This is a genomic window from Ruegeria sp. CDSC068, assembly GCF_059610545.1.
Window position 1 is genome coordinate 1 of the sequence record NZ_JBXWNV010000012.1, and the last position, 55,319, is coordinate 55,319.

The following is a 55,319-nucleotide window of genomic DNA, read 5'->3' on the forward strand; positions in this document are numbered from 1 at the left end:
ATGGCGCGGTTGAAGCCAAGGTCAAAGCCGAGGTTGCAGAGCTTTGCGCTAAATTCCCGATCTATCCAAACCTGTAATCCACACAGGGATCACAAATCAGTACGGCGTCCAATGGGCGCCGTTTTTTTGTGGGGAATGCAGTCAGATGTAACCGCGCCAGCGCAGAACAAACACGGCCAAAGCCGCCAGCGCCAGAAATCCCAAAGCAAGAGCCCCCAGAAAGTTTAGAAACCAGCCCCAGCGGCGATCGGCCAGGTTTATACCGCTCAGATGGGTCTGAACCTCTTCCGATGCCTTGGCCAGTTTCGGAGTGTCCAGCACCAACCGCAGTTTAGGGTGCGAGGCCATCTGCTCCGCACCGGCCAGCATCATGGCCTGCTTGTATACGCGGCGTGGTAATCGGCGCTTGGCCTTGCGGACAGAAGCCGTCAGCGTCTGGTCCTTTACACCCAGCTTTTCACGCAGCAATTGTACCGTCTGCGCGATCTGGCTTTGGATATCTGTGGTTTGCGACATGACGTGGCCTCCTGCCTGCGCAATCTAACCTCACCCCACAGGGGCGACAATGGGGGCTGGTCGTTTCAAACGCACGCAGGTATCAAACCAGAATGCTGAACACGATCATTCACGGTGAACCGACCTCGAACCCTCCTCTGCTGATCGCGCATGGGCTGTATGGATCAGCCCGAAACTGGGGGGTTATTGCGCGCCGACTATGTGACGAAAGGCAGGTCGTTGCAGTCGATATGCGCAACCACGCCTACAGTGAATGGACCAATGAGCACGGTTATCCCGATTTGGCCGAAGACCTGGCGGAGGTGATCCTGCACCTCGGCGGCAAAGCGGATGTTGTCGGGCATTCGATGGGTGGTAAGGCCGCGATGATGCTGGCGCTGAGCCACGGAGATTTGGTGCGCAAGCTGATTGTGGCGGACATTGCGCCCGTTACTTATACGCACAGCCAAATCCAATTCATCGAAGCCATGCGCGCCGTGGATTTTTCAACGATTGAAAGACGCTCGGACGCCGAGGGACAGTTGGCGGCGCAAGGCGTCGAAAAAGCGTTGCAGAGCTTTTTCACGCAATCTCTGGACGTCAAGGGGAAGCGTTGGCTTCTGAACCTTGACACGCTGGCGGCCGAGATGCCCAAAATCATGGGCTTTCCGGAAACTGATGCATCCTGGGACGGCCCCGCCCTGTTTTTGTCCGGTGGCAATTCCGATTACGTCCTGCCCGAACATCGCAGCACCATCCGCGCGCATTTTCCCGCCGCACGATTTGCGAAAATCCCCGGCGCAGGCCATTGGCTGCACGCCGAGAAACCTCGTGAGTTCGAAGCCGCGGTCAGGACCTACCTGAACGCTTGATCAGGCTGCGTTCTCGTACAGTTTCTTCGCCACCAACCAAGACACTGGCAAGGCAGCCACACAGCCAGCCGCGGCTGCTGAAACGATTGCAACCGTAGACACCAATCCCGCGGACAGGACGGCAATAACGCCCGACCCGGCCAGAGCGGTTGCGATCAAAGTATACAGGATAGAGGCAAGGCGTAGCATCGTCAGTTGTCCTTTTGTCAGAAGCCCGATTATCGCTTTAGACAACTGGTATGCTATACGCCTTGATCTGCGTCAGATTTCAACGGACAGAGGTCAGAAATCAGGTCACTTCGCCGCCACCGTTGACCCAGTCCGGCAACCCACCGACGTTGTAAACCTTTTCATACCCCATATCTCTCAACAGCTTACCCGCCAGTGCCGCACGACCACCAGCCGCGCAATACAGCACGATTGCGCGGTCTTTGCGCAGCTCGGGGTCATGAGATTTCAGGGTGTCGTCAGCGCGGAATTCCAGCATACCGCGCGGGATATGATGCGCGCCTTGCGCACGGCCGGTTTGCTGCAGCTCTACCGCGTCGCGCACATCCAGCAACAAAGCACCCTGCCCGATCAGTTCCTTTGCTTTGATTGTGTCAATCCGTTCAACGGCAGCGTTTGCTGCCTCCATCATCTGGCCTACAGTCAAAGGCATAAAACGTCCCCTCTGGTGAATCTCATCAGAGGCTAACACGCTGGCGCAGGAAAGAGCAGGCCGATAAGGCTATCAATGTTCGCGGAAGGCGCGAGACATGCTGTCGGTCACAGGCTTTGCGATATAGGCCGCAAACGTGCGTTCCTCCGTCTGAATCATGATCTCGGCGGGCATACCGGGTGTGGGAATGAACCCACGTACACGGTCGATCTCGTCCGGTTCCAGCGAGATACGTGCCAGATAGACCTCTTGTGGAACACCTGCAGAGTCTTCCATCAACGCGTCCGCCGAAACATAGTAAACCTCGCCGCTTAGCACAGGAGTGGTTCGCTGGTTAAGTCCGACCAGTCGGACCGTCGCCAGCTGCCCGGTCACGACACTGTCGATTTCCGTCCGGGGGATCTGCGCCTCAATAATCAGGGGCGCATCCGAAGGCAGGATTTCCGCAATGGGTTCACCCGTTTCGATAACGCCACCAGCCGTGTGATAATGCAATCGCACCACCGTACCCGTGACCGGAGCGCGAACAACCGCACGGTCCAGAATGCTACGGGCCTGCCGGGACTTTTCGCGGACGCTTTCCAGATCAGCGGCAATCACGCCCAATTCGTCCAGAGCAGCCTCGCGATAGGCGGAACGTGTGCGAGATATCTGTTCTTCGTATTTCAGAATCATCTGGTTGATTTCGGCCGTTTCAGCCGTCAACCGCGCCTGTTGGCCCTCGGCCTCGGCCTGCACGCGACGGATCGTGTTGATGTCGCCCTTACGCACCAGCCCCTTTTCGAACAAGGCCTGTTTGGTTTCAAACTCTTCCTGCAGGATTTCAGAACGCCGGACCATGCTTTCCAACTGCGCCTCAAACCCGCTTGAACGAATTTTCAACGCTTCCATGTTGCGTTGCAGCAAAGCGATATCGTTCAGCAATGTCTTGCGAGAGACATCAAAGCTGATCTTTTGCCCGTCGAGGATAGCCATAACCTCGACATCGTCAGACGCCTCTATCAATTCCGGCGAAAACTCCAGCCGATCACGCTCATTATTTTCAGCCGACAAGCGTTCGGTCATAGCTTGCAGACGAGTCATGCGGATGAACAGTTCGCGTTCATTTGACTCGGCCGAGGTCTGGTCAAGGGTCATAAGAACCTGCCCCTTGATAACGGACTGACCTTCGATGACCTTGATATCGTCGATAATCCCCCCTTCAAGGTGCTGTACGATCTTGTTCTGCCCTGTCGCCACAAAACTGCCTTGCGCGATCACCGCCGCAGCCAGTGGCGCACGGAAAGACCAGATGCCAAACCCGCCAAAGCAGACAACCAGCAAAACGATACCGATTACAACAAAGCGGTGGATTGTGCGCGGAACCTCGGCATACCAAACGGTTGGGTCCTTGGGATCGTTGTTTACGGGTACAAGTTCGTTCATGCCGGTCCCCCCTGCTGCGACTGAATGCCGGGTCTGTTCCCACGCGAGGAGTTCAGCTGTTGCAGCACCTGCTCACGGTGACCAAACAGCGCCACGCGACCATCGGTCAGCAGCATGATCTTGTCGACAACACTAAGCAGCGTCGGTTTCTGCGTGATCACCACGACGGTGATCTTGCTTTCCTTGGCCTGCGCAATCGCCCGCGACAGCGCCTGGTCACCGGCAACATCCAGGTTCGAGTTCGGTTCGTCCAGAACCACCATGCGCGGATTGCCAAAGAAAGCGCGCGCCAGCGCGATACGCTGCTTTTGCCCGCCCGACAGCGGAGAGCCATCAGCCGCAACCACGGTTTCATATCCTTGCGGCAAAGTGGCGATCATGTTGTGCACATCAGCCAGAACAGCCGCGTCGTGGATTTGTTCATCTGTCGCATCGGCACGCATCCGGCCGATATTGTCCTTGATCGTACCGGGGAACAGTTGAACGTCCTGCGGCAGATACCCGATGCTCTCGCCAAACTGACGGGGGTCCCAGTTGCGGATGTCCATCAGATCCAGACGCACACTGCCGGATGTCGGCAGGATCGACCCAACCAGCGTTTTACCCAACGTGGTCTTGCCGGCGCCGGAATTGCCGATAACGGCCAGCGTTTCACCGGGGTTGAGCGAAAAGCTGATCCCATTCAGGACAACACGTTTGGTGCCGCCTGGGACGTAAAGCAAGCGTTCGACATCCATCCGCCCCTCGGGACGTGGCAGGCGCAGCTTTTCAAACTGAAGGGCTGAATTGGACAGAAGGTTTTTGATCCGACCAAACGCAGCCCGCGTCAGCAGGAATGAGTTCCAGCCTTCAATCGATCCTTCGATAGGCGCAAAGGCGCGCCCGGCGATGATCGAAGCGGCGATAACCATACCGCCTGTCATCTCACCCTGCAGCGCCAGATACGCACCCCAGCCCAGAATGGCGATTTGTGTCAGCAAGCGCACAGCCCGCGAGATCGCCGCGAAAATCACGTTCCGGTCCTGCGCCCGCACCTGCCATGTCAGGGACTGAGCCGTGTCGCGTCCCCAAATGCGTACCGCCTCGGGGATCATTGCCAACGCGTTGATGATCTGGCTGTTGCGCGCCATCGAGTCGAGGTGCAGGTTCGCCATAGATTGGGATTTGTTCGCCTCGGCAAAGGGCTTGGCGGTCATTTTCTGGTTCACTATCGCGATAATCATCAGCAACAGCGCGGTGACGATGACGATTGATCCAAGCTGCGGATGTACCAGGAAAATCATCAGGATGAACAGCGGAGCGAAAGGTACGTCAAGGAACGAAATCAACGTCCCTGACACCAGGAACCCGCGCACTTGCTGCAAATCGCCCAACGTCTGGTATTCGCGGCCGTTGCCGTGCAGCGACGCATGGGCCGCCGCACTCAAAACCGGCGCGCCCAGCCGCGCGGCCACCTCGACCGCAGTTCGCATCAGAATAAAGCGTCGCACCGCATCAAAGGCCGCCTGAAAGATCACTGCCCCCGCAACAATTGCGGTCAGCATGATCAGCGTATCCAAAGACCGGCTAGTCAGCACCCGGTCGCTGATTTGAAACAGGTAAATCGGGATGGCTAGGATCAGAATGTTGGTTGCGCAGGTCAGAACCAGAACAAATGCGAGATTGCGCCAGATCGCCTTTAAAGAGACGCGCAGCGTATTTTGGAAATCCTCTGGCGGCGTGCGTTTGTGAAATGTCTGGGGTGGCCCATTGCCGTCACCTCCGCCCGTTTTTCGGAGTTGCATCGGCTCGTTCGCCTTAGCCTCGATAGTGGCACCTATGTGTTCACCGCCCTTCGAGCGCGTTTGGGGGGTCACCCGCGCTGTCGTTTCCGTGGCGGTGTCAGGATCGGGGCTTTGGGCTTCTTCGGCCACCCCAGCGTCGCGGCCCTGGGCATTCTGATCTTTAGCGGGCTGCGACTGTTCGCGCCGGGGGGAAGCCGCGGCACGAATTGGTGGTTCCGATCTGGGTTTGGTCGCCTGCTTTTTGGGCTTCACAGCTTTAGCGGCGACCGCATCATCCTTTTTCGCAGTCATCTTTGGACTGTCCTTTGGATCTGGCACACGCATTTCTTTGTTCAGGCGCAAACTTTGCGCCTTAGCTGTTTTTGGTTGGGGTCCATCGCTGCCATTTGGCTGCGCGGGAGTACCAACGCCCTCAATATCAAGCGGGCTGGCATCAGGAGAACGACGCGACGAAAAAACAATCGACATTTTAAAACTTTCGGAGCACTCGCAAAAAATACAGTCTTTACGCTAACACGGTTTGACTTAAACGGGTAGAAAATTCACGCCAACATGGTTTGCATCGCATCATCGGTGCTGGCAATTTCAGAAGGCGTAAGGTTCGATTGTGCCTGTGCGATAGCGTTTTCGCCAATCGCTGCAGTCTCTTCCATAAGCACAGCAATGGCTTCATTGGCCAACTCAGAAGCGTCTGGCACTTCGGGTATGTCAAGCAACGAGGCCTGGTGCAACAGCAGTTCCGAATACTCGCCGCCCGCCGCCATAACCGTTGAGTCGACACCGACTTTGGTAACGTTGGCTGCATTTAACAGGGCATTTCCGGCCCCGTTGACCACCGCATCAACGGCAGCGGCAGCATCAACCGAAAGATCGTCCTGATCTTGCAACAATGTGACCTGTTCGACCGAATTGATCTGTACCAGATCGCCTTCGATCTTCAGTACGCGGATCAATTCCATTCCGGCATAATCGGGATTGGATGTCAGCGCGTCTTCAAACGCCTCGCGATCAACCTGCTGCAGCGGCATGGCTTCGGCATGGGCCATGTCCAGCTCTTCAACCGTGTCCTCGCCTGTCGTTGTCAGAGACGCCTGGTTCATGACCAGATTGTCGTCACCTTCTGCCGGCTTGCTACCGTTGCCATAGACGTCATCATCCAGCAACGCGATAGTCTGGTGCAGCATATCGACCGAAATCATGTTCCCGCCGATCATGATCAAGTCATAGAAGTTGCCCAACTGAACGATGTTTGTAACGTTGCTCAAAACGTTTTCGCCCAACGTGAACAAGCTGGTCGAAGCTGAGATTTCCGTGCTGATCTTGTCGATATCGGTGGCGTCAATCACCTGCTTGATAAAGTTCGTGACCCACAAGTCGCCTTGTATCCACGTGACCGAGACGATCGGATCCGCACCTGGTTCTGCAGCATCGTCGTCTTGCCACCACTGTTCGTTGGCTTCGGTCCCGATGTATGACGCCTGAACCACATTCGTGTCGCTTTGCACACCGGGTTCACCCTGGTCGATGTCGGACACGACTGCCACCTGGCTGACAACCGTTAAGCTAACGGACTTACCACCCACTGCGATGACCGGCGCGTCGACCCAGGCTACTGTGATGGCAACCTCGTTGACCGCAAGGTTTCCGCCCGCAATGACCGTATGGCCCTCGCCGAACTCGTCGTCATCCGAGCGGTCCCATTCGGCCGGCAACATGTCCGGCGCATCATTTTCGTCCTCGTCTTCTTCAGTCTGATGGTGTGCCGGAAGAAGATCGTTCCAATCCGGGATTTCCTCGACCACTTCGCCATTCACGATAACACCCAGCGCGTCTTCGCCGTGGAACTGATGGATGGTCACGCCTTCGATTTGCGAAATCATCGGCGACTGCATCTGCTCGGCCAAACTTTCCAGGTATTCCAGTGACTTGTAGTCTTCAATATTCAGGGAAGGCGTAGCAATAGCGTGCATCGACAGAGCGACATCCAGCATCTGCTGGCCTTGTGCGATCTGGATTTCGACATCGCGGAAATCGCCATGTCCGACCACGTCGTTGTCGCTCATGACAATTGTCTGGAAGTTATAGGTCACGGCCGAGCCGATGATGAGCGGCGGGACCTGTGGGTCCAAAATCAATGTAGCTGTCTGTGCTTCACCAAACTGAGCATCAGGAATGTATGGGGCGGGTCCAAAAGCCGAACCGGAAAACACTTCGGACATCTCCACCGGCCCGTCGGGCATCGGCGGCAAAGGTAGGTCGGAAGGGGGCGGCAGAAGCATATAAGGGAGCGCATCATAGTCGCCCGGATCGAGTTTCAGATCTGCTTTGACCCGGATGGACATCGGGTCTTCGAGTTCGTCCAAGTCGTTCTTGCGCCGAAGCGCGGTAAATTCTTCGTACTGCTCCCGCAGGCGGGATTGTTCAATGGTAAGCTGAAAGGTTCCAACAAAATGCGCAATCGTTTCTGTAATACTGTCGAGAGACATATCGGTTTCCTTTTCCCCGCCCCGGCCTAAAATTTCCGCTTTGGGTTTGTTGTGCCGAGGCCACCTGTCGCGGCCTCGGCAGTTTCATCAGATGGTCGGGGCCCGATAATTCGGGCCCTGACTGCGACTTATACGTCGTTGTCGTCGCTGTTGTGGGTCGCGGTCATCGAACCACCAACCATGGTCGTATCGACTGAGTTGCCAAGAACGTTGGCACCCATGACGATCGACTGGTTGAACGCCGATGTGTCGACCACGGCAGCTGCCGAAGCGTAGGACTCGCCGTTGACGATTCCGTCGCCCTGGTTGCCCGTGCCCCAGGATCCAGCGTTGCCGCCGGTTCCGCCAGCACCCGAGTATGCACCCGAAGCAGCGCCACCATCGACGTCAGCACCGTAGGTTTCACCACCGTTAGCCGTGCCTGCTGCACTGCCAGAGGTTCCACCGTATCCGGCACCGGCACCGCCGCCGCCACCTACACCTGATTGTGCTGCACCAGTGGCGCTGCCCATTCCGGTCGAGGTTGCGTCGTTGTCGGACATCGCGTCGCCGCCATACCCGGCAATGGCCTCTGCCATGCTGTCAGCCGAACCATCAGTGTCAGCCTCCGAGAAGACGTCGGACATTCCACCGTCGCCGGCAGTGTTCACCGCATCTGCAGAACCGGCACCAGTGCCCGAGGACATCGCGTCCTGCTGGACAGCACCGCCGCCGCCACCGACACCGTCAGCGGTCGCAGTACCGGTACCATTGGACTGTGCCCAACCATCGACATCGTTGGTTCCACCGTCACCGGCATTGTTTTCCGCACTCTGGTTGTTGTCGGCTTCACCGTTGGCGTCGCCTGGCGATTGCGTAACGACCGGACCTTTGGCGTCCTGATCACCTACGCCCTGAGCATCGGCTTGCGAGTCAGCTTCACCGCCGTCTGCACCAGCATCGCCTCCGGCACCACCGACACCAGCTGCGCCTGTGCCGTCGCCACCGTCGCCGTTGCCGCCGTCAGCTGCACCGCCGACACCTGTAGCACCGGCACCGCCGACACCAGTACCACCGGTACCCGTACCGCCTGGGCCGTTGCCACCATGGGCATCGCCGCCAACGCCAGTAGCACCGTCACCACCGTCGCCGTCGCCGCCATCACCACCAGGGCCGTTGCCGCCGTCACCAGCACCACCAACACCAGGGTTGCCACCGTTGGTGTCACCACCGCCGTTGCTTGCGCCAGCTGCGCCATTGTTCTGACCAATCAGGCCGTTTTGCTGGTTCAGAGCTGCAAGCGCACCGTCGACTTGACCGGATGTTCCTCCAGTACCGTCGCCGCCGTCACCGTCGCCGCCGTCACCGTCGCCGCCTTCGTCGCCGTCGCCGCCGTCGCCGTCGCCGCCATCGCCTTCACCGGCAGTTACTTCACCAGCGTCGCCGTCGCCACCTGGGCCGTTGCCGCCGTCACCGTCGCCGCCGTTGCCGCCGTCACCGTTGCCGCTGTCGGCATCACCGCCGTCACCGCCCTCGCCGTCGCCGTCACCGCCGTCGCCGTCACCGCCGTCAGCGTCACCACCGTCAGCATCTGCATCTGCTTCCGAACCTGCACCCGCAAGGCCAAGACCGATGTTACCACCAGATGTGGAGTCACCGTTTTCGGCTTCGGTTTCGCTTTCGTTCAAAGCACCGCCAAGGTTGCCAGCCAGACCGCTTCCGCCGTTTGCGTCATCGGCTTCCGATTCATTGTCAGCTTCGGAATCGACTTCAGTGTCGGCTTCAGAGTCATTGTCTCCGCCTTCCGATTCTCCGTCGTTGCTGGCCCCGGAGAGGCCCAGTCCAACACCAAGTCCAATCGAACCAGCGTTGCCACCGTCGCCACCATCGCTTTCGATGTCGACTTCGGTTTCGCTTTCATTTTCGGCATCCGATTCAGCGTCTGCGTCGCCACCTTCACCGCCGGTGCTGTCACCATCCGCATCTGCTGCAGAATGTCCGACTCCCAGACCGAAGTTCAGTGCGTCACCGGAGTCACCACCGTTGCCGCCATCGCCGTCACCGTCGGCATCACCGCTATGACCACCAAAGGCCGCTGTGTGCCCGCCGTAGGTTTCGCCATAAGCGTCACCCGCAGTGGTCTCGCCACCATCGCCAGAGTTTCCGCCATCAGCACCTGCGCTGATGCCGTCGCCAGAAGATGCGTCGCCGCCTTTGGCATCGCCCATCTGCTTGAAGGTACCGTCGTTGTTCACTTCGGCGTTTTCAAGAGTATCGTCATCGCTCAGGTTGGCATACTGGCTGTTGATCGCCGACATTGCAGTGGTCGTACCGCTCATGTCGATGTCCAAGTTCAGATCATCGCCGGGATCATAGTCAATGTCGCCACCAGCGGTGATCACATCACCAAATTCTGAACCGTTAGCGTCGATGTCAACGACATCATCATCGCTCGGCATACCTTCTTCGCCGAAATCGATGTGAACCCAATTTGAGTTGTCATTTTCATTGTCACCGTTGGTCTGACCTTGACCCTGGTGCTGGCCTTGATCCTGGCCTTGGCCCTGTTCCTGGTCTTGACCCTGACCTTGCTCATTTTCGACCTTCGTCTTCTGAGCTTGCTCTTGATCCTGACCTTGACCCTGTTCGTTGTCGACTTTGGTCTTCTGTTCGGTGTTTTCAAGTTCGATGTCGGCTTCTTCTACATCGACATCGGCATAAATCGGAACATAGACATCGCCGGTGTTAATTTCTTCGACGTCTACAACGTTATTATGATTTTGATTACGTCCACGTGACATATTATTTTCCACTTATAAAGCGCACGGGCCATCATTCATCTACAAAACGGCTACTGGCGCGGTTGAAACTAGGAAAAACACTCAGGCGCAAAACGCGCATGTGTGCGGTCTCGTTCAGTGAAGTATCTCCCACCCTCCTTTCTCGGCTTAGCCGACTTCGTGTCTGCGGTTATGACTCGCGGAAATGCGCGATTCGCCGACACATCAGGAATTAAGACTTCAAAATAGAAGCAGACTCATGGTTACAGGCCGAGGGCGAACTGCATAGCTACCCTAAAGCACTAGAACGCTCAGTGCCTTGTTTTCATTGCTCTAAATCTATGGTTGGTAAAAATGCCCGCTTTGTCCGCCTGCGTGACAAGATTGAAACCAGCAGTTTAGGAAAGCCAACGATTTCTTCTACTTAAGCGGGAAGTGGTATAGGTAACCTAGCCGAAAGTATTAGAACTGTTTTTTGTAAACCTGCCATCAGCGTTGATGAAACTTGTACTTTCCGCTATAGTGCAGCTCTATACAGTAAATCACTTCAAATTCTGCACTACGAGTACTGGTTACAATTTCGCCGCATTTTTCGCGGTGTGGGTTAATTAAGGGGGGAATAATGGGCATTCCGTTTCAGGATAGTGCTATTCCAAACAATTCTAATCCCGAAGACTTCTCGATCAATTTCGTCGGCAAAGAACTCTTCTATTCAGACCAAACGATCCATGGTGTTCAAACCGAATTTGGCGTGGTCACGCGCCGGATCGAAACAATTGACGTGCTGCCTGCGCCAAGCCGCTTGGACGTTGGAGCAGGAAAGGTGGTCGTCGTCGACCAGATGATGCTGGACGATCTGTTGAACCGACCGCAGACCTATATGGAAATCGCGGGATCAGGCAGCTTGGCCTTTGCTTATCGCAAGGAAGAAGCTGCCCGGCTCGCATTCGAAAAGTGGGATCGCGGCAAATTCGGCGACATCGGATACCTGCCGATGAACGTCGCGCCGGATGTATGGCGGTCTATTTTACGCCTGCTGTTACATGAAGAGCTGTACCTGCCGTGTTTTCTTGCGGATTGCGTGGCGCATGCACCAACGTCGTCAAACCGCGCGCCGGTAGCGACATCAAGACCCAGCGGTCTCCACCCGACATACTCAAAGCTGACGCGCCGGGAAAAGCAGGTGCTCAAACTGGTGTCAAAAGGTCAAAGCAACAAGATCATCGCATCGAACCTGGGTATCACCGAACACACGGTCAAACTTCATATGCACAACGTGGCGGGCAAGATCGGTGTCAGTAACCGGACCGCAGCTGCGCAGTTTTATTTCGAGGTTGCGCCGGACGAAACGCGAGAGCTGCCCGTTGACTGACGATTTCGAAGCCCGGTTTGACCGCCTGATCCTGCTAGTCGGAAAGTTGAACTACATGTGGACCAACACGGAAAGCCTGTTGATTCACCTAATCGCCGGGTTGACCCGCACCAACAAGGATATCTCGGTCATCATCTTTCTGACGCTGAACACGACCCGCGCCAGAATTGATCTGGTCGAGCGGCTGGCCAAGATGGAAGGCCGTCCGCCAGACATTCGTGACCCAATCCTTAAGCACACGCAGCGTCTCAGCAAGCTTTCGGGAATTCGGAACAGATACAACCATTGCATCTATTCCTTCGATCCCGACAGCGGCAATCCGAAGACAATCCTGATGCGCATTGCGGACCGGAAGACGGACATCAAACTGGGCCGCCAGGATACGGTTGATGAGGGTGCGATGAAAGAAATCGAAAAGGTGGTCGACCAGCTTTCTGTGGCGAATCGGGATTTGTGGAAACTGATTAACGATCTTGGGTTTCCGGCTTAGAAATGCGCTGGTGCGGGCGGTGGGACTCGAACCCACACGGGCGTACGCCCTTCAGATTTTAAGTCTGATATGTCTACCATTCCATCACGCCCGCTCAGCGTGCCAAGCCTCTGTTGGGCCTCAGGAACTCAGTAAGGCCAACAGATCACGAATTCAATGCGTTTCACCTGAGAAACTTCGGCGTCAAAACGTCCGGGTATCCCCTTCATTACCCATGCCGTTCCATCACCGCGATGCATCAATCACTTTCTCTTGGGTTGCATGACTCTTGCTTAACCTCCACTTGGAGTTAGGCTACGCTGCAAAGCAGAAAAGCAATTGAGTTACATCGTGAGCACCGAGCAAAAATCCTTTGATGATCGTATCGCGCAGATAAATAAACGCACAAAAGAAACGGCAAGTAGGAATCCCAAACCCAATACTGATAACATATGGAAACGCCTCGCCTATCCAGGCGCGTTCATTGGGGCTTTTGTGCTTGGCTCCATGGTGGTTTTCCTGACCCGTTTTATTCAGTTTCAAATGGTAGGTGTGCCGGAAGCTGGCAAAGTAAACACACAGGATTTTATCGGTATCGCGATGGCCAGTATGGCGGGTATGGTCATTTCGATGTTTCTCAGGGACAAGCAAAAGGAGTTCGCAAGCGCCAGTACAGTTGGCGTCTTGTTAACTACTTTCACGTTCCACAATCTGGTTTGGGCCTATCCCGTTCAATTCGAACGGATGTATAGTGAGGACTGGGTTGAGTTCATGCAAAAGATTACCGAGCCCTCCAGCCTTTACGTCTTTGGCATCACTATCGGCTTAACCTGAACATCAAGCGCCGATAAGGTCGCCATTTTTTTGGCGAACTGCTCCTGCAGGAACTCAAAGCTAAATACATTTACTTTGATGCCGCGCGTCCATCGTTATCTTGGGAGGTTTGGTGAACCCGGAAAACCTAAGTACCGAGGGTCGACGGATCGATGCTAACTTCTGTGGCTAAGCGTGTCGCGCCATTCGAAGTGGAATTTTGTTTCACAGTATCAACCGCCAACAAGAAACTAGGGCATTCGCGCTGACGGCACCCCAGTCCGAATGGGACAGATTCAATCTGTTCACACGGTCGTTCCGGCAAGCTATAGAGATTTAGTGGTGCCCCCACACGGACTCGAACCGCGGACCTACTGATTACAAATCAGTTGCTCTACCAGCTGAGCTATAGGGGCGCTGGGTGTCGATTACTTTCTCTTTTAACGGACTGCAAGCCTCAATTTTCATCCAAACTTAGGGATTTTGGATTTTCGTTGTGATGCGACCGATCACCTTTAAGTGGGGGCTGTGGATTTGACTGTCCCTGGCACAGCCTGTAACTCGACAGGAGGTTCAGGAATGCAAGGACAAGAACCAAACATGCAGGTTGCAATCCACGCAGGCGCGGCATTTACCGATGAGGGGCGACTGCTCAGGTCGTTGCAAGCCAATGGGGACGTACTGGCTCGAAATGGTGCGACTTTCTTTGGTCCTCGTCGTTACCGGCAAGTGTTCAAACCCGCATTTCAGGCCTTGAATACGCGCCCTCCATTACCGGATGAGATTGAAAGTATGCGGGGCAATCTTCCTATCCACCCAGAGGCAAAGCGCGCCATTTTCACCAGCGCCGAATTCATTGGCGAGAAAGACCTGGTTCTTGCCGGTGGGCAATTCTATCCTTCCGCGGGCAAACGCTTATCTGTTCTGGAAGAGTCCTTTAGCGATTGTCAGTTGGAATTGTATCTGGCGCTCAGGAACCCCGGTAGTTTTATCCCAAAACACCTGATGTCATTACCGGAACAGGCGCGCGAGGACGTGATCCGCAACAATGATCTAAGTCACCTTAGCTGGGTTGAGATGATCGAAGATGTTCGCGACTTTGCCCCCGCAGTGCAGATCACCCTGTGGTGCAATGAGGACATCCCGCTCTTGTGGGGGGACGTTGTGCGCAGCGTCGGCGGGCTTGCTGCGGACGCTACGATCAAAGATGAGTATGACCTGCTGATCTCTTTGCTGACCGAAGAAGGTCAATCACAAGCGCAGGCGATTCTGGACCAGGTTTCGACGCTTTCACAGGCTGAGACCCGAGACGTTCTTGCAGACATTCTGGCAAACCATGCTCAGCCGGACAAAATGGAAGAAGAACTGGACCTGCCCGGCTGGAGCGATGAGATCATCGACGCATTTTCCGAACTGTACGAGCAGGATCTGACCAAGTTGGAAACGATGGCCGGGGTGAAGGTCCTGAAACCCTAACCCCAGGCCCGGCTCACATGCCCAACGCTTCCTTATACATTTCAAGTACCGCCTCTTCTTCGGCGATATCGTCCTTGTCGCGTTTGCGCAGCGCGATGACCTTGCGCATCACTTTTGTGTCGTAACCGCGGGCTTTGGCTTCGGCCATGACCTCTTTCTGCTGCTCCGCCAGGTCCTTTTTTTCGGCATCCAGGCGTTCGATCCGTTCTACGAACTGACGCAGCTCGCCCGCTGTTACACGGTAGTTGGCGGCGGCCTGATCTTCGGTCACGTCTTCCATATTCATCTCTCCAAAAGGCTGCGATCTGATGCATTAGCAACGGCAGTTAGCCGGATACCTTGCCGCCGCGTGGGCTGCAAGCATCCAATCCTCGATGGGCTTGTGCGCGGTCGGTCGATCCGCTAAGCGCAAACAGGATTTGCGGAAAAATGTGGGAACCATGTTCGAATTCATCACCTGGGGCGGTGCCGCCCTGTCACTAGCTGGCCTGCTGGGTCTGGTTTGGTGTATCTTGCGTGTGATGAAAGCGCGCAAATCCGGCCTGTCGGACGATGAATTGCGCGCTGCTGTTCAAAGCGTTCTGCCGTGGAATCTGGCTTCGCTTTTTCTTTCTGTGATTGGCCTGATGCTGGTGATCTTGGGAATCTCGTTCGGCTGATACTTCGCCTCAGACCGGCATATTGTCGAACTGCGCCTCTATGGCATCTTCGCACAAAGCCGCATCCAGGTGACGCAGGCGCGATGGCACGTGCATGCCTTCCTGACGCATCCGATCAATCACTTTGGTTACACTGGGCTGAAGCGCAAGCCGGGTCTCAAAACAGGCATTCTGCAGCTTTTGCTCCAGATGTTCGGCTTCGGAATACAAACTTTTTGCAGACATTTTATTCCTCCCAATTTCTATCACTGTCGCCGATATAGGTAACGGTTTTAAGACCTGGTTATCCTGGCGAACAAACGCGCGGAAAACTGCCTGTCGCCCACCCGGTATCGGCAACCTAAGGCAGAATGATTAAATTCTAATCGGATTTGGATTAACTTGCCTTGACACGCATCAAATCAAAGAATGCCGGTTGCATCATATTCTGAAAAACATATATGATAAACTGCGCGCTGACGGAGAGCCAGATGACACCAATTGTGAAAGCGTTTTTCGACCCTGAAACCAATACGGTCTCATACCTTGTGCAAGAACCCGAAGGGACGGCCTGCGCAATCGTCGACAGTGTTCTGGACTTCGATCACGCCTCAGGGCGAACGAAAACCAGCTCGGCGGATCAGATCGTCGCTTATGTTCGCGACAATGAGCTAAGGGTAGAGTGGATTCTGGAAAGCCATGTGCATGCCGACCACCTTTCGGCGGCACCCTATCTGCAACAGGAACTGGGCGGAAAGATCGGTATCGGTGAACAGATCGTAACGATCCAGGAAACCTTCGGGAAAATCTTCAATGAAGGGACTGAGTTTCAGCGCGACGGCAGTCAGTTCGATGCTTTGTTCCGCGATGGCGACAGCTTCCATGTTGGGCAGATGCGTGGCGATGTTTTCCACACGCCCGGCCATACGCCCGCCTGCATGACATATGTGATCGGAGACGCGGCATTTGTCGGTGACACGCTGTTCATGCCGGATTTCGGCACCGCGCGATGCGATTTTCCCGGTGGGTCTTCGGAAATGCTGTTCGAGTCGATCCAGAAGATCCTGGCCCTGCCGGATGAGACGCGCATCTTTGTTGGCCATGACTACAAAGCTCCGGGGCGTGATGAATTTGCCTGGGAGACCACTGTCGGAGAGCAAAAAGCCCTGAACGTCCATATCGGACAAGGCAAATCAATCGAGGAATTTGTCGAGATGCGTGATGCCCGCGATGCGACCCTGCCCATGCCGCGCCTGATCCTGCCGTCCCTGCAGGTCAATATGCGGGCCGGACAGATGCCGCCTGCGGACGAACAGGGCGACGTATTCCTGAAGGTGCCGATCAACAAGTTGTGACGCAGACCCATCAGGCGAACTGAGGATAACGAATGTACATTGAATGGATTTGGGGGCTTGCCGGTGGCCTGCTGATCGGCCTGGGCGCCGCAGTCTACCTTCTGGGCAATGGGCGCATCATGGGCGCCAGTGGCATTCTAGGCGGGCTGGTTGATGGCAGTGACCGCACGTTAGAACGCCTAAGCTTCATCGCAGGCGTCATCGCGACACCGCTTGTTTTGAGCCCCCTGCTCTCTTCTGCGCCCATGACACATCTGACCGACAATTTCGCAGTGATCGTCATCGCCGGCCTTTTGGTTGGCGCAGGAACGCGCATTGCCAATGGATGCACCTCGGGGCACGGGGTATGTGGTATTTCTCGATTCTCCGTCAGGGGCATCATCGCGACGTTGATCTATATCGGCGCAGGTGGGGCAACAATTGCCCTGATGCGCCATGTATGGGGGCTGATTTGATGCGGGTTCTCGTATCAATGCTGGCTGGATCTCTGTTTGGTGCCGGCCTTTTGATCTCGGGCATGACCGATACCACCAAGGTTCAGGGGTGGTTGGATGTGTTCGGGAACTGGGATCCCACCCTGGCATTTGTGATGGGCGGCGCGATCCTGCCGATGCTCATCGCGTGGAGAATGACGGCCCACCGCAGGCCGCTGACCGGTGGTCAGTTTCCTAAGATGAGCCCGCCCGAGTTGGACCGTCGCCTGATTATCGGTTCCGTGATGTTTGGCATGGGCTGGGGCTTGTCCGGGCTTTGTCCTGGACCTGCCATCGCGTCCATAACCTATGGCGGCCTTGGCGGCCTCGTGTTTCTGGCTGCGATGATCACAGGAATGTTTGCGGCGCCCGGGCTTGGTGCACAACTGGACAGATCCGCAAACGCGGCCTAAGCAATTGCCATGGAGATTCGACCAATAACCCCCCGCTATGCCGTCTCGCCCCAAATCACGGTCGAGGACGTCCCAGCCATCGCCGCAGCTGGTTTCGTTAAGGTCATCTGCAACCGTCCCAATACGGAAGTTCCACCAACCATGCAGTCGGATGCAATCGGACAGGCCGTCCGGGCAGCCGGGATGGAATATGAGGTTCTGGAACTGACCCACCAGACCATGACGCCCGGCAATGTTGCCCTGCAACGAGAATTGGCTGAAAGCTGCTCTGGCCCCGTCTTAGCCTATTGCGCGTCGGGCACGCGCTGCTCGGTGGTTTGGGCTTTGGGTCAGTGCGACCACATGAGCGCGGACGAGATCCTCGAGGCCACAACCAAGGCAGGTTACATGCTGGACAACCTGCGCCCCGCGCTGGAGCATATGCGCGGTTCTGACGGCTAAGGACCTTTGGCGCTCAGGTCAGGTTGCATCGGGAACGTCGTCCAATCCCGTCAGACCTGCCAGTTGCGAAATCTCGGCCGCCATCTGATCCGGGCTACCAAAGCCTAGATCGCCCTCCAATTCGTTCAATGCCACTTCATCTATCGGTACGACCTCATGCGCGGGATCGATTGGCATCGGATCTTTCAGAGTGTCCGGAACTGGCGCGCTGCTTCGCGCTTCCAGAAACTCGGGCATTTCAGCTTGCTCCAGCGCCGCAGCCGAAGCACATTCGTTCAACCGTACTGCGCGCATTCCTCCGCATTGCCCCAAACGTCCAATTGCAGCCCGCGTTCGACCAATTGTCAGGATTTCCGCACGATCCAGCCGTGATCCGGTCAACGGAAGGACATCCCCAACTGACAGCCTGGACAGGGTTACCAATGGCACTGACATCCTACCGATCACCGTATTCAATTCGGCCCGGGCAACCCCCGACGCTTGCTCAAGCTTCGGGCCGGCAGCAACTTGAATTTCATCATCGGCCCCCTGCTCTGACGGTGTATCGGGCAACAGGACTGTGATCTGCCCCTGTCGTAGCCCGCCGCCAAGTTCTACTGTCAGGTCAAACACGCGATATCCGTCTTCGACCATAGCCAGCGACAATGAACGCAGATCCGCCATCCGCGCCCGGAATTCATAACCGGTTAGACTGGATTGATCGGCGGTTGTATCGACCAGCGCGACGGCCCTGGTCAAAGCGTCCTCGACCAGCGGAGCCACCATTGCTGCATCCGTATCTGTGTACTCCCGTGCTGTTGGCGGGTTCGGCATAACTTCACCAATTGTCTGCACTTGCACGATCGCTGACACGACCCCCATATCCACGCAAATCGCAGCGGACATCCCGTCCGCGTTGCCCAGGCGCAGCAGCATCCAGTCCGCATCAATCACCTCAGCCAGCGTGTCCTGAGCTTTGAGAGACTGCCTTGCACCGATCACCGATAGCGGCAGCTGGAACTGATCCCCTGCCGTTCGCGCAAAGGCCAGTCGAAGGGCACGAAGAACGGAACGCGGCTTTTCGCCTTGTTCTTCTTGCCCTGCTGAAAGTTTGCGCGCCAAAGCTGTGCTGACAGACTGCGTCATGCCCGATACCGATTTGAGTTTCTGAACCTGATATCCGGTCTAACCCGAGGCGGGTTACCAATGTCTTTATGGGTGCATCATTGTGCAGCTTGCCGGTGCGCCAGCGGAAGACGGACGCGAAAGGCCGCGCCGCCCTGTCCGGGAAGATAACTGATCTCGCCGCCCAGACGCTGCATGATCTCGCGGCAGATCGCCAGACCCAGCCCGGCACCACCCGCCTTGTCCCCACCAACACGGGCAAACTTTTCAAACACCATCGACTGCGCTTCGGGCGGGATGCCACTGCCGTTATCGGTGAAATCAATGACGACCTGCCCCCCGACATCATGGGCCGAGATGGTCAGAACGGGTTCATCCGCGTCGCAATATTTCCGCGCGTTCGAAATCAGATTGATAAAGACCTGCCCCAACCGATCGAGATCAGTGTTCAGCGGAATACGCTCGGACGACCGCGAGCGGCGAATCCTGAGTTTTGGATGTGACCCCGCCAATGCGCTGGAGACCGCCCGATCCAGGATCGAACCAAGGGTATCCCCACCCATATTCAGGCTCACACGACCACTTTCCAGAACGCTCAGGTCCAGCAAATCGTCCAGCAGGCGAGTCAGCCGTAGCGCCTCATCATGGATAATCGCGGCATAGCGCGTTTGCTCTTCGGCACTCAGACCGTCCGTATCGCGCATGATCTCGGAAAAGGCTCGGATTGAGGTCATCGGCGTCCGCAATTCATGGCTGACCTGACTAAGGAACCCGTCTTTTTGTTCCGAGATCTGCGTCAGCTTGGTATTCGCCTCCCGCAATTGGCGCGCGGTACGGCTGAGCTCGGCGGATTTGGCCTCAAGCTGGCTGGAATATTCCAACAGTTCCGCCGACTCGTCAGCCACCGCAAGCAAGTCCTCAACCGAAACGGACGATCCACCGACAATCTGCCCGATCATCGCATGGGCCGTGGCCGCGCCGACCGAGCCGCTGAGTTCACGTTCCAGTCTTTCCAAAAAACCCGGCGTGGGTTCCGGCAGGCTTGTCCGTCCACCCTGTGCTTCGGCCTCGTGCTGAAAGAACTCCTGCGCCGGGCCAGAGCCCAGAATGCGCTGTGTCATGATCATCAGGTCTTCGCTTTGCGCCACCGACCCGGTCCAGCCAGCCGGTGAGACCGAGTGGTCAAAAACATTGACGAACTGCGCACCCTGAAGACGCTCCAACGGGCTGGGAAAGCTCAGCAGGGACGCGGCGCAGAATGCAGCCGTGTTCAACGCCAATGACCACATAACCGAGTGGACCATGGGGTCCATTCCTTCGATCCCGAAAAGGGCCCTTGGGCGCAGCCAGCCCCACCCGAAGGGACCGTTCTGCAACACCGAGTCGGGCATTATTGCCCCGCCCATCCCCGGTAGTAACAAGGTGTAAATCCACAGCACAAAACCAACCGTCAGCCCCACCAACGCCCCGGTTCGCGTGGCCCCGCGCCAGAACAACCCTCCTACCAGCGCTGGCAGGATCTGGGAAATGCCCGCGAAGGCCACCAGCCCGATCGACGCCAGTGCAGCCCCACCGCCCGACAAGCGGTAGTAATAGTAACCCAGCGCCATGATGACCGCGATGGACACGCGCCGCGCCATCAGCACCACGTTGCGAACATCACCCGAGACCGAACCCGCCCCCCCTTGCGTGCTTAGCCAGATCGGCATGACCAGATGGTTCGACACCATGGTCGACAACGCCATTGCCGTCACGATGACCATAGACGTGGCCGAGGAAAACCCGCCGATAAACGACAGCATCGCTAGCCAGTCGTTCCCCTGCGACAAGGGCACCGTCAGCACGAACAGGTCGGGATTCGAGCCTTCGGGCATCAGGTCCAGACCCACGACGGCGATGGGCACAACAAACAGGCTCATCAACAGCAGATATAACGGGAAAGCCCAGGCAGCGGTTCTCAAGTGCCCCTCATCCGCGTTCTCTACCACCATCACCTGAAACATCCGCGGTAGACAGATGAATGCGGCGGCCGAGAGGAAAATGAAGGTCGTCCAACGTCCGGCATCCACGTTCCATTGCCCAATCTCCGAGGCATCGATGCGATCCATCATCGGGCCAATCCCACCCGCAACGCCCCAAACAACGAAGATGCCGACCGCAAGCAAGGCGAACAGTTTGACGACCGATTCCAACGCAATGGCGGTGACCACACCGTGGTGACGCTCATTCGCGTCCAGATTTCGAGTGCCAAATAGGATAGCAAATACCGCCAGGCCCGCAGCTACCCAAAACACACTGGAACCTTCTCGGTAGAGGCCCGAGGGATCAGCCTCGGCAAAGATGGAAAAAGACAGTGTAATGGATTGCAGCTGCAACGCGATGTACGGCGTTCCACCCAAAACGGCCAGAATGGTCACGCAAATGGCCAGCGTGTTGGATTTTCCGTATCGCGAGGAAATCAAGTCTGCGATGGATGTTACCCGCTGGGTGCGTCCGACCCGAACGAGCTTGCGCAGACCCCACCACCAGCTGAGCATCACCAGCGTTGGCCCAAGGTAGATCGTAACAAATTCCAACCCGGACCGCGCAGCATTTCCGACCGCGCCGTAAAAGGTCCAAGCCGTGCAATAAATCGACAGCGACAATGTATAGATCAGCGGAGACCGCAACCACGCCCCTCGGCCAGCGGCCGCCATCCGGTCAGCGGCAAAAGCCACCGCGAACAACAGAACGACATAGCCGAGGCAAACCAGGATCAGAACGTTTAGTGTGGCCATCAATCCGACTCTGCCTCGGCATTGTCACTTACAACCATTCGTCTGGCTGCAAATCCAAAGATCAGACTGATTATGATCAGCAAAGCCCAGCACGCGAAGATATACAGAATTGCTGAAGACAGCGGCACACCATCATCAGATGAACCTTGGCTTGGCCAGAGCAGCGGAATGGCAACAAGAGCCGCCCCCAGAATGGGCAAAAGACGCGCGGCATCCATCAACCTGCGGCGGCGATAACTTTGACGCTCGAGAAATAGCGAAGGCCGGACCCCTTGGGGTTTACGATCTTCGCCCGTGTTCATGACCGCGTTGCCTGCGCGTGCAGGTCTCGTACCGCTGTCAGCACTTCGGCGTTGGAAAACGGTTTGGTCATAAAGCGGCTGACCCCGGCATTTTCAGCCATTTCCCGGTCGCGCGATTGCCCGCGCGCGGTCAGCATCAAAACGGGCAAATGCTGCATGCCCTCAAGCTCGCGCAGGTTGCGCAAAATCTCCATCCCGCTTTTGCCGGGCAGCATAACGTCCAGAATGACCAGATCAGGGTTTGCGCCCTGAATGACTTCTATCGCATCCGACCCTTCTGCGTGCGTTTCAACCTGCCATCCCTCGCGGGTCAGCAAAAATCGAATGGCCTCAGCGATGTTGGGCTCATCCTCAATTAACAGAACCTTACGGCTCATATGTTCCATTCCTCCCCATGACAGGTTCTGTCCGTGAACCTGTCGGCGTCAGCTTAAGCCTTCTGTCAGGAAACTGTCAAAAACCTTCGCTCAAAATCGACGGCTCGCGGCGCGATGCACAGGCGTCATTCGGGCAAACCCGGCAGCTTGGGCCGACCCGGGTCACGGATTGCGCGCTCGGAGCCCCCTCTTCCACCGCTCGGACAAGCATGACTGAATGATAGGCCGGCGCATCGTCATATCCTGAAACTGCCTGCGGCCACGCGTAGGCATAGCAGTCGAACTCGGCCGCTGTTCGGCCCAATTGCACAACACGTTTGCGGATCGGAACCAATGGTCTGTTCAGCGCCTGAAAGATGGGCCAAAACGGGCAGGCTTCGCCAAAGCGTGGCATGGCGAAACCCGGCACGGATTTACTGAACAGGATACTGCCGGACGCGTCACAGACCACCAACCCGGTGGGCCGCCCTAGATATCCTTCGGGCAATGTAGCCAGCCGCCGCAGGACTGTCGGGATATCTACTGAAAACCGTGCCGCCAGAGCCAGCGGATCAGGCTCGGCCTCGGTCAGAGCCTTCTGTAAGTCGTCCAGAGGCATGGCTCTGACATCTGCGGCGTAGGTATCCAGATATCCCTTGGTCACAGTCCGCGCTGCCGCCGATTCAATTGCGCTCAGGTCAATGTCCGCGCCGCTTCCGCCCGCTTCTATCTGCGGGAAATGGTAGCTGTTGGCCTGAAAAAAAGCCTCAGCATCCTCCGAGGGAACACCGCGGCGGTCATCGTCCGCCTCAGAATCATCCAAATATGCCACTAGAGACTTGGAACTGTCAGCTAGCCTTTCAGCATCCTGGTGCAGGTTACGGTGGAACCGATCGCGCCACTCGGGCTCGATTTCCTGCGTGTCGGCCAGAATCGCCGCCGTTGAACGAATGGCAGCGGCCGTTGACAGCACCTCGTGCATCGACGCGGCAAGATGTGGATCATGCGTCAACCGATCGGACAGGGTTTCAACCGTGCGCTCAAGCGAGACGACCCGGCGGTGCATCTGCGCCAGAACTCCGGCCCATCCGGGAAACCGGCCTGCGAACTCTTCAAGCGCGTCCACTTCGGCCTGCTGTCCAACCGCATCTGCAGCAGCCTCGCGCAGCGCCGAAATCAGCGTAGCCTCAATCCCTTGAGTGAGCAGCGAAGGCTCAACAGACAGGGCATGGGCGATGTCCACGAGCAGCTTGCCCCCGATCCGGCGGCGATTGTGTTCGATCAGATTCAAGTAAGACGCCGAGATCCCGACCTGCCGCGCAAGCTCGGCCTGCCGCAGACCTGAGATTTGGCGTCGCTCGCGAATGCGGCTACCCGTCAGCGTGTCGCGCATGTTACATCACCCAATTCGACCCATTCTTTTCAAAACTCCCATTAAATTTCTAAAGCTTAAAGGCCGATTTTCATAGCCCATTTACAGCATTCACAACTGCGATTACGGATGGCCCGTACCTTCCACCCCAGCAATCGGTGCCCAATCTGCCAAATCTGCATCCACCCTCTTCTAATTTTCCCGAATTCCTTGCACGATAGCCGGATGAGCGACCCAGCTTTCGAATATGCCCCCATCGGATTGGTCGAGTTGGAAAACCGCATCATCCGACGCTGCAATCTGCAATTTGCTCGCACCTTTGGCGGCGAGGAAGCAGAGTACCGCAATATGCCTCTGCTGCATCTCTACCCGTCGGTCGCGGACTGGGAGAGGATCGGACAGCGCGGCCTGAAAGCGATGCAGGACACAGGATATTATACCGACGAACGAGTTATGCGCCGTCGCGACGGTGATCTATTTTGGTGCCGTGCACGCGGACGATCCCTGACGCCGGACGACCCGTTTCGCCATGGCATCTGGAGCTTTTCTGATATCTCCGAAGACCGCCCGCTGGTCGAACTGACAACCCGCGAACGCGAAGTTGCAATCATGTCCTGCCGTGGTCTGTCCGCCAAGGAAATCGGCGTCGAGTTGGGGCTGAGCTATCGCACAATCGAGGCTTACCGCGCCCGTTTGCTAGAGAAGTTCGGCGCGCGCAAACTACCGGAACTTGTGGCAAAACTCTCAGGCATGCCCCTTTAATCCGTTTCCCCCCGAAATATTGGGCAAAACCCCCATCTGACATGCCGAGACTGCGCTTTTCATGACCGTCCGCATAGCTTATAACGCTGCGTAATCAGACCAAAGCCCGCGAGAACAGACGGGCCAAAGGGGAACCGTCGAGGACACTCATGACAGATACCAAACACGAAGCGGACGTGGCATTCATCAAGGCACTGGCCGAACTGCTGCGCGAAAATGACCTGACCGAACTGGAAGTCATGCGCGAATATGGTGATGACGACAGCTTGAATGTCCGCGTCAGCCGTATGTCGCAGGTCGCGCCCGCCCCTGTTCAGATGGCCGTACCGGCAGCGGCACCAGCACCCGTAGCAGCAGCCGCTGCACCTGTCGAAGCTACGGCGGCACAGGAAGATCCGGCCAGCCACCCGGGCGCTGTCACCTCGCCCATGGTAGGAACCGTTTATATGCAGCCCGAACCGGGCGCACCTTCCTTCATCAGCGTCGGCGCATCGGTGTCCGAAGGCGACACTCTGCTGATTGTCGAAGCGATGAAAACCATGAACCACATTCACGCGCCCAAATCCGGAACCATCAAACGCATTCTGGTCGGTGACGGTGATGCGGTGGAATTCGGCACCCCTCTGGTCATCGTTGAGTAAGGCGGTCCCATGTTCGACAAGATCCTGATTGCCAACCGAGGCGAGATCGCCCTGCGGGTCATCCGCGCTGCCCGCGAGATGGGGATTAAGACGGTTGCCGTCCACTCCACCGCCGATAGCGACGCGATGCATGTGCGCATGGCGGACGAATCGGTCTGCATCGGCCCTCCGCCCAGCCCGCAAAGCTACTTGTCGGTGCCCGCGATCATCTCGGCGTGTGAAATCACTGGCGCGCAGGCGATCCACCCCGGCTATGGCTTCCTGTCCGAGAATGCCGAATTCGTGCAGATCGTCGAAGACCACGGCATCACCTTTATCGGCCCCACTGCCGAGCACATCCGAGTCATGGGCGACAAGATCACCGCCAAGGACACGATGAAGGCGCTGGGTGTGCCTTGTGTTCCGGGTTCGGACGGCGGCGTGCCCGATCTGGAGACGGCCAAGAAAATCGGTGAGGAATTTGGTTACCCCGTCATCATCAAAGCCACCGCTGGCGGTGGCGGTCGCGGTATGAAAGTCGCGATGAGCGCGGATGAGATGGAAAGCGCATTTATGACCGCACGTGCCGAGGGCAAAGCCGCCTTTGGCAATGACGAGGTCTATATCGAGAAATACCTGACCACGCCCCGCCATATCGAGATCCAGGTCTTTGGTGACGGCAAGGGCAAGGCTGTGCATCTGGGCGAACGCGACTGCTCGCTGCAGCGCCGCCACCAGAAGGTGTTTGAAGAGGCACCCGGCCCCAGCATCACCCCGGAAGAGCGCGCCAAGATCGGTAAAGTCTGCGCGGACGCCGTAGCAAAGATCAACTATATCGGCGCCGGAACCATCGAGTTCTTGTATGAGAACGGCGAGTTCTACTTCATCGAGATGAACACCCGCCTGCAGGTGGAACACCCGGTGACCGAGGGCATCTTTGGTGTCGATCTGGTGCGCGAGCAAATTCTCGTCGCAGCTGGCGAACCGATGTCGTTTGGTCAGGACGATCTTGTGATCAACGGCCACGCCATCGAGGTCCGGATCAATGCAGAAAAGCTGCCGAACTTCTCACCCTGCCCAGGCAGAATCTCGGCCTTTCATGCCCCCGGCGGTCTGGGTGTGCGGATGGATTCGGCACTGTATGATGGGTATTCGATTCCACCCTATTACGACTCTCTGATTGCCAAGCTAATCGTACATGGCCGCGACCGGGCCGAGGCGCTGGCACGACTAGATCGCGCATTGGGCGAACTGATCGTGGACGGTATCGATACAACCGTGCCGCTGTTCCATGCGTTGCTGCAAGAGCCGGAAATCCACAACGGTGATTACAACATTCACTGGCTGGAACACTGGCTTGCGGCGAATATGGCCCAATAAATCCAAGGGACCAGAGGGCACTTGCGCTCTGGTCCCCGGGTATCGCGCATGAGCCTGACCCCTGAACTTTTGCTACACGGCTATTCCATTGGAATTTTTCCGATGGCCGAACACCGCGATGACCCGGAACTGTTCTGGGTCGATCCCAAGTTTCGTGGCGTTTTTCCGCTAGATGGCTTTCATATCTCGCGCAGCCTCGCACGCCGCATTCGAAAGTCCGGCTTTTCCATCAGCATCAACCGCGATTTTGCCGGAGTGGTCGATGGCTGCGCTGATCGGGCAGACACCTGGATCAATGCAGAATTGCGCCACCTTTATCAGCAACTCAACCTCGCGGGCCGGGCCCATTCGTTGGAGGTCTGGGATGAGGACGCACTGGTCGGCGGCGTTTATGGCGTTACGCTGGGTGCGGCGTTTTTCGGCGAAAGCATGTTTTCCCGCCGAAAGGATGCCTCGAAAATAGCGCTGGCTTATCTGGTGGATCGCTTGCGCCAAAGCGGATTTCTCTTGTTTGACACCCAGTTTCTGACCGCTCATCTGGCGTCTCTGGGAGCGATCGAGATTCCGCGCACGCAATATCGGCACGCGCTTGAAGAGGCGATCAATGCCAGTGCGGATTTCGTAGCAGCAGTGCCTCAGTCGCCCGATGCAGTGATACAGCGCATCACCCAGACGTCGTAACGCGCATGGTCCAGCGCATTCAATGCGGGCGACGTGGCAATCATCCAACCGTCAAACAGTTGATCTGTCCTGCCTTTTTCCCAGATCGTCAGATAGGCGAACGCATCACCGGTCGGGTTGTCCGCTGGATAGCGACAATCGCCCAAGGCCACATCCAACCCAAAAACCGGCAATGTCTGACCATTCCGCATTTCAACATCGACGGTCTGACCGCTGACCTTGTCCAGACCACGCAGCATTGCGCCAGGACCGGATTGGGCTTTTTGCTGGGCCGTGGGCCCCGTCGCGACCAGCAACGCTGCAATCAGGGCAAATCGCTTCATTCGCTTCCGTCCCCGGCGACAAACTTGACCAGCAGGGAAATCAGACTGACGGCACCTTGCGTATCTTCGACTTGATCGCCCGCTTCAAAGTAGAAAGGCGAACCACCCGGCATAACCTCGACAAAGTTGCCGCCCAGCAGCCCTTCGGATGAGATGACAATCGCGCTGTCGTCCGGCACCAGAATTCCGTCAGAGATCGAGAAGGTGGTATCGGCGCGATAGGTTTCGGGATTCAGGTCTACACCGGTTACAGTGCCGATCTTGACACCAGCAAGGCGTACGTCGGTGCCGACGCCTACCCCTTCCAAGGAACGGAAAGAGGCGCCCAGTTCATAGCCGCCACTGCTTTGCGACAGGCCGGTGGATTGGCTGGCGTAAACGCCAAATGCGACGGCACAGGCTAAGACGACCCCACCGACCAGAACTTCGGTTGCATTATAACTCGACATTGCTCGCCTCGTGTTATTCCGGGCTCCAGGCCTCGTAGTCCTTACGCTCGACCGGGTCTGTGCGGCGCAAAGAACCTGCCGGCGTATAAGCCAAAGCAGAGCCTGTCAGGTTTTCCTGATGCGGTTTTTCCCAGGATTTGTGTTTCAGCGGTTTGTCCGTCGGCGGCTCATCCCAGGTGCGGTGCAGCCAGCCATGCCAATCCGGATCAACCCGGCTCGCCTCAGCCTCACCATTGAAAATCACCCAACGTCTGCTGTCGTCAGCATTGTGGTAAAACACGTTGCCTTCGTCGTCTTCACCGACCTTGATACCCTTACGCGATGTATAAATCTGCGTATTCAATGTGGATCCGTTCCACCAGGTCACGGCCCGCAAAAGACTGTTCAGGATTCCCATCAGTTGCCTCCGGCATTTCTGTACCTGCAGATATGGACCAAAGCCTCACTAAGGTCCAGTGTCACAAGGATCGCAGGCCCTATTTCGGCAGAACCGCGGTCACTTCAATCTCGATACGGTCTTTTGGCGTTATGAGGTTGCATTCGACAACTGTCGCTGCAGGCGGGTTGTCACCAAATGCGTCTACCAACAACGGCCAGCAAAGTTCAAACTCAGTCATGTCCGGCAAATAGTAATTGACCCGAACCACGTCCGCAAAACCGGCTCCAGCCTCGGCCAGCGCTTTTCCAATCGCCTCCAAGGACGACTTGCACTGCCCTACAATGTCCTCCGGCACGTTGTCACCTTGGGCGCAAGTCCCGGCGACAAAGACGAAACCATTTGCAACCACAGCACGACAATAGCCAACTTTGGCCTCGAATTCTCCGCCAGATGAAATGCGCCTGATTTTCATGCTTACCTCCAAAAGAAAACGGCGCGGTCAATCCCGCGCCGTCTTGGTAATTCTTGTTGTGCCTTATCCTGCCGAAGCTGATTCCGCGGCATCCGCGTAGATGATCAGGGGCTGCTTGTCAGACGACACCGCCTCTTCGTTCACCACCACTTCGGTTACGTTCTTCATGCCCGGAAGTTCGAACATGGTGTCCAGAAGGATATCTTCCAAAATCGAGCGCAATCCGCGCGCGCCGGTTTTGCGTTCAATGGCCTTCTTGGCGATCGACTTCAGCGCATCATCAGTAAAGGCCAGCTCGGCATCTTCCAGTTCGAACAGGCGCTGGTATTGCTTGACCAGAGCGTTCTTGGGCTTGGTCAGGATGGTGACCAGTGCATCTTCGTCCAGATCTTCCAGCGTCGCCAGAACCGGTAGACGTCCAACGAATTCCGGAATCAGGCCGAACCGCAACAGATCCTCGGGCTCGAGATCCTTGAAAATTTCACCCACGCCGCGTTCATCATTGTCCCGCACGTCCGCGCCAAAGCCCATGGCCGAGCCTTTACCGCGCTGTGCGATGATCTTATCCAAACCTGCAAAAGCACCACCGCAGATGAACAGGATGTTCGTGGTATCCACTTGCAGGAATTCCTGCTGCGGATGCTTGCGCCCGCCCTGTGGCGGCACACTGGCCACGGTGCCTTCCATCAGCTTAAGCAGCGCCTGCTGCACACCTTCACCCGATACATCGCGCGTGATGGACGGGTTTTCGGATTTGCGCGTGATTTTATCGACTTCGTCGATATAGACGATGCCGCGCTGCGCGCGTTCGACATTGTATTCGCTGGACTGCAGCAGCTTGAGAATGATGTTTTCAACATCCTCACCTACATACCCGGCTTCGGTCAGCGTGGTTGCGTCCGCCATGGTGAACGGCACATCCAGAATGCGCGCCAGCGTCTGCGCCAGCAGCGTCTTACCGCAGCCGGTTGGGCCGATCAGCAGAATGTTGGACTTGGCCAGCTCAATATCGCTGCCGGCCTTTTGGGCATGGTTCAGACGCTTGTAGTGGTTGTGCACCGCCACCGACAGAACCCGCTTGGCGGTGGCCTGACCGATAACGTAATCGTCCAGTACCTCACAAATGTCTTTGGGCGTCGGCACGCCATCGCTGGACTTCAGGCCGCTGGCCTTCGTCTCTTCGCGAATGATGTCCATACACAGCTCGACGCATTCATCACAGATGAAAACGGTCGGGCCGGCGATCAGCTTGCGCACCTCATGCTGGCTCTTGCCGCAGAAGCTGCAGTAGAGCGTGTTTTTGCCGTCACCGCCTGAATTCGTCGCCATGTTCTACCTTTCGGGCTTCGTCCCTGCGGTCCGTTTGGAACCGCGCATGCCACATGTTGGTGCAGCTTAGGCCACCACCGGGGCGGCTACAATCTCAAAAATGGCCCCCACGCCTGGGGCGTGGGGAGATATTATTAGGCCTCGTCACCGTCCATTTTGGCGCGATTTTCGACGATTTCGTCGATGTGACCCCAGTCTTTCGCCTCTTCCGGGCTCATGAAATTGTCACGGTCCAGCGCTTTTTCAACCGCCTTTTTGGTCTGACCTGTATGACGCACGTATATGTCATAAAGGCGATCCTTCAGCTTTTGCGTCTCGGCCGCGTGAATCATGATGTCGCTGGCCTGGCCCTGATAGCCACCGCTGGGCTGGTGCACCATGATCCGGCTGTTGGGCAGAGAGAAACGCATTCCCTTCTCGCCGCCGGCCAGCAAAACCGACCCCATCGAGGCTGCCTGACCGATTACCAATGTCGAACATTTGGGCTTGATATACTGCATTGTATCGTAAATCGACAAACCGCTGGTAACCACGCCGCCAGGCGAATTGATGTAGATCGAGATTTCTTTGTTTGGATTTTCGGCCTCGAGGTGCAGCAATTGCGCGACGATCAGGTGGCTCATCCCGTCGTGGATCGGACCGTTGATGAAAATGATCCGCTCTTTCAGAAGGCGCGAGAAAATATCATACGCGCGTTCACCCCGGCTGGTCTGCTCGACGACCATGGGAACGAGCGTATTCATATAGGTGTCAACGGGATCGAACATGAGAACCTGCCTGTTTTGCTATGGATCGGGACATTACCCGAAGAAACGTTACCCGAGTCTTAGTGTCGCCACGGGGGGGCTGCAAGGGGGGCTCAACAGATCGCACTCCAACCGTCCAAAATAGGTGGATAGTATGATGTCGAACGTACCGAAGTCGCCGATGTCAATGCGCGGTTTGATGCTCTAAACAATAAGTTCCCCTTTTCCCATCACGGCATTTTGATCCATGCATATGGAAATTCATGCACAGAACGTGTAGCAATGCGAACCGCTTTAGCGAACCACTCACAAAAGTGCCCCCACACCAGGGCCCAAAAGGAAAACAGCAATGGCATTGCCTCAGATTTCACAGAATATGACGTCTGACGATTTCGACCGGATGGCGGGAAATGCGACCCGCGCATCGAATTTCCTCAAGGCGATCAGTCACGAAGGCCGATTGATGATCTTGTGCCATCTAGTCTCTGGCGAAAAATCCGTGACCGAGCTTGAGGATCTACTGTCCGCACGACAGGCTGCTGTTTCGCAGCAGCTGTCCCGCCTTCGTCTGGAAGGCCTTGTGATTCCCCGACGCGAAGGCAAAGCAATTTACTACCGTCTTGCTGATGACAGACCGCGCCGTATGCTTGAAGTGGTGTACGAGCTGTTCTGCGCGGGCGATAAGGACTGATTTCGTTCATCTTTCCACCGCACCCGACGCGTCAGTCCAATCTTTTCGATCGGAACGATCCGTTGTCGGTGCGGCCACACCCCACCTTCACAATCCATGCGGTCAATTGGCTCGGCAGCTTCGTGTTTCTACGCCCGTTGCAAGCACGGTAAAATACTGGTTCCAGCAAATAAAAGCTGCTACGCCATGTATAGAAAATCAAATGGAGGTACTGATGATCCGAGCAATTCTAGTAGGGCTGGCAATGTTTACCCTTGCAGCGTGCGAGACGACCAAGGGTGCAGGCAAAGATATCGAAAAAGCAGGCGATGCCATCCAAGAAGCCGCGACTGACGTTCAGCAAAATATCTGACGCAATTCAGGATGTTGTGAAGGCGCAACTTCCACATACAAGATATGGTTGAAGATTGCAGCCAACCAAGGTACACTCCTTGGCACAGGTGCATAGACGCGGCATTGCATATCTGACACTTCGGGGTTCTTGTGCATCCACAAGAACCCCGTTCCCGTTTTGCGGGGGGGGCAGAGTGGTAGCCTGGATAGACCTGAGAAAAGGAAAAGGCGTCAGGTGCGCAGACGCGGTCCATGCATGTACCCTCGCGGATACTCCTGACGCCTTGCCGGGTCGATGCGCCCGAGGGACGCCCCGATCCAGTTGCCCCGACCCTGTTACAGGCCACGGCCGCTGCTCGGCACCCTAAGATGCTTTACAGCACGCATCGACCTTCTGAGAGTCTGATCATCTGACCCGGGTCTGACACCCAATTCAGCTGACCATCCACCGGTAAGCCTTTGCATATAAAAGCCAACCCTAAGACTTGCCTTTATTGCCTCGACCCCCTTTGGCCTTTGCGTCCCACCCTGGTTCCTAAGAACCGTTGCGGTAATAGAACTGTTACATCCGGGTGATGTTCCGACAAGGAAATAGCACTGCAGCATGAGAATTAGACGGGGATAAAGTGTTGATATCCGCTGGGAGAAAATTGTGGATAACTCCGGAAATTGAAACACCGTGCGGTCTTGGCAATGGAAAACGCTGAATTCGACGAAATGACCCGATTTTTTCCGTTTTCTGCACCTGCAAAAGCCATTTTACTGCCAATTGTGGATTTTCACAGCCTCAGAGTATCGAATCAGGCGTGTCTTGTGATTGCCCAGCCAGAGATAACCAGAGAATCCGGGGCCGGACGGCCCTCAGACCACAAGCAAAGCCGCGCTGAAGGTTCGCGAGAGCCTAAACCACAGGTACCAGGGAACGCCGCAATCCGGCACCGTGTGTTCAGGACCCTGTCACTTGCAGCCAAGATGCCGCCCGACCCGTCCCCCCTGAGGAGACGCTGTGTCCGTTTATGAGAAGCGTTCCGACCCGACCGAGATTACCTACTACGCGCTGCAACACGGTGCAGCCAGTACCCCCTACGGCCGGCCGGGCCGGAGACGCTTCAGTTCACCTGACGTTCGAGTACAACGCTGTACGTTGTCCCGCGACGCAGGCTACGGAAATCCGCGTAAATCTTGCCGTCCTGATAGCGCGCATCCACCAGCGCATTCACACCCACCTGCGGATCGGCCGAGCTTTCGACGATGCCGATGGTGCCTGACCCATCCAGACTGATGGTGCCGGTGGCGTCAAACACGCGCCAATCTGTGCCAGCATCTGGTCGCCACATGCTGGGCCCCCAGAACAAGTTGTCCTGCTGCTGCTGGATATCCAGCACCCACTCTCCCTGATGAAAGCGCGGCGCATCGCCGGTGGTCACCCGGGACGGCGAAACCTTGGTATAGGTGCCCGTCCAGGCACCGCGCAGATCGGGTGTGGTCTCGGCCATCGACGCCGTGGCAAGGCTGAGGCTTGTCGCCAGAGCGGCTGCTCCGGCAGTCATATATCTGGTCATGGGCTCTCCTCCAAAGTTCAGGGCCGTTGCTGGCCTGTTGAACAGATTGGAAGGGAGTGCGCAGGTTGCAACTTACCTAAGGGAAACTTCACAAACCGGTAATGTTTGCCTTATGCTCAGGCCAGCGCGGTGCCGAGGATGACCAGACCAATGCCTGCCGCCTCGCGATACGAGAAGTTCTCGCCGAACAGAAAGAACGAGGCGATGGCGATCAGAACAACCTCGGCTCCCAGAATGCCGGTATAGATGATGCCCAGCCGTTCCTCGCGCAGCGCGGCAAGCTCCAGCGTGGCCCCGGCCAGCAGGGTCGCGACGATCAGCAGGCCAAGACCCACGCCGGGGAGTTTCCACCAAAACTTCATCGCGATCATGGCCACGGAATAGAGACCCGCCGACCCGAGGGCGATGAGGGGGATCATGGATGTGGACACCTGAGCCTCCTGCAGAGGGTTCCGTTGGGTCAAATGTAGCAGGAGGGTGCGGTTGGGGCTGTGAGGTGGGTCACAGACGGATATTCAGCAGAACTGAGGGCCGCGACCGACCCGCGGGAAGACGCAAACGCGCCGCCCCATAGGTGCGGGCTCGCGCGGCCCGGCGGGCGGGTGGGTTCTTGGCACCAATGTCTAGCTAGAATTTTCTCTTGGGGTTTCTTCTCCAGCTTGTATTTAACCATTTTTCAATGATAGCAAAAGCCCATAGCAGAAACTACTTTGTGACGACTAGAGATGGCGAGACCAATAACGAGCTTAGAAGGGTTCGTTCGAAAGATAGCGAAACTAGCTAGCGAGAAAAAACACCAAAATCTTTTGTTTCGCGGCCATTCAAAGCAAGACTACAAATTAAAACCATCAATTTTTCGCAGCAAAAACCTTCGTCAATCCGAACACTTAATGACGCGCCAGCTTATGGCGTCACATCCTTCCGAATTCCAACAAGACTCAACAAATTTTGATAGATTAGTTCGCGCGCAACACTATGGGCTGCCAACCAGACTTCTAGATGTATCCAGCAATCCTCTAGTTGCTCTATATTTCGCCTCTGCCACAAACCCTGGAACAAATGGTCAAGTGGTCGTTCTTAAACCCGAGATAAGCAAACAAAAATACTTTGACAGCGATACTGTAAGCTGCATGTCAGCGCTCGCACTCCTTAAGAGCAACGAAAAAGAGGAAATTCGAGACCAGCTAAAAGAAGTTTGGAAAAAACCTTTTGATGCATCAAAAGGGCCATCTCAAGTATTAACCAAAGAGTTCAACGAAGAAATTGTTGATGAATTCAATGAACTTGATGTGATAAAGAAACTCGTCCAGCTCGTTCGGATAGAGAAACCGGACTTTCGACCGGTTCTCTTCCCAATGGATTTGATTAAAATTGTATCGGTTGTCCCCAAGAAAACCCACCCGAGAATATCGGCTCAAAGCGGTGCATTTTTGCTGTTTGGTCTGGGTAATGAGCCCAATGACCTGAACATGCCGGATGTTGCGATAGAAAAGTTCAACATTTCCGGGCCTTCCAAAGCAAAAATTCTGGACGAGCTTAGGTCCGTCGGGATTTCTGAGGATTCACTTTTCCCAGAAATTGAGAAATCAGCAATTCAGATATCTAGGCGGTACTCTTGATAAATTAAGGTTCTATGGCGCAGGTATGAATTCGACCTTTTGCCTCGAACGTCAAAAAATGGACAGCTTTAGCTGTCCATCTTCAGCGCAGAAATAAACGCCTCCTGCGGAATATCCACTTTCCCGAACTGGCGCATCTTCTTCTTACCCGCCTTCTGCTTGTCCAGCAGTTTGCGTTTCCGCGTGGCGTCGCCTCCGTAGCATTTCGCGGTCACGTCCTTGCGCAGGGCGGAGAGGGTCTCGCGCGCGATGACCTTGCCTCCGATGGCGGCCTGGATCGGGATTTTGAACATGTGGCGCGGGATCAGGTCTTTGAGCTTTTCGCACATCGCCCGGCCCCGCATCTCGGCCCGGTCGCGGTGAACCATGGTCGACAGCGCATCAACCGGTTCGTCATTCACCAGCACCGACATCTTGACCAGATTGTCCTCGGTATAACCGGTCATCTGATAGTCGAACGAGGCATAGCCCTTGGTCACCGATTTCAGGCGGTCGTAGAAATCAAAAACGACCTCGTTCAGCGGCAGGTCATAGACGACCATGGCGCGGCTGCCCGCATAGGTCAGGTCCAGCTGGATGCCGCGGCGGTCTTGGCAGAGTTTCAGCACGTCGCCGAGGAATTCGTCCGGAACCAGAATGGTCGCCTTGATGCGCGGTTCCTCGATATGATCGACCTTCGATGGGTCGGGCATATCGGCGGGGTTGTGCAGCTCGATCATCTCGCCGTCTTTCATGTAGACGTGATAGATCACCGACGGCGCTGTGGTGATGAGCTCGATATCATATTCGCGTTCGATGCGGTCGCGGATGACCTCAAGGTGCAAAAGGCCCAGGAAGCCGCAGCGGAAGCCAAAGCCAAGTGCGGCCGAGGTTTCCATTTCAAAGCTAAAGCTGGCGTCGTTCAGGGCCAGCTTGTCGATCGCATCGCGCAGGTCTTCGAATTCGGAGCTGTCGACGGGGAAGAGGCCACAAAACACCACCGGCTGCGCGGGTTTGAAGCCGTCCAGCGCGATTTCGGTGCCGTTGCGGTCATTGGTGATGGTGTCGCCGACACGCGTGTCGCGGACCTGTTTGATCGAGGCGGTGAGAAAGCCGATCTCACCGGGGCCAAGCGAGTCCACCATCTCCATCTCGGGGCGGAAAACGCCGACGCGGTCGACATGGTGCAGCGTGTTGTTCGACATGAACTTGACCCGCATGCCCTTTTTCAGCGTGCCGTCCATGATGCGGACCAGAACGATGACGCCGAGATAGGCGTCGTACCAGCTGTCGACCAGCATCGCCTTGAGCGGCGCGTCGAGCGTGCCTTTGGGCGCGGGCAGATGGGTGACGATGGATTCCAACGTCTCGTGGATGCCCTGCCCGGTCTTAGCCGAAACCTGAATGGCCTCGGAGGCGTCGATGCCGATCACATCCTCGATCTGTTCGGCGACCCGGTCACAGTCAGACGCCGGCAGGTCGATCTTGTTGAGCACCGGCACGATCTCATGATCGGCGTCAATGGCCTGGTAGACATTCGCCAGCGTCTGCGCCTCGACGCCCTGTGTCGAGTCCACAACCAGCAGCGATCCTTCGACCGCGCGCATCGACCGCGAGACCTCATAGGCAAAGTCCACGTGGCCCGGGGTGTCGATCAGGTTCAGCACGTACTGCTCGCCGTTGTCAGCGGTATAGTCGATGCGGACTGTGTTGGCCTTGATGGTGATGCCACGCTCTCGCTCGATATCCATGCTGTCGAGCAGCTGTTCCTTCATGTCACGATCCTTGACTGTCCCAGTCTCTTGGATGAGCCGGTCAGCAAGGGTGGATTTGCCATGGTCGATATGCGCGACGATGGAGAAATTGCGGATATGAGCGAGGTCTGTCATGGGTTGGGATATGTCCGGAGATTGGGGCCTCGTCAAGCCGTGAAGCGTTGCGGAAAAGGCTGCTATGGTGTCTTTCTGCTCTGACGCATTTACCCAATATCAGCCAGTGGGTAGGATGGTGGCGCTGAATGGCCGGCGCACCAACAAGAAAGCAGAGTAGTCTTTGGCCAATTATTCGATATTCGTGCTGGGTGAAAGCCAGCTTTCCATCTCTGTTTCGCAGGGGTTGGATGGTTTGGACCAGGGTACAGGTATCCACCTTATCGGACAGACCATCACGATTGACACGCGAACCGCTACCGAGGTCTTCATCAGCGATGGCGGTAGCGACACGAATTTTGCCGACAATGACACCAATCAGCTCCTTGACGGTGATCAAACTATCGACGGCGTCAACTTCAACGACGGTACTCGGGTTGAGGCCGAATACGGCATTACGCTGACGGATGGTACAAACACGTGGCAGGCCATTGCGTTCAACGTGAACAACTCGTCCCCATCCTATGCGACGGTGGAGGGGATCGCCTTCATCGGTGGCCCGGGGGAGTTTCCCCCAGCAGGCGTTACACTGACGGTTGTTGACACCCAGGAAGGTCCAAGCTTTGCGGTTGCGGACTACGTCACGCCGATCTGTTATGGCAGTGGCACATTGATAGAAACCCCAAATGGCTATGCCCGTATCGAGACATTGCGTCCGGGCGACAAGGTTTGGACGCAGGACAATGGCTATCAATCGGTGAAATGGGTCGGATCGCAGGATGTCATAGCTTCAGGACGTTTCAAGTTGGTCGAGGTTCCGGCCGGAATAATACTTAACTTCTCGCCACTAAAGGTTTCGCAACAGCACAGGTTGGTAATCTCGCATCCAGTAGCGGAACTGTTGTTCGCAGCACCCGAGGTGTTTGTGCCAGCGATCAGTTTCGTAGATGCAGGCGTTGCAACCCTATCCAACGAGGAAACCGCCCGCTATCACCACCTACTGCTGGACAACCACAGCATTATACGCGCCAATGGCGCCGCATCCGAGAGCCTTTTGTCAACGCCAACGACCCAATGTGATGACCCCGACAGATTGTTCTTTAGTGACCTCGCAGGGTGCGCGGCAGGCCCAATGGAAACTGCCCGACCGGCTTTGACCCGAACCGAGGCGGCGCTGTTGCTGCGAAACATCTTGGCCATTGATCACAATTCCAGTTTGATTCATACTCCGCCGCAGACCGAGAGGGGCATCAGACCCGTCCGGGCAGGCAAATACGAGGCATGAGCATGAAAAAGTTCCTCTTAATCGCATTCTGTGCCACGTCGATGGTGGCGGTAGCTCCGGTCGCAGACGCGGCGCAGATCAAACGGGCGTGTCTGGCGTCTGACCGGTCGGCGGCGACGCGGGATCGGTGCAGTTGCATTCAGCGGGTGGCCAATCAGGCGTTGACCCGCAGCGATCAGAAGACCGTTGCCAAGTGGTTCCGCGACCCGCATCAGGCGCAAGAGCTCAAGATGTCGAAGACCCAGCGCGACGATGCGCTCTGGGATCGGTATCGGAACTTTGGCCAGATGGCGCAGGCGATCTGCAACTAGGCTGATCAATCCTTGACCTGACCCGAACTGCGCCCCAGAAAGGCGCAGCGAAAGGGATATCTGATGGTTATGAAAGGGCTGACGCTGCGCGGCCTCGAAGTGTTCGAGGCATTGGCGCGGACCGGATCGGTGGCGCAGGCCGCCGAGATCACGGGGCTCAGCCAGCCGTCAGTGTCACAACAGTTGCGCAATCTGGAAAAGGCTGTGGGCACCGATTTGGTGGATCACGCACGACGTCCGATGCGCCTGACCCAGGCTGGGCGCAGCTTTCTGGCCCGCGCGCAGGCGGTTCTGGCCGAACTGCAGATGGCCCAAAGCGAGCTGACTGTGATGGACCTGGGTCACCTTGCAACCCTGTCTGTCGGCCTGATTGACGATTTCGACAATGACCTGACCCCGCGGCTAGCCACTTTGTTGGCTGAAAGTTTGACGCGGTCAAAGTTCAAGTTGATCACACTGCCCAGTCTTGACCTGTTCGAAGAACTTGAGGCGCAGCGCCTTCAGCTTGTGGTGTCAGCCCATAGCGGCGAGGTGCTGGAAGGCGTGGTCGAATACCCCCTGGTTCGTGATCCCTTCATTCTGGTGACGCCCAAAGGGGCCGAAAACGCCATGCAGGATCTGCCCTTCCTACGCTATGCACGTGAGCAATTGATCAGCCGCCAGATTGAGGCCCATCTGGCGCGCCAGCAGCTGGAATTTGAAGAACGGTTCGAAATCGGTTCGCATTTGGCGCTGATGGCAATGGTCGCGCGCGGCCTCGGCTGGGCGATCACGACGCCGCTGGGCTATATGCGGGCGGCGCGGTTCCATGACGGGCTTGAGGCACACCCTGCCCCGATCGGAGATGTGTCGCGGACGATTTCCTTGTTCACCCGCACCGACTGGTCAGGTCAGGTTCCGCAAGAGGTAGCAGGCATGATGCGCCGCCTAATGGGCAGCCAGATTGTTGACCCGGCCCTTGCGCAATTGCCATGGCTGAACAACCGCCTAAAGCTGATGAACTAGCTGCGCAGATGCGTGTCGAGACCTTCAACCGCTGCCTCGATTAGATCCAATGCTCCATCGAAGTCACGGGTATAGAATGGGTCCGGGACGTGGTCTGTGCCGATATGTGGCGCAAAATCCGTCAGCAGACGCACTGGGGTTTCGTTCCCAGCTGGCCTCAATGCCTCAATATCCGCGAGGTTGTCGGCATCCATCCCGATAATCAGATCGAACCTGTCGAAATCCGCGGGCACAAATTGGCGCGCCCGCAAATCATCCAGTTTTATGCCACGCGACAGAGCTGCCAATTGCATCGGCCCATAAGGTGGGTCGCCAATGTGCCAGCCAGAGGTCCCGGCACTATCGGTAGCGTGATGCGGCGCACGGGCGCGAAAGGCGCCCTCGGCGGCGGGAGAACGGCAGATATTGCCCAGACAGACGAACAAGATACGGTGGGTCATGAACCACGGTGTAACGCGAAGGGCCAAGATGGAAAAGATTGTCATTCTGACTGGGGCCGGGATTTCCGCCGAAAGCGGGTTGGGCACGTTCCGCGACGAGGGCGGTTTGTGGGCCCAACACCGGATCGAAGACGTTGCCACGCCCGAAGGGTTCGCGCGCGATCCCGCGCTGGTGCACGGGTTTTACAATGCCCGCCGCGTACAGGCCGCCGAAGCGCAACCTAACGCGGCACACGATGCACTTGCCCGACTACAGCGGGACTGGCCCGGCGAGGTTGTGATCATCACACAAAACGTCGACAGCCTGCACGAGGCCGGTGGCGCGCAAGGCGTGATCCACATGCACGGAACGCTGGCCGGGGCGCTTTGCGCGGCCTGTGGCCACCGCTGGACGGCACCGCCCGCGATGGCCGTGGGCGAGCCCTGCCCTGTCTGCGCAGCCCCCACCGCACGCCCGGATGTGGTGTGGTTTGGTGAGATGCCTTATCACATGGACGCCATCTATGATCATCTGGCAGGCGCAAGTATCTTCGCCGCCATTGGCACTTCGGGTCAGGTCTATCCCGCCGCGGCTTTCGTGCACGAGGCCATGATGTCCGGGGCAAGAACTGTCGAACTGAACCTCGAGCCGTCGACCGGCGCATCCAGTTTCGACGATGTCATACTGGGCCCCGCAACAGAAACCATTCCGCGCTGGGTCGATCAGATCCTGAACGCGCAATAGGGCGAAACCCGCAGACAAGCGGCGAATTTCCTTGCTATACTAGTGCCCTAACAACCCGAGAGGTCCCCATGACAGACCCAAAAAACCAACAAGGTGAAATCCTTGACGATGACAGGCTCGATACGCGTGGCGCCCTTGGTGATCAGCTAACAGACCTGTGGTGGACATTCTTGCTGCGCGGAATCCTGGCCGGTGCGCTCGGGATCGCAGCGCTATTCTGGCCGACTGGCAGTATCTCGTTGCTGATCCGTCTGGTTGGCTTGCTGTTGGTCCTCGATGGCGGCCTGACGCTGCTGGGGTTTGGCCGGCGTGGCCTGATTGGCGGTTTCGGCATCGGGGCGCTTCTGATCGGACTGATCCTGCTGATCTGGCCGGAAGGCGTCGCGCGCCTCGCGTTCTTCCTGTTGGGTGCCTGGGCTTTGATTGTCGGGATAGGCTCGCTGATGGCGTGGCGGCAATTGCCCGATGCACATCCGGACGCATCCACCATGCGCAACTCCGGCATTGTCGCGCTGTTGATCGGCCTCGTTCTGTTGTTCTGGCCCGGCAGCGGCATGGTGGCGCTTGGCTGGGCGATTGCCTTCTCGGCGCTGGCTGTTGCTGCAGTGATGCTCTGGCTGGCCATGCGCTTCAAACGCGCCCATGACCGCGTGGCGATGCGGGTGGTCAACCGCTGAACTTTTTCCACAACGCCAACAGGCCGGGAATTTCCCGGCCTGACTCGTGGATGACGGCCGCAACGCAGTCCGAATTTAAGCGTAACCTTAGTTCGAATGCGAACCGTGACCGTCGGTGTCCTTACGCACCAAATCCACCGGAATCTCGATCTCGACCTCGCCTGCTGTCTCGAAGATCAGCGTAACGGGAACCATTGCATCCTGTTCAAACGGGGCTGTCAGGCCCATGAACATCACGTGGTCGCCGCCGCGCTTCAGCATGTGCGTTTCACCCGCCGGGATGGCAATGCCTTCTTCGACATGGGTCATTTTGGCGACGCCATTTTCGTCGACAATATGCGTATGCAGCTCGACCCGAGCCGCGGCGTCCGATTCCACGCCGATCAAACGGTCATCGGTCGCGCCAGTGTTCTGGATCATCATGAAGGCCGCGCCAGCTTTGGCCGTTTTACCCGACGACCGAGCATAAGCGTCATCGACGGTGATCGTGTCCTGCGCAAAAGCAGCGGTAGCAATAGTTGCGGCGGCAAGGGTGGTCAGCAGTCTGGATGTGAGTGACATAGCGCCTCTCCTGTAGTTTGGTGTTTGATAAGAATTGATAATGAATCAAACACTTGCAGGAGGTGCCCGGGCTGGCTGAGACGGTATAGGCAGAGCGATCAGATTCTCCGCGATACGCGATGGCATGGGTTGATCGATGTCCGGGGCCACTGGCAGGGACGGTTCCGCAATGCTCACCGCGCCCAACAGGTTCAACGCATAATCCGGACAGAAATGCGGGGCCTTTGTCGGCTGCCCTTCGGCATCCATATAGACCACAACCGGTCCCGAGCCGGTGCACAACACCATATGTCCGACCGCCCGGTCCACACCGCGCGATGCAGCAACGCCCTGCCCAGTCAAAACGACCAGCAGCGACAGCACAAACGGCAGAATTTTGTTCAGAACGGGTTTCATCCTGTCCCCGATATAGGCCAGAGACAAAACGGGCTTCAAGCGCAATCAGACACGCCTGAAGCCCAGGGCCGGGAGGACAATGTCAGCGGTCCAGTTCCGGACGCTTGACGGACCCTTTTGTCAGGCTTGTATGCAGCCGATTCACCCGACGCTGCATCCGCAGACATGCCCCAAACGTTTTGCCGAAAAATCCGGCCAGGAGGGAGAAAGAAGGTAATGATTTAAACGACATGAGGTTAAACTCCGCCAGATGAATATGCCTAAACATAATACAGGTAGAGCAAACGGTATGTGAACAATTTCACCCAATGCGGAAATTTATCTCCATTTTGAGAACAGCGCTCTGCGCAAAACAAAAAAGCCCTGCACCAAAAGGTACAGGGCCAGAATTCTTGTAGGAAAAAGGTCTTAGGCCGAAGCTTGCGCCTTGGCGATTTCCTTTTTCACTTTCAATGCGTTGTTGGACAGCTCATCGTCCTTGGCTTTCGCCAGGAACGCGTCCAGACCACCGCGGTGGTCCACCGAACGCAGGGCAGCCGCCGAGATGCGCAGCTTGACGCCACGTCCCAGCGTTTCCGACTGCAACGTAACATCGTTCAGGTTTGGCAGAAAACGACGACGAGTTCTGTTTTTGGCATGACTGACATTGTTGCCAGTCATCGGGCCTTTTCCGGTCAGTTCGCAACGGCGCGACATGGTTTCTTCCTTTGTTTCTGGAGGCCAGGCATTACACCCTCGGCCAAATCACAAGGGGCACAACCCGAAGTCGCGCCCGAAAACTGGTTGGATGCATGTAGTGGGAATCACAGACGGGGTCAAGCCATATGCCAAGGATTCACAGCACCAAGTTTTCATTTAATTCTCCCAGCCGTTTCAGGGCGTGATTTTCCAATTCAGGACGACCTGTTTTTGCCGCTGCAGCCGCCAGACGCGCCCAGCAGCGGGGGCTTTTCAGTCGTGCTGCACGATGCAAATGCGCATACCCCGCCTGTATGAAAGTTGCCGCTGACCGGGGTTCCGAAGACTGTCCCGGTTCAGAAACCCGGTGGCGAAAGGTGACATACAAGCGAGGCTGACCTGGATTGAAAAGCGTGGCACGCAGTCGATTTCCATCAAAAATCCGACATTGCTGCATTATTCAACTGCCTTTTTTAGACCGGAGTCGCCTGCCTGATCGGGTAATCTCATTCAGTCACGTGTTCAGGGCGGGTTCAACATGGCTGCTTTTTTGGAATTTAAACATCCGAGGGGCGTCCCCTAGGCGTCGTATCCTAAAGCAGTGGTTTTTCATTCTTCAGATGCCGCGCCACGAGGCGCGCCTGTTGGGGACCTTTGGGGATATACCGGGCCGGGTTGGGATTGTGGTTCATATCCGCCAATTCCGGAAAGATATCGAATATCTCACGCCGAGCTTCAAGGCTAAGGGCCTTGAGGGCCTCAGGCCCGGTAAACAGGCTTTCGCTTGGGGCATTTTCGGCAAAGATAACCTCGTGCCGGTCAAAAAGCAGGTGGTAATATTCGACACTGTCCACCGTATCATCGACGAATATGCCTGGCAGGGTGGTCAGTTTTATCGCTGGAATCAGAACTTCGGGTTCTCCAAACATCCGTTCAGCGATTTTCGACTGCACCAGCATTCTGTGCTGCCGTGACACCAGCAGGTCTCGTTTGGGCAACCCATTGCCCAGCGCGCCTGCCAATATGCGGACGGGGCGACGTTTCGGATCGCGCGCCAATGCCACAGAGCCAAATTTACGACGCCCGATCCAGCGGACCGGCTGCATCCCGTTGCCCTGCGTTGGGATCATATCCCCCTGCCGAAGATCCTGAATAAGGACCGGACCACGTTGTGCTTGAATTACTGTATCGCGGGTAAAGCACAAAAAGCCTGTGCCGGACTCAAACCCGCTATAGTTGACCACGATCCCCGAGGGCAATTCGAAGCTGCCGTTGGACAGCGAATAGGATTGTCCGACAACAACGGTGAACGTACCGAAATTGTCGTCTGTTACAGAGGTGCCAACCGGAAGGTTCAGCGCGTCCTGCCCGCCGCCGCCCCGTACATCCCCAGCGACTTGGGTTCGGATAAAGTTCAGGGTATCATTACCCTGCCCCAAACGGATATTGCCGACGCCAACGTCGAAAACCGAGACGGTATCCGCATCGCGGCCCGCATTGATCTGCCCATCGATCTGGGCTTTGGACACGGTGATTTCATCGTTTCCGGCGTTGCCGCGTACGCTTCCGGAAATAGTACTGCTTACAATCGTGATCTCATCGGCGCCGCCGCGGGCGCGAATATCATCAATGGGCGTGCCTTGGGGCGTACCGTTCAGCGTACCTTCGTCGCCGGTGACTTCGATATCGTCGTCACCATTTGTCCCACGGATATTGGGCATGTACGGCTTTCTCCGACGCGTTCATTTTTGATTTGCGCACCATCGAGACTACCGCCTTGCTCTCGAAATTGCACAATCAGAAATTGCATCCTTGCCCATAATACATGATTTTGGCGTACCCTCCACCACTGACACCAACAGGCGTCTAGTGTGTTGCCAGGATACTAAGCATTCGATCCGCAGCCGCCGTCGGGCTGAGATTGCCTGCGCCAACGGCGGCCCCAAGGCGATCCATTTCTGCGCGGGCGGTCGGCGTATCCAACCGCGATAGCAGCGCGTAACGCACCTCCTGATCGAACCAGAACCGCGCTTGCGCCGCGCGGTTGCCATCCCAATGGCCGTTTTCACGCCGCCAGCCTGACAGGATGGTCATTTCGTCCCAGGCTTGGTCAAGTCCATGTTCCTCGACCGCGGAAACGGTCATCGCTTTGGGAAAACCTTCTGGGTCCTGCGGGCGTTTTCGCAGCAGGTGCAAAGCCCCCGCGTAATCGGCACAGGTGCGGGTGGCCGTGGCTTTCAGATCTCCATCCGCCTTGTTCACGAGGATCATGTCGGCCATTTCCATGATGCCGCGTTTGACCCCCTGCAACTCATCCCCGCCCGCAGGAGCGAGCAGCAGCAGAAACAGATCGGACATTTCAGAAACGACGGTCTCGGACTGCCCGACCCCTACAGTTTCAATCAGCACCACGTCGAATCCCGCCGCCTCGCACAGGGCAATCGCCTCACGTGTACGGCGAGCCACGCCGCCCAAATGGGATTGGCTGGGGGATGGGCGGATAAAGGCGTTCTTCTCGCGACTCAACCGCTCCATCCGGGTTTTGTCGCCCAGAATAGATCCACCTGAACGGGTCGAGCTGGGGTCGACGGCCAGGACCGCAACGCGCAAGCCCTGCTCGATCAGCATCATGCCAAAGCTCTCGATAAAGGTGGATTTGCCCACCCCTGGAGTACCGGACAACCCAACGCGCAGGGATTGCCGCCCGGCTTTGGCCAAATGCGCCAGCAACTCAGACGCCTGCGCCCGATGATCGGCGCGGCCACTTTCGACCAGAGTGATTGCCCGGGCCAGCGCACGCCGGTCTCCGTTCAAAATCTTATCACCTAGGCTGTCCATATCCATTCCGACCCCGATCTTTTGCGGCACGACTACTTGCCGCCCCGACGGGTGATTTGTCCAGACCGGACCGCGAAGGAAACCTGCCCGATACCTGCATTTCGCATCTATGTGTTGCTGTTGATCCTCTTTGGCCGGACCGCCGCTGGTTCTATGCTGCAGCGACGCGATCATCGTCATTGGGAAACAGCGGAACTGGACGTTGCGCCTTGGTTGGCGGATAAAGCGCCAATGACAACACGCCTGCCCATCGATGACGCCATCCCCGAATTGCTTGACGCCCTGAAGGCCAATGGCCGGGCCGTTTTGCAAGCCCCTCCGGGCGCAGGCAAGACAACGCGGGTGCCTCTTGCGATGCTCGAGGCCGGGTTGTGCGACGGCAAGATCATAATGCTCGAACCCCGAAGGCTTGCCGCGCGTGCCGCGGCAGAGCGGATGGCTGAAACACTGGGGCAACGTGCAGGCGAAACCGTCGGTTACCGCGTGCGGGGCGATGCGAAAACCTCAAAAACAACCCAAATCGAAGTGGTGACCGAAGGTATTCTGACCCGAATGCTGCAATCTGAACCGGATCTGCCCGGCGTCGGCGCGGTGATTTTTGACGAGTTTCACGAACGATCTTTGAACGCTGATCTCGGGCTTGCCCTGTGCCTTGAGGTTACGGGCGCACTACGCGACGACCTGATCCTGCTGGCGATGTCCGCCACACTCGACGCCGAACCCGTCGGCCAACTGATGAACGCGCCGGTGGTGACGTCCGAAGGGCGCAGTTACCCGGTTGAAACCCGTTGGCTGGACCGGCCATTGGGTGCGCAGGCAAGACGGTTGGATGCTCTGGTTGATCTGGTCGTCCAGGCCGAGCGTGAAACCGAGGGCGGCATGCTCGTGTTTCTGCCCGGCGAGGGCGAAATCCGCAGAGCCGAAGCCGCATTATCCAAACGATTGCCCGGCGATTGCGCAATTAAACCTCTGTTCGGCGCAATGCCCTTTGCCGCCCAACGTGCGGCGATTGCCCCGGCAGAAACTGGGCGAAAGGTGGTTCTTGCGACCTCAATCGCCGAGACCTCGCTGACCATTTCCGACATCCGCGTGGTTGTGGATATGGGTCAGGCGCGCCGCGCGCGGTTCGATCCGGGCTCTGGCATGTCGCGGCTGGTCACGGAACGGGTGACGCGGGCCGAAGCAACCCAACGCGCAGGTCGTGCAGGGCGCGTGGCCGAGGGCGTGTGTTACCGGCTGTGGTCCAAAGGGGAAGAAGGTGCGCTGGCTGCCTACCCCCCTGCCGAAATCGAAGCCGCCGACCTTACGAGCCTTGCGCTGGAACTGGCGCTTTGGGGGGCCGAACCGGATGACCTGGCCTTTTTGACACCACCACCCGAAGGAACGATGGCCGAGGCCCGCACATTACTGAACATGCTGGGTGCGTTGGATGCAAAAGGGCGGATCACCGACCACGGACGGGCCTTGGCTGCGCTGCCCCTGCATCCTCGGCTGGGGCATATGCTGGTGACTGCCGGGGCGAGTGCCGCTTCGTTGGCTGCACTGATGGCAGAACGCGATCCACTGAAAGGTGCCCCGGTAGATCTGCTGCTGCGACTCGAGGCATTGCGCGATACCCGCGCCTTTCAACGCAACCGGGTGTGGCAGATCAACATGGGCGCTTTGGAACGGATCAAAGCCGAGAGCAAGCGGCTAAAAACACGAAGCAGCAAGACAGACCTAAGCCCAGCCGCGATGGCCGCCTTGGCTTATCCCGATCGAATTGGGCAACGCCGTAAAGGCGATGTGCCGCGTTACGTTCTGTCCGGCGGCAAGGGCGTCGTGCTGGACAGCGGTGACACATTGGCGGCCGCGCCGTATCTTGTTGTGACAGATACGGACGGAAACCCGCGCGAGGCCAAGGTGCGCATGGCCGCACAAATCTCAGAGCGTGAAATCCGGGACCTGTTCGCGGATCAGATCGAATGGGTCGACAGCTGCGCGTGGTCGAAACGTGAACGCCGGGTCATTGCGCGCACGCAGGAACGCCTTGGCGCGATCACTCTGGATGACCGTATCTGGAAGGACGCGCCGGACGAGGCCATCGCCCGCGCCATGCTGGACGGAGTGCGTGATCTGGGATTGCGGCTGGACGGGGCCGCGGCACGATTGGCGGCACGGGTGGAACTAGTACGCGCCGAAGGGATCGACCTGCCGGACTTTTCATTGGGCGGGCTGATGGCCGCTCTGGACGACTGGCTGCTACCCATGCTGTCAGGTCAGCGCAGTGCAGACGACTGGAAAAAGTTCGACCTGCTGCCCGCCCTGCGTGCCCGGCTGGACTGGTCCCAGACGCAGGAGCTGGACCGTCGCGCGCCGGGATCGTTTGAAACACCACTGGGTCGAAAGGTGCCGATTGATTACGGCGGGGCGGTGCCCGAGATTTCGGTCCGCTTGCAGGAACTGTTCGGTGTCACCCGGCATCCGCTTATCGGGGGCGAGGCGCTCAAGATCACTCTGCTGTCCCCTGCGCGGCGACCAATCCAGATCACGCGCGATCTGCCGGGATTTTGGGCTGGATCTTACGCCGATGTGCGCAAGGACATGCGCGCGCAATATCCCAAACACCCCTGGCCCGAGGATCCGACGCAGGCCGATCCAACCTTGCGGGCCAAGCGGCGGACCTGACGTTCGTTTGCTTCAGTAAATGCGTTCGTTCAATAGATGCATTGAAGCCCCGGTTTATAGTTGTTATGTCACTTTTCCTTGAACCTAAGAAAAGTACTGGCACTTAATCGATGGCATCTTGGCTGAACAATATCTGGGAAGAAGTTGGCAAACCCTTCTTTCAACGCCCACACAGGGTACAGTTTGCAGCCTTGTGCGTGCGCGGAACTGGCGACGACAAAAAAGTTCTATTGATCACCAGCCGTGGCACAGGTCGCTGGGTCATCCCAAAGGGATGGCCGATTGACGGCATGGACGGGGCCGAGACTGCCAAAGAAGAAGCATGGGAAGAAGCCGGCGTAAAAGTGAAACACCTGGGCCGCAAGGCGGTGGGCCATTTCACCTATGACAAGATCCTGGATGACGGAACGGCCCAACCCGTGCGCACCAATGTGTATCGCATAGATGTCAAAGATCTGGCCGAGGAGTTCCCCGAGGTCAGCGAGCGTGAACGGCGCTGGTTCTCGCCGAAAGAGGCCGCAGAGCTGGTGCAAGAGCCGGAGCTGCGCGAAATGCTGCGGCAAATGTAACGCTTTCGCAACAAACTTCTGTGAGGCCGGTTGCCACAAGACCGGGCAACCGTTAACCGCGCCGGTTAAACCGTATCACCCACAGAAAACCGATGTCGAACACGAACAATAAAAACCGCTGGCAAGCCCTGGACAGCGATCTGCACCGAATTTCCCGCCTTGAGCATGCGAACGTGCACGTGGCGCGGCCGCTGCTTGCGCCGGGCATCGCGCTGGCCTTCATAGTTATTGCCGGATTGATTGCTGCGATACTATTCGGTCGGGCAGACGGTGGGCTGATCGTCATCGCGGCTGCTGGTTTTGGTGCCTACATGGCAATCAACATCGGCGCCAACGACGTTGCCAACAACATGGGCCCTGCGGTCGGTGCCAACGCCCTGACCATGGGTGGGGCAATTGCCATCGCCGCAGTCGCGGAAAGCGCGGGGGCTCTGCTGGCGGGCGGAGACGTGGTCTCGACCATCTCCAAGGGCATCATCGACCCTGCCTCAGTCCAGAATAGCTCGGTCTTTATCTGGGCGATGATGGCAGCACTGATTTCGTCGGCGCTGTGGGTCAACTTAGCCACATGGGTCGGCGCGCCTGTTTCCACAACGCATTCGGTCGTTGGCGGCGTGATGGGGGCTGGCGTCGCAGCAGCAGGTCTCAGCGCGGTTAGCTGGGGCACGATGAGCGCGATTGCAGCCAGCTGGGTGATCTCTCCGGTTCTGGGCGGCGCGATTGCTGCCGGATTTCTGGCGCTGATCAAGGCGAAAATTCAGTATCAAGACGACAAAATTGCCGCGGCCCGTCGCTGGGTGCCTATTCTGGTGGCTGTTATGGCCGGTGCCTTTGCCACCTATCTCTCTGTCAAAGGCCTGAAGCGGATCGTGAAAATCGATCTGGAAATCGCGCTAGTGATCGGTCTGACCTCGGGCATTCTGGCTTGGGCCGTGACCGTGCCTTGGGTTCGCCGCAAATCCGAAGGGCTGGAAAACCGCACCAAATCTCTGAAAGTTTTGTTTGGGTTGCCTCTGGTCATCTCGGCCGGTTTTCTGAGCTTTGCACATGGTGCCAACGACGTCGCCAATGCTGTCGGCCCGCTGGCCGCGATTGTGCACGCCGCTGAATTTGGCGATTTTGCCTCGAAAGTCACGATCCCGACATGGGTAATGGTGATCGGGGCCTTTGGGATTTCGTTCGGCCTGTTCCTGTTTGGCCCCAAGCTGATCCGGATGGTGGGTAGCCAGATCACCAAACTGAACCCGATGCGCGCATTCTGCGTCGCTTTGTCGGCGGCGATTACAGTGATTGTTGCAAGCTGGCTTGGGCTGCCGGTCAGCTCGACCCACATCGCGGTGGGTGCGGTGTTCGGCGTCGGGTTTTACCGTGAATGGAATCAGGATCGCCGACGCAAGCAAAGTAATGATCGCCGTCCGCCCGAGTTGCGGCTGGCCCGTGAAGAGCAGCGGCGGCGCAAGTTGGTGCGGCGGTCGCATTTCATGACCATTATTGCCGCTTGGGTGATTACCGTCCCGGCCGCAGCTGCAATGTCAGCCGTTATCTTCTGGATACTGACCGCATTCACCTGAATGTGGTCAGATCACGGGATGATCTGATCCGGTGACAGACTTACATCCGGCTTCTGTTCGATCAGAGCCTGTACCCTTGCGCAAATCGGTGCAGGCCGCCCATATTGCTTGCCCAGTCGGACAATCTCACCTTGCAGACTGTCGATTTCCGTCACGCGCCCCGCCGCGAGGTCATAGGCCATCGACGTGCGCGCGCTTGGGTCGATGGTCAGCATGCGCGCGGCAATCCGGGTGAACAATGGCGTTGGCAAACGCAGGATATGCGGCGTCATCCAGGCAGGCAAAGGTGTGGTTGAAGCAACAGGGTGGCGTGCGACCTGAAGTACCCGCAAAGCCTCGGCCATCTGGTCGGCCATCAGACGACGCCACTTGCGATCCAGCAATTGATTTTTCAACGTCAGCCCCGACAACGCGTTCAATGCGTTGTTCAAATTGATGACCAGTTTGCCCCATTGCACAGCTTCAATCTCATCGCTTTCGATCACCAGCAGGTCAGGTGAGCTAAGTGCTTGCCCCAAACGGCCCGGGCCGGACTGGATCACGATATCGCCGGAAGTGGCGCGGTGAAAGCTGGCGGGCTGGGGCGGCACGACGTTGAAGGGCACCATTCCCGCGCGAACGTCATGATCGGGAAGCGCCGCCCGCAGCACCCGGGCGTTTTCCATCCCGTTCTGCCAGGACAACACCGGCGCAGAGACCGGGGCGAACCGCGCGATCTGTTCTGCCATATCCGCCGTGGCCGCGGCCTTGACGGCTACGATCACCAACTCTGCGTCTTTCAGGCAATCGGGGGTTTCGGACATCGTCAGCGTCTCGGCCGCCACATGAAGGTGCAGGCCGGAAAAATCAGTGACGGTCAGGCCCTCCTCACGGATTGGGTCCAGAATGCGTGGGCGACCCAACAGCGTGACCGAGTGACCGGCATCAGCCAAAAAGGCTCCGCAATAACATCCAATGCTGCCCGCGCCTGCGATTATGATCTTCATGGCAACCCTCCCGTTGAGGCCAGGATTGCCGGTATAGCAAGTTCGGACAAGGCCCCCTGACGTCTGGTTAACGTGCCCGTCTTGGGCTTGTGCGCTCCAACTCGTCGGAAATCGGAATGAACTCCTGATCATCGCCGGGGGGCAGGTGGAATGCACCGTTGGCCCAATCCGCGGCTTTCCATTCGCGAGTGGCGTTTTCGATTTTTTCCTTCGAAGAGGACACGAAATTCCACCAGATATAGCGATCCTCATTCAATGTGGCTCCGCCCAGCAGCATCAACCGCGCGCCAAACGGACCCGCCTTGACCGAAAGGCGATCGCCCGGGCGGAACACCATCATGCGACCTTCCTCGAACGTGTCGCCCGCAATCTCAACCGATCCCTGAATGACATAAACCCCGCGATCTTCGTGGTCGTCGGGCAATGGAAAGGCGGCGCCGGGTTCAAGCTGCACATCCAGATAGAAGGTTTCCGACAGCATCGTCACCGGGCTGGTTTCGCCATAAGCCGAACCAAGGATTAGCCGGGCACTGACGCCATTGTCCTTGATATGCGGCAGCGCGCCCTGCTTGTGGTGCTCAAAATCCGGGGCCATGTCCTCGTACACCTCAGGCAGTGCAATCCAGGTCTGAACACCGAACAGGCTGTGCCGCTTAGCCCGCGTTTCTTCACTGGTACGTTCCGAATGGGTCACGCCGCGGCCAGCCACCATCCAGTTCACTTCACCTGGATAGATCATCTGATGGGTGCCAAGGCTGTCGCGATGCTCAAACTCGCCCTGATACAGGTAGGTCACTGTACCCAAGCCGATATGAGGGTGCGGCCGCACGTCGATGCCACCGTCGGTGATGAACTCGGCGGGGCCCACCTGATCGAAAAAGATGAACGGGCCGACTAATTGCCGTTTGAGCGAGGGCAACGCGCGCCGCACTTCGAAACCGCCCAGATCACGGGCACGAGGGATGATCAGTGTCTCCAGAGGCGAATTCTTGGGGTTTTGGGTAGGATTCCAACTCATGCCTGCTCTCCCGCGATCAGTTCATTCGGTTCACTGATGTAGGTTAGGCCTGACATACTCGCCTTTCAATTTGCAGAAACGCACAGAACGGGTGCGGACCCGGACCATACATCAGGCACGGCGCGGCCAAAGCTGCGGGAAAAACGCCCCATCAATTCGATCACCTTCGCGATATCCTTCGGCTTCGAACTGCGCCCGTTCATCCTTGGCCCAATCCCCCCGATACCGGATCCTGCCATCCGGAGCGGTCATCCGCAGCGTAAACCGGCGTACCGTTTCCGTTGGGGTGACTGATGACAGCCCACCGTGCAAGGTGCGCATGTCGAAGAAGATGCAGTCGCCCAGATTCATATCCCATTGTAAAAGATCGAATGCACCCGGATCGGCATTGACGTCAGGCGGCGGGTGATAGGTCAACCCTGCAACTTCGGTGGGTTCGTAGCTGGGATGCCCGTCGGCGAACCTGACCCGCATGAACAGCTTGTCCCACAGATGCGAGCCTTTGACGAAGGCGATACCGTTTTCTTTGGTAACCGGCTCAAGCGGCAACCACAGGACGCACATCGTGCCTTCGAAGTCGAAATAGGACAGGTCCTGATGAAACGGTGGACGCGAAGTTGATCCAGCCTCGCGCAGGAACCAGTTGTCCATGACAAGATTGATCGATGGTGCACCCAGCAACTGTGCGGCAAGCGGAGCACAAGGTGAGTTGTGAACGAATTGCGTGAATTGCGGGATTTTATTCCAAGCCCAGTAGTCCTCGAAATAGGCAGGTGCGCGAGGGTCCTTGGTATGGCGGGTGAAATTATCGGTTGGGCGGGCCAAATCCGCGTCGATACCGTCTCGCAAAAGTGCCAGCCAATCCTCTGAGAACCTGGAGCGCAGCACAACCGCACCGTCGCGCTTGAACGCCTTGATTTCTTCGTCTGAGACAACGTCTTCGACAATCATAGTGCAGGACCCCCCGAACTGACGGATTTCAGGATGGCACCTGCGCGGGGGCACGGTCAAAGGAATTCACAATTTGTCACCCCCGCCGCGCGACCCCTCGGAAACTGAAACAATCGTGCTATCTTTCGGCTGAAAGGATGCCCGGCATTGTCGAGGCGTGGTGAAACACTTGAAAAGAGAGGTTTGCATGCCTGGTCTTACGTTCTCTCGTCGTTCTTTGGTTTTGGCGTCTGGGGCTGTTCTGGCAACGGGTGCGACAGGCTTTTTGGTGCCAGCGCGCGCAAGTGGCGTGGCCCCCACCGCATCCATGCGCGGAGGGTCCAACAATTACCGTCCCGGCGCGCCCATCGTTGACCAGATTGGCAGCGGCGGGTTCTGGATGACCGGAACAGTGCGACGCGCCGGGGACGGTGCCCCCCTGCCCGGTCAGCGCATCCAGATCTGGGCGCATACGACAGAAGGCCACGAACGCGATTCGCAGAGCCACGGCGCAACTCTGACCGATGCCAATGGAGAGTTCCGACTGGAGATGCCGCAAATCGTACCCGCCTTTGGCCAGCCACACGGCCATCTAGCTTATGACAGTGGTGAATTCGAAACGGTTTTCCTGCGCCCAATTATGGGCAGCTCCAAGGACAAAACCTTGGCCGCGCATTTCGTTCTGCAGCCTGCCTAACCACAGTGCGTCGAAGCCTAGTAATCTGGACCTTTGTGATCCTTGCCATGGCCGTACCGATTATCGCGGCTGCGGCGAGCCCTCAGCTGGCATGGCGTGAACCGATCTACATCACCGCCGGGTTTGCCGGTGTTATTTCAATGTGTCTGCTGTTGATGCAGCCGCTACTTGCGGGCCGTTTGTTGCCGGGGCTGAACCCGGTTACCAGCCGCCATTGGCATAGGTCGTGTGGGCTGGCATTAGTCGCAGCCATTCTAATCCATGTCGGTGGTTTGTGGATCACCAGTCCGCCCGACGTTATTGACGCTCTGTTATTTGTTTCACCGACACCGTTTTCGGCTTGGGGTGTGATTGCGATGTGGGCCGCGTTCGGAGCCGCGATTCTGGGTCTTTTTCGCAAGCGCCTTGGCTTAAGGTTTCGCGTCTGGAGGTTGGGTCATGCGAGCCTTGCGATCATCACCATTACTGGCAGCGTCGTACATGCCCTGATGATTGAAGGTACCATGGAGGTCACGACCAAATGGGCGCTATGCGGTCTGGTCGTGTTGGCGAGCGTCGCGACGCTCGCCAAATTGCGGATTTGGGATATCAGGCGACCCAGCTGAACAACACAGGATCTGTGGCAACCGGACACTGGCTATGGCCCGGCCACCCGTTTCGCGTAGGAAGCGCGGTTCATCTGAACGTCTTGCACTGTGATACTGCCAACCTCGGGCAAGGCCGCCGACAGAACCTCTAATATGGCCACGGTAAGCTCAGAGCGCGTCGCCTCGTCACGACCCTGCATCAGCAGAAGCGTGGCGTGGACAAAGCTCTGGGGATCAGTGCCTAATCGGTAGTATTCTACCGGTGTCGCGCGAATTTTTATCGTTTCTGCGTCGAATTCAGGATGTTCGGCCAGAACGACAAAAAGCTGATCGCAAATTGTCT

General features: G+C 57.2%; 60 protein-coding genes and 2 tRNA genes (1 of these 62 running past the window's edge). 27 read left to right on the forward strand and 35 right to left on the reverse strand.

Going from position 1 to position 55,319, the window contains the following annotated elements; genetic code table 11:
- Positions 1-141: 141 nt before the first annotated feature.
- Positions 142-516 (reverse strand): hypothetical protein, encoded by a 375-nt coding sequence (locus tag AC2FID_RS19765; protein WP_496707093.1) that lies wholly within the window; start codon positions 514-516, stop codon positions 142-144.
- A gap of 92 nt (positions 517-608) precedes the next feature.
- Between AC2FID_RS19765 and AC2FID_RS19770 the strand changes: the two genes are divergently transcribed.
- Positions 609-1,367 (forward strand): alpha/beta fold hydrolase, encoded by a 759-nt coding sequence (locus tag AC2FID_RS19770; protein ID WP_496838339.1) that lies wholly within the window; start codon positions 609-611, stop codon positions 1,365-1,367.
- Here the strand turns inward: AC2FID_RS19770 and AC2FID_RS19775 are convergent, their stop codons facing one another.
- From AC2FID_RS19775 to AC2FID_RS19800, 6 genes are all read right to left on the reverse strand, one after another.
- Entirely contained in the window at positions 1,368-1,556 is a 189-nt protein-coding gene (locus AC2FID_RS19775; protein WP_496838341.1) for a hypothetical protein, read from the reverse strand. It lies immediately after the preceding gene.
- Between the two features lie 100 nt (positions 1,557-1,656).
- Positions 1,657-2,028 carry a rhodanese-like domain-containing protein gene (locus tag AC2FID_RS19780; RefSeq protein ID WP_496838343.1) on the reverse strand — a complete coding sequence of 124 codons (372 nt, stop codon included), beginning with the start codon at positions 2,026-2,028 and terminating at the stop codon, positions 1,657-1,659.
- Between the two features lie 72 nt (positions 2,029-2,100).
- Positions 2,101-3,453: an HlyD family type I secretion periplasmic adaptor subunit gene (locus AC2FID_RS19785; protein ID WP_496699759.1), complete on the reverse strand. Its 1,353-nt coding sequence runs from the start codon at positions 3,451-3,453 to the stop codon at positions 2,101-2,103.
- Positions 3,450-5,528: a type I secretion system permease/ATPase gene (locus AC2FID_RS19790; protein ID WP_496838344.1), complete on the reverse strand. Its 2,079-nt coding sequence runs from the start codon at positions 5,526-5,528 to the stop codon at positions 3,450-3,452. Before AC2FID_RS19790 ends, AC2FID_RS19785 begins: the two co-directional genes overlap by 4 nt.
- 251 nt (positions 5,529-5,779) lie before the next feature.
- Positions 5,780-7,723: a type I secretion protein gene (locus AC2FID_RS19795; RefSeq protein ID WP_496761321.1), complete on the reverse strand. Its 1,944-nt coding sequence runs from the start codon at positions 7,721-7,723 to the stop codon at positions 5,780-5,782.
- Positions 7,724-7,851: 128 nt separating this feature from the next.
- On the reverse strand, positions 7,852-10,503 hold the full coding sequence (locus AC2FID_RS19800) for a hypothetical protein (RefSeq protein ID WP_496699762.1): 2,652 nt from the start codon (positions 10,501-10,503) through the stop codon (positions 7,852-7,854).
- Between the two features lie 601 nt (positions 10,504-11,104).
- Here AC2FID_RS19800 and AC2FID_RS19805 point away from each other — a divergent pair.
- Both AC2FID_RS19805 and AC2FID_RS19810 read left to right on the forward strand, forming a co-directional pair.
- Complete coding sequence (locus tag AC2FID_RS19805) at positions 11,105-11,854, forward strand: helix-turn-helix transcriptional regulator (RefSeq protein WP_496707096.1); 750 nt, start codon at positions 11,105-11,107, stop codon at positions 11,852-11,854.
- Positions 11,847-12,344 (forward strand): hypothetical protein, encoded by a 498-nt coding sequence (locus AC2FID_RS19810; RefSeq protein ID WP_058272340.1) that lies wholly within the window; start codon positions 11,847-11,849, stop codon positions 12,342-12,344. The genes AC2FID_RS19805 and AC2FID_RS19810 overlap by 8 nt, the downstream gene beginning before the upstream one ends.
- Positions 12,345-12,352: 8 nt before the next feature.
- Here the strand turns inward: AC2FID_RS19810 and AC2FID_RS19815 are convergent.
- A tRNA-Leu gene (locus AC2FID_RS19815) sits at positions 12,353-12,438 on the reverse strand.
- A gap of 236 nt (positions 12,439-12,674) precedes the next feature.
- On the opposite strand from AC2FID_RS19815, the gene AC2FID_RS19820 reads away from it, so the two are divergent.
- On the forward strand, positions 12,675-13,157 hold the full coding sequence (locus AC2FID_RS19820; RefSeq protein WP_282119964.1) for a hypothetical protein: 483 nt from the start codon (positions 12,675-12,677) through the stop codon (positions 13,155-13,157).
- 319 nt (positions 13,158-13,476) lie between these two features.
- Here the strand turns inward: AC2FID_RS19820 and AC2FID_RS19825 are convergent.
- Positions 13,477-13,552: transfer RNA gene (locus tag AC2FID_RS19825), tRNA-Thr, on the reverse strand.
- 163 nt (positions 13,553-13,715) lie between these two features.
- On the opposite strand from AC2FID_RS19825, the gene AC2FID_RS19830 reads away from it, so the two are divergent.
- On the forward strand, positions 13,716-14,612 hold the full coding sequence (locus AC2FID_RS19830) for a hypothetical protein (RefSeq protein ID WP_496757884.1): 897 nt from the start codon (positions 13,716-13,718) through the stop codon (positions 14,610-14,612).
- A gap of 13 nt (positions 14,613-14,625) precedes the next feature.
- Here AC2FID_RS19830 and AC2FID_RS19835 read toward each other — a convergent pair whose 3' ends face one another.
- Positions 14,626-14,892 carry a DUF2312 domain-containing protein gene (locus AC2FID_RS19835; RefSeq protein WP_058272185.1) on the reverse strand — a complete coding sequence of 89 codons (267 nt, stop codon included), beginning with the start codon at positions 14,890-14,892 and terminating at the stop codon, positions 14,626-14,628.
- A 160-nt stretch (positions 14,893-15,052) separates the two neighbouring features.
- Between AC2FID_RS19835 and AC2FID_RS19840 the strand changes: the two genes are divergently transcribed.
- Positions 15,053-15,271, forward strand: coding sequence for a hypothetical protein (locus AC2FID_RS19840; protein ID WP_109313464.1), 219 nt, complete (start codon positions 15,053-15,055; stop codon positions 15,269-15,271).
- Between the two features lie 9 nt (positions 15,272-15,280).
- On the opposite strand, the gene AC2FID_RS19845 is transcribed toward AC2FID_RS19840, so the two are convergent.
- The gene (locus AC2FID_RS19845; RefSeq protein ID WP_058277021.1) at positions 15,281-15,496 is read right to left on the reverse strand and encodes a hypothetical protein; all 216 of its coding nucleotides are present in this window, start codon (positions 15,494-15,496) and stop codon (positions 15,281-15,283) included.
- A 245-nt stretch (positions 15,497-15,741) separates the two neighbouring features.
- On the opposite strand from AC2FID_RS19845, the gene AC2FID_RS19850 reads away from it, so the two are divergent.
- The 4 genes from AC2FID_RS19850 to AC2FID_RS19865 are packed head-to-tail and all read left to right on the forward strand — an operon-like array spanning position 15,742 to position 17,932.
- Positions 15,742-16,605 (forward strand): MBL fold metallo-hydrolase, encoded by an 864-nt coding sequence (locus AC2FID_RS19850; protein ID WP_282153485.1) that lies wholly within the window; start codon positions 15,742-15,744, stop codon positions 16,603-16,605.
- Positions 16,606-16,637: 32 nt separating this feature from the next.
- The gene (locus tag AC2FID_RS19855) at positions 16,638-17,060 is read left to right on the forward strand and encodes a YeeE/YedE family protein (RefSeq protein ID WP_058272188.1); all 423 of its coding nucleotides are present in this window, start codon (positions 16,638-16,640) and stop codon (positions 17,058-17,060) included.
- Positions 17,060-17,491, forward strand: coding sequence for a DUF6691 family protein (locus tag AC2FID_RS19860; RefSeq protein WP_108861819.1), 432 nt, complete (start codon positions 17,060-17,062; stop codon positions 17,489-17,491). The genes AC2FID_RS19855 and AC2FID_RS19860 overlap by 1 nt, the downstream gene beginning before the upstream one ends.
- A gap of 9 nt (positions 17,492-17,500) precedes the next feature.
- Positions 17,501-17,932: a protein tyrosine phosphatase family protein gene (locus AC2FID_RS19865; protein ID WP_108861797.1), complete on the forward strand. Its 432-nt coding sequence runs from the start codon at positions 17,501-17,503 to the stop codon at positions 17,930-17,932.
- Positions 17,933-17,950: 18 nt separating this feature from the next.
- Here AC2FID_RS19865 and AC2FID_RS19870 read toward each other — a convergent pair whose 3' ends face one another.
- From AC2FID_RS19870 to AC2FID_RS19890, 5 genes are all read right to left on the reverse strand, one after another.
- Positions 17,951-19,057, reverse strand: a complete 1,107-nt coding sequence (locus AC2FID_RS19870; protein ID WP_496838350.1) for a FliM/FliN family flagellar motor switch protein — start codon at positions 19,055-19,057, stop codon at positions 17,951-17,953.
- A 77-nt stretch (positions 19,058-19,134) separates the two neighbouring features.
- Positions 19,135-21,813 (reverse strand): ATP-binding protein, encoded by a 2,679-nt coding sequence (locus AC2FID_RS19875; RefSeq protein ID WP_496838352.1) that lies wholly within the window; start codon positions 21,811-21,813, stop codon positions 19,135-19,137.
- A complete protein-coding gene (locus AC2FID_RS19880; protein WP_496838353.1) occupies positions 21,813-22,115 on the reverse strand; it encodes a hypothetical protein in 303 nt (100 codons plus the stop codon). The genes AC2FID_RS19875 and AC2FID_RS19880 overlap by 1 nt, the downstream gene beginning before the upstream one ends.
- Entirely contained in the window at positions 22,112-22,492 is a 381-nt protein-coding gene (locus AC2FID_RS19885) for a response regulator transcription factor (protein ID WP_058272302.1), read from the reverse strand. The genes AC2FID_RS19880 and AC2FID_RS19885 overlap by 4 nt, the downstream gene beginning before the upstream one ends.
- A 76-nt stretch (positions 22,493-22,568) precedes the next feature.
- Positions 22,569-23,864: a short-chain fatty acyl-CoA regulator family protein gene (locus tag AC2FID_RS19890; protein ID WP_496838356.1), complete on the reverse strand. Its 1,296-nt coding sequence runs from the start codon at positions 23,862-23,864 to the stop codon at positions 22,569-22,571.
- A 204-nt stretch (positions 23,865-24,068) separates the two neighbouring features.
- Between AC2FID_RS19890 and AC2FID_RS19895 the strand changes: the two genes are divergently transcribed.
- The 4 genes from AC2FID_RS19895 (at position 24,069) to aat (ending at position 27,286) form a co-directional block, all read left to right on the forward strand.
- Positions 24,069-24,605, forward strand: coding sequence for a LuxR C-terminal-related transcriptional regulator (locus tag AC2FID_RS19895; RefSeq protein ID WP_058272193.1), 537 nt, complete (start codon positions 24,069-24,071; stop codon positions 24,603-24,605).
- A 149-nt stretch (positions 24,606-24,754) separates the two neighbouring features.
- Positions 24,755-25,246, forward strand: a complete 492-nt coding sequence (accB, locus tag AC2FID_RS19900) for an acetyl-CoA carboxylase biotin carboxyl carrier protein (RefSeq protein ID WP_496838358.1) — start codon at positions 24,755-24,757, stop codon at positions 25,244-25,246.
- A gap of 9 nt (positions 25,247-25,255) precedes the next feature.
- Entirely contained in the window at positions 25,256-26,605 is a 1,350-nt protein-coding gene (gene accC / locus AC2FID_RS19905; RefSeq protein WP_058277013.1) for an acetyl-CoA carboxylase biotin carboxylase subunit, read from the forward strand.
- A 48-nt stretch (positions 26,606-26,653) separates the two neighbouring features.
- Positions 26,654-27,286 carry a leucyl/phenylalanyl-tRNA--protein transferase gene (gene aat / locus AC2FID_RS19910; RefSeq protein ID WP_496838360.1) on the forward strand — a complete coding sequence of 211 codons (633 nt, stop codon included), beginning with the start codon at positions 26,654-26,656 and terminating at the stop codon, positions 27,284-27,286.
- Here the strand turns inward: aat and AC2FID_RS19915 are convergent.
- From AC2FID_RS19915 to AC2FID_RS19940, 6 genes are all read right to left on the reverse strand, one after another.
- The gene (locus AC2FID_RS19915; protein ID WP_282169164.1) at positions 27,241-27,609 is read right to left on the reverse strand and encodes a DUF2155 domain-containing protein; all 369 of its coding nucleotides are present in this window, start codon (positions 27,607-27,609) and stop codon (positions 27,241-27,243) included. The two genes, aat and AC2FID_RS19915, sit on opposite strands and share 46 nt — an antisense overlap.
- Positions 27,606-28,058, reverse strand: a complete 453-nt coding sequence (mlaD, locus tag AC2FID_RS19920) for an outer membrane lipid asymmetry maintenance protein MlaD (protein ID WP_058272198.1) — start codon at positions 28,056-28,058, stop codon at positions 27,606-27,608. The genes AC2FID_RS19915 and mlaD overlap by 4 nt, the downstream gene beginning before the upstream one ends.
- Positions 28,059-28,071: 13 nt before the next feature.
- A complete protein-coding gene (locus AC2FID_RS19925; RefSeq protein ID WP_282169163.1) occupies positions 28,072-28,455 on the reverse strand; it encodes an NADH:ubiquinone oxidoreductase subunit NDUFA12 in 384 nt (127 codons plus the stop codon).
- A gap of 79 nt (positions 28,456-28,534) precedes the next feature.
- Complete coding sequence (locus AC2FID_RS19930) at positions 28,535-28,909, reverse strand: Rid family hydrolase (RefSeq protein WP_282169162.1); 375 nt, start codon at positions 28,907-28,909, stop codon at positions 28,535-28,537.
- 63 nt (positions 28,910-28,972) lie between these two features.
- On the reverse strand, positions 28,973-30,238 hold the full coding sequence (clpX, locus tag AC2FID_RS19935; RefSeq protein WP_058272201.1) for an ATP-dependent Clp protease ATP-binding subunit ClpX: 1,266 nt from the start codon (positions 30,236-30,238) through the stop codon (positions 28,973-28,975).
- Positions 30,239-30,372: 134 nt separating this feature from the next.
- Positions 30,373-31,005, reverse strand: coding sequence for an ATP-dependent Clp protease proteolytic subunit (locus AC2FID_RS19940; protein WP_108861785.1), 633 nt, complete (start codon positions 31,003-31,005; stop codon positions 30,373-30,375).
- Between the two features lie 328 nt (positions 31,006-31,333).
- On the opposite strand from AC2FID_RS19940, the gene AC2FID_RS19945 reads away from it, so the two are divergent.
- The gene (locus tag AC2FID_RS19945) at positions 31,334-31,675 is read left to right on the forward strand and encodes an ArsR/SmtB family transcription factor (protein WP_109313386.1); all 342 of its coding nucleotides are present in this window, start codon (positions 31,334-31,336) and stop codon (positions 31,673-31,675) included.
- A 214-nt stretch (positions 31,676-31,889) separates the two neighbouring features.
- Positions 31,890-32,027, forward strand: coding sequence for an entericidin A/B family lipoprotein (locus tag AC2FID_RS19950; protein ID WP_199528492.1), 138 nt, complete (start codon positions 31,890-31,892; stop codon positions 32,025-32,027).
- 1,090 nt (positions 32,028-33,117) lie between these two features.
- Here AC2FID_RS19950 and AC2FID_RS19955 read toward each other — a convergent pair.
- Together AC2FID_RS19955 and AC2FID_RS19960 are read right to left on the reverse strand one after the other, a co-directional pair.
- Positions 33,118-33,570, reverse strand: coding sequence for a hypothetical protein (locus tag AC2FID_RS19955; RefSeq protein WP_234999150.1), 453 nt, complete (start codon positions 33,568-33,570; stop codon positions 33,118-33,120).
- A 116-nt stretch (positions 33,571-33,686) separates the two neighbouring features.
- Positions 33,687-34,001 (reverse strand): hypothetical protein, encoded by a 315-nt coding sequence (locus tag AC2FID_RS19960; protein WP_496838364.1) that lies wholly within the window; start codon positions 33,999-34,001, stop codon positions 33,687-33,689.
- Between the two features lie 294 nt (positions 34,002-34,295).
- Here AC2FID_RS19960 and AC2FID_RS19965 point away from each other — a divergent pair, with 294 nt between their 5' ends.
- Positions 34,296-35,189 (forward strand): FRG domain-containing protein, encoded by an 894-nt coding sequence (locus AC2FID_RS19965; RefSeq protein WP_496838366.1) that lies wholly within the window; start codon positions 34,296-34,298, stop codon positions 35,187-35,189.
- 68 nt (positions 35,190-35,257) lie between these two features.
- Here AC2FID_RS19965 and lepA read toward each other — a convergent pair whose 3' ends face one another.
- Positions 35,258-37,057: a translation elongation factor 4 gene (lepA, locus tag AC2FID_RS19970; protein ID WP_496838368.1), complete on the reverse strand. Its 1,800-nt coding sequence runs from the start codon at positions 37,055-37,057 to the stop codon at positions 35,258-35,260.
- Between the two features lie 163 nt (positions 37,058-37,220).
- Here lepA and AC2FID_RS19975 point away from each other — a divergent pair, with 163 nt between their 5' ends.
- From AC2FID_RS19975 to AC2FID_RS19985, 3 genes are all read left to right on the forward strand, one after another.
- Positions 37,221-38,321 carry a Hint domain-containing protein gene (locus AC2FID_RS19975; protein WP_496838369.1) on the forward strand — a complete coding sequence of 367 codons (1,101 nt, stop codon included), beginning with the start codon at positions 37,221-37,223 and terminating at the stop codon, positions 38,319-38,321.
- A gap of 2 nt (positions 38,322-38,323) precedes the next feature.
- The gene (locus tag AC2FID_RS19980) at positions 38,324-38,632 is read left to right on the forward strand and encodes a hypothetical protein (protein ID WP_058276999.1); all 309 of its coding nucleotides are present in this window, start codon (positions 38,324-38,326) and stop codon (positions 38,630-38,632) included.
- Positions 38,633-38,695: 63 nt separating this feature from the next.
- The gene (locus AC2FID_RS19985; protein ID WP_282119981.1) at positions 38,696-39,637 is read left to right on the forward strand and encodes a LysR family transcriptional regulator; all 942 of its coding nucleotides are present in this window, start codon (positions 38,696-38,698) and stop codon (positions 39,635-39,637) included.
- On the opposite strand, the gene AC2FID_RS19990 is transcribed toward AC2FID_RS19985, so the two are convergent.
- Positions 39,634-40,077: a low molecular weight protein-tyrosine-phosphatase gene (locus tag AC2FID_RS19990; protein WP_496838462.1), complete on the reverse strand. Its 444-nt coding sequence runs from the start codon at positions 40,075-40,077 to the stop codon at positions 39,634-39,636. The two genes, AC2FID_RS19985 and AC2FID_RS19990, sit on opposite strands and share 4 nt — an antisense overlap.
- 28 nt (positions 40,078-40,105) lie before the next feature.
- Between AC2FID_RS19990 and AC2FID_RS19995 the strand changes: the two genes are divergently transcribed.
- Both AC2FID_RS19995 and AC2FID_RS20000 read left to right on the forward strand, forming a co-directional pair.
- Complete coding sequence (locus tag AC2FID_RS19995) at positions 40,106-40,801, forward strand: NAD-dependent deacylase (protein ID WP_496838372.1); 696 nt, start codon at positions 40,106-40,108, stop codon at positions 40,799-40,801.
- A gap of 68 nt (positions 40,802-40,869) precedes the next feature.
- Positions 40,870-41,478, forward strand: a complete 609-nt coding sequence (locus tag AC2FID_RS20000; protein ID WP_472724183.1) for an HdeD family acid-resistance protein — start codon at positions 40,870-40,872, stop codon at positions 41,476-41,478.
- A gap of 87 nt (positions 41,479-41,565) precedes the next feature.
- On the opposite strand, the gene AC2FID_RS20005 is transcribed toward AC2FID_RS20000, so the two are convergent.
- From AC2FID_RS20005 to meaB, 5 genes are all read right to left on the reverse strand, one after another.
- The gene (locus tag AC2FID_RS20005) at positions 41,566-42,039 is read right to left on the reverse strand and encodes a copper chaperone PCu(A)C (RefSeq protein ID WP_496838374.1); all 474 of its coding nucleotides are present in this window, start codon (positions 42,037-42,039) and stop codon (positions 41,566-41,568) included.
- 45 nt (positions 42,040-42,084) lie between these two features.
- Positions 42,085-42,480: a hypothetical protein gene (locus AC2FID_RS20010; protein ID WP_496838376.1), complete on the reverse strand. Its 396-nt coding sequence runs from the start codon at positions 42,478-42,480 to the stop codon at positions 42,085-42,087.
- Positions 42,481-42,843: 363 nt separating this feature from the next.
- Positions 42,844-43,131 carry a 50S ribosomal protein L28 gene (gene rpmB / locus AC2FID_RS20015; protein ID WP_058272217.1) on the reverse strand — a complete coding sequence of 96 codons (288 nt, stop codon included), beginning with the start codon at positions 43,129-43,131 and terminating at the stop codon, positions 42,844-42,846.
- A 575-nt stretch (positions 43,132-43,706) separates the two neighbouring features.
- Entirely contained in the window at positions 43,707-44,834 is a 1,128-nt protein-coding gene (locus tag AC2FID_RS20020; protein WP_282169152.1) for a Hint domain-containing protein, read from the reverse strand.
- Positions 44,835-44,979: 145 nt separating this feature from the next.
- Complete coding sequence (meaB, locus tag AC2FID_RS20025; protein ID WP_496838378.1) at positions 44,980-45,957, reverse strand: methylmalonyl Co-A mutase-associated GTPase MeaB; 978 nt, start codon at positions 45,955-45,957, stop codon at positions 44,980-44,982.
- Positions 45,958-46,182: 225 nt separating this feature from the next.
- On the opposite strand from meaB, the gene hrpB reads away from it, so the two are divergent.
- The 3 genes from hrpB (at position 46,183) to AC2FID_RS20040 (ending at position 50,758) form a co-directional block, all read left to right on the forward strand.
- Positions 46,183-48,618: an ATP-dependent helicase HrpB gene (hrpB, locus tag AC2FID_RS20030; RefSeq protein ID WP_496838380.1), complete on the forward strand. Its 2,436-nt coding sequence runs from the start codon at positions 46,183-46,185 to the stop codon at positions 48,616-48,618.
- A 110-nt stretch (positions 48,619-48,728) separates the two neighbouring features.
- Positions 48,729-49,187 carry an NUDIX hydrolase gene (locus AC2FID_RS20035; protein WP_108861772.1) on the forward strand — a complete coding sequence of 153 codons (459 nt, stop codon included), beginning with the start codon at positions 48,729-48,731 and terminating at the stop codon, positions 49,185-49,187.
- 92 nt (positions 49,188-49,279) lie between these two features.
- Positions 49,280-50,758: an inorganic phosphate transporter gene (locus AC2FID_RS20040; RefSeq protein ID WP_282169150.1), complete on the forward strand. Its 1,479-nt coding sequence runs from the start codon at positions 49,280-49,282 to the stop codon at positions 50,756-50,758.
- Positions 50,759-50,769: 11 nt separating this feature from the next.
- On the opposite strand, the gene AC2FID_RS20045 is transcribed toward AC2FID_RS20040, so the two are convergent.
- From AC2FID_RS20045 to AC2FID_RS20055, 3 genes are all read right to left on the reverse strand, one after another.
- The gene (locus tag AC2FID_RS20045) at positions 50,770-51,744 is read right to left on the reverse strand and encodes a 2-dehydropantoate 2-reductase (protein ID WP_496838383.1); all 975 of its coding nucleotides are present in this window, start codon (positions 51,742-51,744) and stop codon (positions 50,770-50,772) included.
- Between the two features lie 67 nt (positions 51,745-51,811).
- Positions 51,812-52,762 (reverse strand): pirin family protein, encoded by a 951-nt coding sequence (locus AC2FID_RS20050; RefSeq protein WP_282169148.1) that lies wholly within the window; start codon positions 52,760-52,762, stop codon positions 51,812-51,814.
- Positions 52,763-52,873: 111 nt separating this feature from the next.
- Complete coding sequence (locus AC2FID_RS20055) at positions 52,874-53,713, reverse strand: phytanoyl-CoA dioxygenase family protein (protein ID WP_058272224.1); 840 nt, start codon at positions 53,711-53,713, stop codon at positions 52,874-52,876.
- A gap of 187 nt (positions 53,714-53,900) precedes the next feature.
- Here AC2FID_RS20055 and AC2FID_RS20060 point away from each other — a divergent pair, with 187 nt between their 5' ends.
- On the forward strand, positions 53,901-54,389 hold the full coding sequence (locus tag AC2FID_RS20060; RefSeq protein WP_496838385.1) for a twin-arginine translocation pathway signal: 489 nt from the start codon (positions 53,901-53,903) through the stop codon (positions 54,387-54,389).
- 47 nt (positions 54,390-54,436) lie between these two features.
- On the forward strand, positions 54,437-54,994 hold the full coding sequence (locus AC2FID_RS20065; RefSeq protein WP_496838386.1) for a ferric reductase-like transmembrane domain-containing protein: 558 nt from the start codon (positions 54,437-54,439) through the stop codon (positions 54,992-54,994).
- Between the two features lie 32 nt (positions 54,995-55,026).
- Here AC2FID_RS20065 and AC2FID_RS20070 read toward each other — a convergent pair whose 3' ends face one another.
- Positions 55,027-55,319, reverse strand: the 3' portion of a protein-coding gene (locus AC2FID_RS20070) for a 5-carboxymethyl-2-hydroxymuconate Delta-isomerase (protein WP_496838388.1). It continues 55 nt past the right edge of the window; the window shows 293 of its 348 coding nt (coding positions 56-348); the start codon falls outside the window, past its right edge — the gene reads right to left on this strand; its stop codon occupies positions 55,027-55,029.

Coding starts and splice junctions, on each gene's coding strand:
- AC2FID_RS19860 (WP_108861819.1), top strand. CDS start 17,060: ATGCGGGTTCTCGTATCAATGCTGGCTGGATCTCTGTTTGGTGCCGGC.
- AC2FID_RS19950 (WP_199528492.1), top strand. CDS start 31,890: ATGATCCGAGCAATTCTAGTAGGGCTGGCAATGTTTACCCTTGCAGCG.
- AC2FID_RS20065 (WP_496838386.1), top strand. CDS start 54,437: ATGGCCGTACCGATTATCGCGGCTGCGGCGAGCCCTCAGCTGGCATGG.
- AC2FID_RS19885 (WP_058272302.1), bottom strand. CDS start 22,492: ATGAGCCGTAAGGTTCTGTTAATTGAGGATGAGCCCAACATCGCTGAG.
- hrpB (WP_496838380.1), top strand. CDS start 46,183: ATGACAACACGCCTGCCCATCGATGACGCCATCCCCGAATTGCTTGAC.
- AC2FID_RS19980 (WP_058276999.1), top strand. CDS start 38,324: ATGAAAAAGTTCCTCTTAATCGCATTCTGTGCCACGTCGATGGTGGCG.
- AC2FID_RS19985 (WP_282119981.1), top strand. CDS start 38,696: ATGGTTATGAAAGGGCTGACGCTGCGCGGCCTCGAAGTGTTCGAGGCA.
- AC2FID_RS19845 (WP_058277021.1), bottom strand. CDS start 15,496: ATGTCTGCAAAAAGTTTGTATTCCGAAGCCGAACATCTGGAGCAAAAG.
- rpmB (WP_058272217.1), bottom strand. CDS start 43,131: ATGTCGCGCCGTTGCGAACTGACCGGAAAAGGCCCGATGACTGGCAAC.
- AC2FID_RS20020 (WP_282169152.1), bottom strand. CDS start 44,834: ATGCCCAATATCCGTGGGACAAATGGTGACGACGATATCGAAGTCACC.
- AC2FID_RS19955 (WP_234999150.1), bottom strand. CDS start 33,570: ATGACCAGATATATGACTGCCGGAGCAGCCGCTCTGGCGACAAGCCTC.
- meaB (WP_496838378.1), bottom strand. CDS start 45,957: ATGGATATGGACAGCCTAGGTGATAAGATTTTGAACGGAGACCGGCGT.
- AC2FID_RS19795 (WP_496761321.1), bottom strand. CDS start 7,723: ATGTCTCTCGACAGTATTACAGAAACGATTGCGCATTTTGTTGGAACC.
- AC2FID_RS20055 (WP_058272224.1), bottom strand. CDS start 53,713: ATGATTGTCGAAGACGTTGTCTCAGACGAAGAAATCAAGGCGTTCAAG.
- AC2FID_RS19930 (WP_282169162.1), bottom strand. CDS start 28,909: ATGAAAATCAGGCGCATTTCATCTGGCGGAGAATTCGAGGCCAAAGTT.
- lepA (WP_496838368.1), bottom strand. CDS start 37,057: ATGACAGACCTCGCTCATATCCGCAATTTCTCCATCGTCGCGCATATC.
- AC2FID_RS19965 (WP_496838366.1), top strand. CDS start 34,296: ATGGCGAGACCAATAACGAGCTTAGAAGGGTTCGTTCGAAAGATAGCG.
- AC2FID_RS19890 (WP_496838356.1), bottom strand. CDS start 23,864: ATGCGCGACACGCTGACGGGTAGCCGCATTCGCGAGCGACGCCAAATC.
- AC2FID_RS19805 (WP_496707096.1), top strand. CDS start 11,105: ATGGGCATTCCGTTTCAGGATAGTGCTATTCCAAACAATTCTAATCCC.
- AC2FID_RS19995 (WP_496838372.1), top strand. CDS start 40,106: ATGGAAAAGATTGTCATTCTGACTGGGGCCGGGATTTCCGCCGAAAGC.
- AC2FID_RS20005 (WP_496838374.1), bottom strand. CDS start 42,039: ATGTCACTCACATCCAGACTGCTGACCACCCTTGCCGCCGCAACTATT.
- AC2FID_RS19770 (WP_496838339.1), top strand. CDS start 609: ATGCTGAACACGATCATTCACGGTGAACCGACCTCGAACCCTCCTCTG.
- clpX (WP_058272201.1), bottom strand. CDS start 30,238: ATGGCGACGAATTCAGGCGGTGACGGCAAAAACACGCTCTACTGCAGC.
- AC2FID_RS19855 (WP_058272188.1), top strand. CDS start 16,638: ATGTACATTGAATGGATTTGGGGGCTTGCCGGTGGCCTGCTGATCGGC.
- AC2FID_RS19800 (WP_496699762.1), bottom strand. CDS start 10,503: ATGTCACGTGGACGTAATCAAAATCATAATAACGTTGTAGACGTCGAA.
- AC2FID_RS19785 (WP_496699759.1), bottom strand. CDS start 3,453: ATGAACGAACTTGTACCCGTAAACAACGATCCCAAGGACCCAACCGTT.
- AC2FID_RS19880 (WP_496838353.1), bottom strand. CDS start 22,115: ATGAACACGGGCGAAGATCGTAAACCCCAAGGGGTCCGGCCTTCGCTA.
- AC2FID_RS19835 (WP_058272185.1), bottom strand. CDS start 14,892: ATGGAAGACGTGACCGAAGATCAGGCCGCCGCCAACTACCGTGTAACA.
- AC2FID_RS19875 (WP_496838352.1), bottom strand. CDS start 21,813: ATGGCCACACTAAACGTTCTGATCCTGGTTTGCCTCGGCTATGTCGTT.
- accB (WP_496838358.1), top strand. CDS start 24,755: ATGACAGATACCAAACACGAAGCGGACGTGGCATTCATCAAGGCACTG.
- mlaD (WP_058272198.1), bottom strand. CDS start 28,058: ATGTCGAGTTATAATGCAACCGAAGTTCTGGTCGGTGGGGTCGTCTTA.
- AC2FID_RS19790 (WP_496838344.1), bottom strand. CDS start 5,528: ATGACTGCGAAAAAGGATGATGCGGTCGCCGCTAAAGCTGTGAAGCCC.
- AC2FID_RS19990 (WP_496838462.1), bottom strand. CDS start 40,077: ATGACCCACCGTATCTTGTTCGTCTGTCTGGGCAATATCTGCCGTTCT.
- AC2FID_RS20035 (WP_108861772.1), top strand. CDS start 48,729: ATGGCATCTTGGCTGAACAATATCTGGGAAGAAGTTGGCAAACCCTTC.
- AC2FID_RS19765 (WP_496707093.1), bottom strand. CDS start 516: ATGTCGCAAACCACAGATATCCAAAGCCAGATCGCGCAGACGGTACAA.
- AC2FID_RS19780 (WP_496838343.1), bottom strand. CDS start 2,028: ATGCCTTTGACTGTAGGCCAGATGATGGAGGCAGCAAACGCTGCCGTT.
- aat (WP_496838360.1), top strand. CDS start 26,654: ATGAGCCTGACCCCTGAACTTTTGCTACACGGCTATTCCATTGGAATT.
- AC2FID_RS19945 (WP_109313386.1), top strand. CDS start 31,334: ATGGCATTGCCTCAGATTTCACAGAATATGACGTCTGACGATTTCGAC.
- AC2FID_RS19915 (WP_282169164.1), bottom strand. CDS start 27,609: ATGAAGCGATTTGCCCTGATTGCAGCGTTGCTGGTCGCGACGGGGCCC.
- AC2FID_RS20050 (WP_282169148.1), bottom strand. CDS start 52,762: ATGAGTTGGAATCCTACCCAAAACCCCAAGAATTCGCCTCTGGAGACA.
- AC2FID_RS20000 (WP_472724183.1), top strand. CDS start 40,870: ATGACAGACCCAAAAAACCAACAAGGTGAAATCCTTGACGATGACAGG.
- AC2FID_RS19870 (WP_496838350.1), bottom strand. CDS start 19,057: ATGACGCAGTCTGTCAGCACAGCTTTGGCGCGCAAACTTTCAGCAGGG.
- AC2FID_RS19775 (WP_496838341.1), bottom strand. CDS start 1,556: ATGCTACGCCTTGCCTCTATCCTGTATACTTTGATCGCAACCGCTCTG.
- AC2FID_RS19925 (WP_282169163.1), bottom strand. CDS start 28,455: ATGGGAATCCTGAACAGTCTTTTGCGGGCCGTGACCTGGTGGAACGGA.
- AC2FID_RS20045 (WP_496838383.1), bottom strand. CDS start 51,744: ATGAAGATCATAATCGCAGGCGCGGGCAGCATTGGATGTTATTGCGGA.
- AC2FID_RS19940 (WP_108861785.1), bottom strand. CDS start 31,005: ATGTTCGATCCCGTTGACACCTATATGAATACGCTCGTTCCCATGGTC.
- AC2FID_RS20040 (WP_282169150.1), top strand. CDS start 49,280: ATGTCGAACACGAACAATAAAAACCGCTGGCAAGCCCTGGACAGCGAT.
- AC2FID_RS19865 (WP_108861797.1), top strand. CDS start 17,501: ATGGAGATTCGACCAATAACCCCCCGCTATGCCGTCTCGCCCCAAATC.
- accC (WP_058277013.1), top strand. CDS start 25,256: ATGTTCGACAAGATCCTGATTGCCAACCGAGGCGAGATCGCCCTGCGG.
- AC2FID_RS20060 (WP_496838385.1), top strand. CDS start 53,901: ATGCCTGGTCTTACGTTCTCTCGTCGTTCTTTGGTTTTGGCGTCTGGG.
- AC2FID_RS19840 (WP_109313464.1), top strand. CDS start 15,053: ATGTTCGAATTCATCACCTGGGGCGGTGCCGCCCTGTCACTAGCTGGC.
- AC2FID_RS19830 (WP_496757884.1), top strand. CDS start 13,716: ATGCAAGGACAAGAACCAAACATGCAGGTTGCAATCCACGCAGGCGCG.
- AC2FID_RS19850 (WP_282153485.1), top strand. CDS start 15,742: ATGACACCAATTGTGAAAGCGTTTTTCGACCCTGAAACCAATACGGTC.
- AC2FID_RS19895 (WP_058272193.1), top strand. CDS start 24,069: ATGAGCGACCCAGCTTTCGAATATGCCCCCATCGGATTGGTCGAGTTG.